Annotated in this window: 59 protein-coding genes, 1 tRNA gene and 1 pseudogene (2 of these 61 only partly in view); 39 read left to right on the top strand and 22 right to left on the bottom strand. The window is 58.0% G+C overall.

Going from position 1 to position 55741, the window contains the following annotated elements:
* From ispG to prfA, 3 genes are all read left to right on the top strand, one after another.
* On the top strand, positions 1-359 hold the 3' end of the coding sequence (gene ispG, locus HNR55_RS00810; protein ID WP_166110046.1) for a flavodoxin-dependent (E)-4-hydroxy-3-methylbut-2-enyl-diphosphate synthase. 802 nt of this gene lie to the left of the window's left edge; the window shows 359 of its 1161 coding nt (coding positions 803-1161); the start codon falls outside the window, past its left edge; it ends in the stop codon at positions 357-359.
* Positions 360-481: 122 nt separating this feature from the next.
* Positions 482-1729: a histidine--tRNA ligase gene (gene hisS / locus HNR55_RS00805; RefSeq protein ID WP_166110043.1), complete on the top strand. Its 1248-nt coding sequence runs from the start codon at positions 482-484 to the stop codon at positions 1727-1729.
* On the top strand, positions 1729-2787 hold the full coding sequence (gene prfA, locus HNR55_RS00800; protein WP_166110040.1) for a peptide chain release factor 1: 1059 nt from the start codon (positions 1729-1731) through the stop codon (positions 2785-2787). Before hisS ends, prfA begins: the two co-directional genes overlap by 1 nt.
* A 5-nt stretch (positions 2788-2792) precedes the next feature.
* Here prfA and HNR55_RS00795 read toward each other — a convergent pair whose 3' ends face one another.
* Positions 2793-3269, bottom strand: a complete 477-nt coding sequence (locus tag HNR55_RS00795) for a hypothetical protein (protein ID WP_166110036.1) — start codon at positions 3267-3269, stop codon at positions 2793-2795.
* A gap of 27 nt (positions 3270-3296) precedes the next feature.
* Between HNR55_RS00795 and prmC the strand changes: the two genes are divergently transcribed.
* Both prmC and HNR55_RS00785 read left to right on the top strand, forming a co-directional pair.
* Positions 3297-4199 (top strand): peptide chain release factor N(5)-glutamine methyltransferase, encoded by a 903-nt coding sequence (prmC, locus tag HNR55_RS00790; RefSeq protein WP_166110034.1) that lies wholly within the window; start codon positions 3297-3299, stop codon positions 4197-4199.
* Positions 4200-4447: 248 nt separating this feature from the next.
* A complete protein-coding gene (locus HNR55_RS00785; RefSeq protein ID WP_166110031.1) occupies positions 4448-4891 on the top strand; it encodes a DUF4167 domain-containing protein in 444 nt (147 codons plus the stop codon).
* 158 nt (positions 4892-5049) lie between these two features.
* Here HNR55_RS00785 and HNR55_RS00780 read toward each other — a convergent pair.
* Positions 5050-5124 (bottom strand) — tRNA-Met (locus HNR55_RS00780).
* Positions 5125-5220: 96 nt separating this feature from the next.
* Complete coding sequence (locus HNR55_RS00775; protein ID WP_166110027.1) at positions 5221-5679, bottom strand: MlaD family protein; 459 nt, start codon at positions 5677-5679, stop codon at positions 5221-5223.
* A gap of 129 nt (positions 5680-5808) precedes the next feature.
* On the opposite strand from HNR55_RS00775, the gene HNR55_RS00770 reads away from it, so the two are divergent.
* Together HNR55_RS00770 and HNR55_RS00765 are read left to right on the top strand one after the other, a co-directional pair.
* The gene (locus tag HNR55_RS00770; protein ID WP_166110023.1) at positions 5809-6657 is read left to right on the top strand and encodes an undecaprenyl-diphosphate phosphatase; all 849 of its coding nucleotides are present in this window, start codon (positions 5809-5811) and stop codon (positions 6655-6657) included.
* Positions 6658-6669: 12 nt separating this feature from the next.
* Entirely contained in the window at positions 6670-8214 is a 1545-nt protein-coding gene (locus tag HNR55_RS00765; RefSeq protein WP_166110020.1) for an APC family permease, read from the top strand.
* Here HNR55_RS00765 and HNR55_RS00760 read toward each other — a convergent pair.
* Together HNR55_RS00760 and HNR55_RS00755 are read right to left on the bottom strand one after the other, a co-directional pair.
* On the bottom strand, positions 8204-9286 hold the full coding sequence (locus HNR55_RS00760; protein WP_166110017.1) for an ATP-grasp domain-containing protein: 1083 nt from the start codon (positions 9284-9286) through the stop codon (positions 8204-8206). The two genes, HNR55_RS00765 and HNR55_RS00760, sit on opposite strands and share 11 nt — an antisense overlap.
* Complete coding sequence (locus HNR55_RS00755; RefSeq protein ID WP_166110014.1) at positions 9283-9849, bottom strand: DedA family protein; 567 nt, start codon at positions 9847-9849, stop codon at positions 9283-9285. Before HNR55_RS00755 ends, HNR55_RS00760 begins: the two co-directional genes overlap by 4 nt.
* A 234-nt stretch (positions 9850-10083) precedes the next feature.
* On the opposite strand from HNR55_RS00755, the gene HNR55_RS00750 reads away from it, so the two are divergent.
* The 8 genes from HNR55_RS00750 to HNR55_RS00715 are packed head-to-tail and all read left to right on the top strand — an operon-like array spanning position 10084 to position 17890.
* The gene (locus HNR55_RS00750) at positions 10084-11064 is read left to right on the top strand and encodes a lytic murein transglycosylase (RefSeq protein ID WP_166110011.1); all 981 of its coding nucleotides are present in this window, start codon (positions 10084-10086) and stop codon (positions 11062-11064) included.
* A complete protein-coding gene (locus HNR55_RS00745; protein ID WP_166110008.1) occupies positions 11061-11912 on the top strand; it encodes a septal ring lytic transglycosylase RlpA family protein in 852 nt (283 codons plus the stop codon). The genes HNR55_RS00750 and HNR55_RS00745 overlap by 4 nt, the downstream gene beginning before the upstream one ends.
* A 3-nt stretch (positions 11913-11915) precedes the next feature.
* Positions 11916-13136 carry a D-alanyl-D-alanine carboxypeptidase family protein gene (locus HNR55_RS00740; protein ID WP_166110005.1) on the top strand — a complete coding sequence of 407 codons (1221 nt, stop codon included), beginning with the start codon at positions 11916-11918 and terminating at the stop codon, positions 13134-13136.
* A 3-nt stretch (positions 13137-13139) separates the two neighbouring features.
* Complete coding sequence (gene tmk, locus HNR55_RS00735) at positions 13140-13778, top strand: dTMP kinase (RefSeq protein WP_166110002.1); 639 nt, start codon at positions 13140-13142, stop codon at positions 13776-13778.
* Positions 13771-14730 carry a DNA polymerase III subunit delta' gene (locus HNR55_RS00730; RefSeq protein WP_166109999.1) on the top strand — a complete coding sequence of 320 codons (960 nt, stop codon included), beginning with the start codon at positions 13771-13773 and terminating at the stop codon, positions 14728-14730. Before tmk ends, HNR55_RS00730 begins: the two co-directional genes overlap by 8 nt.
* Entirely contained in the window at positions 14727-16265 is a 1539-nt protein-coding gene (gene metG / locus HNR55_RS00725; RefSeq protein ID WP_166109996.1) for a methionine--tRNA ligase, read from the top strand. The genes HNR55_RS00730 and metG overlap by 4 nt, the downstream gene beginning before the upstream one ends.
* A gap of 11 nt (positions 16266-16276) precedes the next feature.
* Positions 16277-17065: a TatD family hydrolase gene (locus tag HNR55_RS00720; RefSeq protein WP_166111201.1), complete on the top strand. Its 789-nt coding sequence runs from the start codon at positions 16277-16279 to the stop codon at positions 17063-17065.
* 18 nt (positions 17066-17083) lie between these two features.
* The gene (locus tag HNR55_RS00715; RefSeq protein WP_166109993.1) at positions 17084-17890 is read left to right on the top strand and encodes an MBL fold metallo-hydrolase; all 807 of its coding nucleotides are present in this window, start codon (positions 17084-17086) and stop codon (positions 17888-17890) included.
* 30 nt (positions 17891-17920) lie between these two features.
* On the opposite strand, the gene HNR55_RS00710 is transcribed toward HNR55_RS00715, so the two are convergent.
* On the bottom strand, positions 17921-18799 hold the full coding sequence (locus HNR55_RS00710; protein WP_166109990.1) for a universal stress protein: 879 nt from the start codon (positions 18797-18799) through the stop codon (positions 17921-17923).
* 65 nt (positions 18800-18864) lie between these two features.
* Positions 18865-19503, bottom strand: a complete 639-nt coding sequence (gene pdxH / locus HNR55_RS00705; protein WP_166109987.1) for a pyridoxamine 5'-phosphate oxidase — start codon at positions 19501-19503, stop codon at positions 18865-18867.
* Between the two features lie 190 nt (positions 19504-19693).
* Between pdxH and fabI the strand changes: the two genes are divergently transcribed.
* Together fabI and aroC are read left to right on the top strand one after the other, a co-directional pair.
* Entirely contained in the window at positions 19694-20533 is an 840-nt protein-coding gene (gene fabI / locus HNR55_RS00700; protein WP_166109984.1) for an enoyl-ACP reductase FabI, read from the top strand.
* An 8-nt stretch (positions 20534-20541) separates the two neighbouring features.
* Positions 20542-21615, top strand: a complete 1074-nt coding sequence (gene aroC, locus HNR55_RS00695) for a chorismate synthase (protein ID WP_086645919.1) — start codon at positions 20542-20544, stop codon at positions 21613-21615.
* 6 nt (positions 21616-21621) lie between these two features.
* Here aroC and HNR55_RS00690 read toward each other — a convergent pair whose 3' ends face one another.
* Positions 21622-22056: an OsmC family protein gene (locus tag HNR55_RS00690; protein ID WP_166109981.1), complete on the bottom strand. Its 435-nt coding sequence runs from the start codon at positions 22054-22056 to the stop codon at positions 21622-21624.
* 276 nt (positions 22057-22332) lie between these two features.
* Between HNR55_RS00690 and HNR55_RS00685 the strand changes: the two genes are divergently transcribed.
* A complete protein-coding gene (locus HNR55_RS00685) occupies positions 22333-23832 on the top strand; it encodes a malate:quinone oxidoreductase (RefSeq protein WP_264813756.1) in 1500 nt (499 codons plus the stop codon).
* A gap of 63 nt (positions 23833-23895) precedes the next feature.
* Here the strand turns inward: HNR55_RS00685 and HNR55_RS00680 are convergent, their stop codons facing one another.
* From HNR55_RS00680 to bioB, 4 genes are read right to left on the bottom strand one after another with little or no spacing between them, the layout of a single operon-like run.
* On the bottom strand, positions 23896-24417 hold the full coding sequence (locus tag HNR55_RS00680) for a 6-pyruvoyl trahydropterin synthase family protein (protein ID WP_166109975.1): 522 nt from the start codon (positions 24415-24417) through the stop codon (positions 23896-23898).
* Positions 24410-25138, bottom strand: coding sequence for a 7-cyano-7-deazaguanine synthase QueC (gene queC, locus HNR55_RS00675; RefSeq protein ID WP_166109972.1), 729 nt, complete (start codon positions 25136-25138; stop codon positions 24410-24412). The genes HNR55_RS00680 and queC overlap by 8 nt, the downstream gene beginning before the upstream one ends.
* A 2-nt stretch (positions 25139-25140) precedes the next feature.
* Complete coding sequence (gene queE, locus HNR55_RS00670) at positions 25141-25779, bottom strand: 7-carboxy-7-deazaguanine synthase (protein WP_166109969.1); 639 nt, start codon at positions 25777-25779, stop codon at positions 25141-25143.
* A gap of 10 nt (positions 25780-25789) precedes the next feature.
* The gene (bioB, locus tag HNR55_RS00665) at positions 25790-26788 is read right to left on the bottom strand and encodes a biotin synthase BioB (RefSeq protein ID WP_166109966.1); all 999 of its coding nucleotides are present in this window, start codon (positions 26786-26788) and stop codon (positions 25790-25792) included.
* Positions 26789-26981: 193 nt separating this feature from the next.
* On the opposite strand from bioB, the gene HNR55_RS00660 reads away from it, so the two are divergent.
* Both HNR55_RS00660 and HNR55_RS00655 read left to right on the top strand, forming a co-directional pair.
* Positions 26982-27257: a putative hemolysin gene (locus tag HNR55_RS00660; protein WP_166109965.1), complete on the top strand. Its 276-nt coding sequence runs from the start codon at positions 26982-26984 to the stop codon at positions 27255-27257.
* A gap of 16 nt (positions 27258-27273) precedes the next feature.
* Positions 27274-27738, top strand: a complete 465-nt coding sequence (locus tag HNR55_RS00655; protein WP_166109962.1) for a nuclear transport factor 2 family protein — start codon at positions 27274-27276, stop codon at positions 27736-27738.
* A 32-nt stretch (positions 27739-27770) separates the two neighbouring features.
* Here HNR55_RS00655 and HNR55_RS00650 read toward each other — a convergent pair whose 3' ends face one another.
* A complete protein-coding gene (locus HNR55_RS00650) occupies positions 27771-28835 on the bottom strand; it encodes a YeiH family protein (protein ID WP_166109959.1) in 1065 nt (354 codons plus the stop codon).
* Between the two features lie 86 nt (positions 28836-28921).
* Between HNR55_RS00650 and HNR55_RS00645 the strand changes: the two genes are divergently transcribed.
* From HNR55_RS00645 to HNR55_RS00565, 18 genes and pseudogenes are all read left to right on the top strand, one after another.
* A complete protein-coding gene (locus HNR55_RS00645; RefSeq protein ID WP_253545014.1) occupies positions 28922-29833 on the top strand; it encodes a LysR family transcriptional regulator in 912 nt (303 codons plus the stop codon).
* 148 nt (positions 29834-29981) lie between these two features.
* Positions 29982-30941 (top strand): threo-3-hydroxy-L-aspartate ammonia-lyase, encoded by a 960-nt coding sequence (locus tag HNR55_RS00640; protein WP_166109953.1) that lies wholly within the window; start codon positions 29982-29984, stop codon positions 30939-30941.
* Between the two features lie 86 nt (positions 30942-31027).
* Positions 31028-31357, top strand: a pseudogene (locus tag HNR55_RS17240) (hypothetical protein); the annotation flags it as partial.
* Positions 31334-31729, top strand: a complete 396-nt coding sequence (locus tag HNR55_RS17235; protein WP_408736945.1) for an RNase A-like domain-containing protein — start codon at positions 31334-31336, stop codon at positions 31727-31729. The pseudogene HNR55_RS17240 and the gene HNR55_RS17235, both read left to right, overlap by 24 nt.
* A gap of 837 nt (positions 31730-32566) precedes the next feature.
* Complete coding sequence (locus tag HNR55_RS00630) at positions 32567-33265, top strand: phosphoadenylyl-sulfate reductase (RefSeq protein WP_095348864.1); 699 nt, start codon at positions 32567-32569, stop codon at positions 33263-33265.
* A 60-nt stretch (positions 33266-33325) separates the two neighbouring features.
* Positions 33326-34120 carry a sulfate adenylyltransferase subunit CysD gene (cysD, locus tag HNR55_RS00625; RefSeq protein WP_025825148.1) on the top strand — a complete coding sequence of 265 codons (795 nt, stop codon included), beginning with the start codon at positions 33326-33328 and terminating at the stop codon, positions 34118-34120.
* A gap of 26 nt (positions 34121-34146) precedes the next feature.
* Entirely contained in the window at positions 34147-36027 is a 1881-nt protein-coding gene (cysC, locus tag HNR55_RS00620) for an adenylyl-sulfate kinase (RefSeq protein WP_166109944.1), read from the top strand.
* A 121-nt stretch (positions 36028-36148) separates the two neighbouring features.
* Positions 36149-37000 carry a sulfate ABC transporter permease subunit CysT gene (cysT, locus tag HNR55_RS00615; RefSeq protein ID WP_086645931.1) on the top strand — a complete coding sequence of 284 codons (852 nt, stop codon included), beginning with the start codon at positions 36149-36151 and terminating at the stop codon, positions 36998-37000.
* The gene (locus tag HNR55_RS00610; protein ID WP_166109941.1) at positions 36997-37800 is read left to right on the top strand and encodes a sulfate ABC transporter permease; all 804 of its coding nucleotides are present in this window, start codon (positions 36997-36999) and stop codon (positions 37798-37800) included. Before cysT ends, HNR55_RS00610 begins: the two co-directional genes overlap by 4 nt.
* Entirely contained in the window at positions 37797-38861 is a 1065-nt protein-coding gene (locus HNR55_RS00605; RefSeq protein WP_166109938.1) for a sulfate/molybdate ABC transporter ATP-binding protein, read from the top strand. The genes HNR55_RS00610 and HNR55_RS00605 overlap by 4 nt, the downstream gene beginning before the upstream one ends.
* 81 nt (positions 38862-38942) lie before the next feature.
* Entirely contained in the window at positions 38943-39290 is a 348-nt protein-coding gene (locus HNR55_RS00600) for a DUF2849 domain-containing protein (protein WP_166111198.1), read from the top strand.
* Positions 39291-39313: 23 nt separating this feature from the next.
* Positions 39314-41005, top strand: a complete 1692-nt coding sequence (locus HNR55_RS00595; RefSeq protein ID WP_166109935.1) for a nitrite/sulfite reductase — start codon at positions 39314-39316, stop codon at positions 41003-41005.
* Positions 40992-41483 carry a DUF934 domain-containing protein gene (locus tag HNR55_RS00590; RefSeq protein ID WP_166109932.1) on the top strand — a complete coding sequence of 164 codons (492 nt, stop codon included), beginning with the start codon at positions 40992-40994 and terminating at the stop codon, positions 41481-41483. Before HNR55_RS00595 ends, HNR55_RS00590 begins: the two co-directional genes overlap by 14 nt.
* A gap of 4 nt (positions 41484-41487) precedes the next feature.
* Positions 41488-43479, top strand: coding sequence for a glycosyltransferase N-terminal domain-containing protein (locus tag HNR55_RS00585; RefSeq protein ID WP_166109929.1), 1992 nt, complete (start codon positions 41488-41490; stop codon positions 43477-43479).
* A gap of 2 nt (positions 43480-43481) precedes the next feature.
* A complete protein-coding gene (gene lpxK, locus HNR55_RS00580) occupies positions 43482-44459 on the top strand; it encodes a tetraacyldisaccharide 4'-kinase (protein WP_373318139.1) in 978 nt (325 codons plus the stop codon).
* Complete coding sequence (locus tag HNR55_RS00575) at positions 44456-45367, top strand: lysophospholipid acyltransferase family protein (RefSeq protein ID WP_166109923.1); 912 nt, start codon at positions 44456-44458, stop codon at positions 45365-45367. Before lpxK ends, HNR55_RS00575 begins: the two co-directional genes overlap by 4 nt.
* 176 nt (positions 45368-45543) lie before the next feature.
* Positions 45544-46344 carry an inositol monophosphatase family protein gene (locus tag HNR55_RS00570; protein ID WP_166109920.1) on the top strand — a complete coding sequence of 267 codons (801 nt, stop codon included), beginning with the start codon at positions 45544-45546 and terminating at the stop codon, positions 46342-46344.
* An 88-nt stretch (positions 46345-46432) separates the two neighbouring features.
* A complete protein-coding gene (locus HNR55_RS00565; RefSeq protein WP_166109917.1) occupies positions 46433-47272 on the top strand; it encodes a lipid-binding SYLF domain-containing protein in 840 nt (279 codons plus the stop codon).
* 46 nt (positions 47273-47318) lie between these two features.
* Here HNR55_RS00565 and mltG read toward each other — a convergent pair whose 3' ends face one another.
* The 9 genes from mltG to HNR55_RS00520 all read right to left on the bottom strand — a co-directional run bounded on the left by mltG (position 47319) and on the right by HNR55_RS00520 (position 55674).
* On the bottom strand, positions 47319-48353 hold the full coding sequence (gene mltG / locus HNR55_RS00560) for an endolytic transglycosylase MltG (protein ID WP_184382491.1): 1035 nt from the start codon (positions 48351-48353) through the stop codon (positions 47319-47321).
* Entirely contained in the window at positions 48343-49611 is a 1269-nt protein-coding gene (gene fabF / locus HNR55_RS00555; protein ID WP_166109912.1) for a beta-ketoacyl-ACP synthase II, read from the bottom strand. The genes mltG and fabF overlap by 11 nt, the downstream gene beginning before the upstream one ends.
* Before the next feature lie 104 nt (positions 49612-49715).
* Positions 49716-49955 carry an acyl carrier protein gene (locus tag HNR55_RS00550; protein WP_025825175.1) on the bottom strand — a complete coding sequence of 80 codons (240 nt, stop codon included), beginning with the start codon at positions 49953-49955 and terminating at the stop codon, positions 49716-49718.
* Positions 49956-50243: 288 nt separating this feature from the next.
* The gene (fabG, locus tag HNR55_RS00545; RefSeq protein WP_166109909.1) at positions 50244-50984 is read right to left on the bottom strand and encodes a 3-oxoacyl-[acyl-carrier-protein] reductase; all 741 of its coding nucleotides are present in this window, start codon (positions 50982-50984) and stop codon (positions 50244-50246) included.
* A 16-nt stretch (positions 50985-51000) separates the two neighbouring features.
* Entirely contained in the window at positions 51001-51945 is a 945-nt protein-coding gene (gene fabD, locus HNR55_RS00540) for an ACP S-malonyltransferase (protein ID WP_166109907.1), read from the bottom strand.
* 368 nt (positions 51946-52313) lie between these two features.
* A complete protein-coding gene (locus tag HNR55_RS00535; protein ID WP_166109904.1) occupies positions 52314-53573 on the bottom strand; it encodes a class I SAM-dependent methyltransferase in 1260 nt (419 codons plus the stop codon).
* 15 nt (positions 53574-53588) lie between these two features.
* Positions 53589-54338, bottom strand: a complete 750-nt coding sequence (locus HNR55_RS00530; protein ID WP_166109901.1) for a glycine betaine ABC transporter substrate-binding protein — start codon at positions 54336-54338, stop codon at positions 53589-53591.
* A 194-nt stretch (positions 54339-54532) separates the two neighbouring features.
* Positions 54533-54910, bottom strand: a complete 378-nt coding sequence (locus HNR55_RS00525) for a hypothetical protein (RefSeq protein WP_242005370.1) — start codon at positions 54908-54910, stop codon at positions 54533-54535.
* A gap of 554 nt (positions 54911-55464) precedes the next feature.
* Positions 55465-55674, bottom strand: coding sequence for a hypothetical protein (locus tag HNR55_RS00520; protein WP_166109897.1), 210 nt, complete (start codon positions 55672-55674; stop codon positions 55465-55467).
* Positions 55675-55701: 27 nt separating this feature from the next.
* Here HNR55_RS00520 and HNR55_RS17165 point away from each other — a divergent pair, with 27 nt between their 5' ends.
* Positions 55702-55741, top strand: the 5' portion of a protein-coding gene (locus tag HNR55_RS17165) for a cold-shock protein (protein WP_166109894.1). 656 nt of this gene lie beyond the right edge of the window; only the first 40 of its 696 coding nucleotides appear in the window; its start codon is at positions 55702-55704; its stop codon lies off the right edge, out of view.

The following is a 55741-nucleotide window of genomic DNA, read 5'->3' as shown; positions in this document are numbered from 1 at the left end:
TTAAAATCATTTCCTGCCCGTCCTGCGCACGTCAGGGCTTTAATGTGGTGGAAACGGTGCAGACTCTTGAAGATCGTCTGGCCCATATCAAAACCCCGCTTACGCTTTCCATCATCGGTTGCGTGGTCAATGGTCCGGGTGAAGCCCTTATGACCGACCTTGGGGTGACCGGGGGTGGTTCCGGCCGCCATATGGTCTATTCCGCTGGCAAGCAGGACCATACAATTGCTGCGGATGACATGATCAACCATGTTGTGGATCTGGTTGAAGAGCGCGTGGCGGCCATTGAGGCAGAAGAAGCCCGCGCAAAGCAGGAAGGGGTAACCCCTGAGCTGCCGGATATGGCATCCGCCAACTAGGTTCGCCTATCACCCGCCACGCGCTCCGGGCATGTTCGGGGCTGTGGCGGGTTTTATTTGCCCAATAGACAAAGATCAGGGAGCAGCCCGCAAGGTGCTGCTTCAATCAGGAAAAACAGGCCGTGAGCAGCATTCAGCCCGTAAGAGGAACGCACGATCTTATTGGAGAAGAGCAACGCCGCCATGCGCGCGTGGTCAATACCGCACGCCATATTGCCGGGCTCTACGGGTTTGATGAGTGGTCCACCCCCATTTTTGAAGAAACCCGCGTATTCTCCCGCTCTTTGGGCGATACATCGGACGTGGTTTCCAAGGAAATGTATTCCTTCAATGACCGCGATGGGGATAGCCTGACCCTGCGGCCAGAAGGTACGGCTGCCGTCTGCCGTGCGCTGGTGACCAATGCACTTACCCAGTCGCTCCCCCAGAAGGTGTTTTATACAGGGCCGATGTTCCGGCATGAGCGGCCACAAAAAGGACGTTACCGCCAGTTCCACCAGATTGGCGCAGAACTGCTGGGCGCGGCCGAACCTCTGGCTGATGCGGAAGCCATAGCTCTGGGTTATGCCGTGCTTGAAGCACTGGGTGTTGCCCAGTACGTAACACTTGAGTTGAACACGCTGGGTGATGCCGCCAGCCGGGATGCGTGGCGGCAGGCGCTGGTAACGTATTTTTCCGCCCATAGTGCTGGACTGTCTGAAGATAGCCGTATCAGGCTTGAAAAAAATCCGCTGCGTATTCTCGACAGCAAGGATCAGGGCGATCGTGAACTTGTTGTCAACGCACCCCTGATGGAAGACTTCCTGACCCCAGAGGCCCGGACATTCTGGGAGGAACTGCGCCACAGGCTCGATCTCTTTGGCATTGCCTACACGATTAACCCCGCCATTGTCCGTGGCTTGGATTACTACAACCACACGACGTTTGAATTTGTAACCAACCGCCTTGGCTCGCAGGGTACGGTGCTGGCCGGTGGGCGGTATGATGGTCTGGTCAAGCAGATGGGTGGGCCGGAAGTGCCCGCCATTGGCTGGGCCGCCGGGGTAGAACGCCTTGCCATGCTGCTTGAAGAGGCTCCCCCGGCCCCGCGTTCCGTGGTGCTGATTCCGGTAGGCTCACCGGATGAAAAAGCCGTGTGCCAGATTTTGCAGGCACTGCGCCAGCAGGGTGTGCGGACCGAAATCGGCTACAAGGGTTCGCTGCGTAAGCGCATGGAACGGGCAGGCAAGCAGAACGCAAGCCATGTGCTGTTTCTGGGTGAGGATGAACTGGCCCGCGGTGTGTTCCGTGTCAAAAGCATGGAAACCGGGCAGGAAAACGAAGTGGTGACACAGGCCCTTCTTTCTGATGCGCGGAGCATTTTTGCGTAATGAATCTTGATGAACGGCTGGACCGGATTGCCAGTCGCGCGCTTGAACTGGAAGCGCTTCTGGCAAGTGGCCTGAGTGGGGATGCCTTTACTCAGGCGTCCCGCGAATATGCGGAAATTGAACCGGTTGTAACCTGCATTAACGGCCTGCGGACAACAGAAAAGGGCATTGCTCAGGCAGAGGCCCTTATGGCTGACCCGGAAATGCAGGAACTGGCGGGCGAAGAACTGGCAGAACTGCGTGAGCAGTTACCAAGGTTGCAGCGCGAAGTGCGGCTGGCACTGCTCCCCAAGGACGTAGCGGACGAGCGCAGCGCCATTCTGGAAGTGCGCCCCGCCGCTGGTGGGGATGAAGCGGCTCTGTTTGCGGCTGAATTGTTCGATCTGTACCGGCGGTATGCGGACCTCAAGGGCTGGCGCTTTACCGTTATGGATTATGACGAGAGCGAACTCGGTGGTCTGCGCTGTGGCATTGCCGAAATTAACGGCAAAAGTGTTTTTGCGCGGCTTAAATACGAATCCGGTGTGCACAGGGTGCAGCGCGTTCCCGCAACGGAAGCGCAGGGGCGTATTCACACATCCACGGTTACGGTGGCCGTTCTGCCAGAGGCGGAAGAGGTGGATGTGACCATTAACGAAAGCGAACTGCGCATAGACGTTTTTCGGGCGTCAGGGGCCGGTGGGCAGCACGTTAACAAAACTGAAAGTGCGGTGCGGATTACCCATCTGCCGACCAACATTGTTGTGTCCATGCAGGAGGAAAAGAGCCAGCACAAGAACCGTGCCAAGGCGATGAAGATCCTGCGTGCCCGCCTGTATGAGCGCGAGCGGGAGCAGGCTCATGCCAATCGTGCGGCGGACCGGCGCTCTCAGGTTGGTACGGGGGATCGGTCCGAACGGATACGCACGTATAACTTTCCGCAAGGGCGGGTCACGGACCACCGGATCAACCTGACCCTGTATAAAATTGACCGCGTTATGCTGGGCGAACTGGATGAGTTTGTGGATGCGCTTGCGCAGGAAGAGCAGGCCGCTCTTCTGGCGGATGCGGGGTTCTAGCGTTTTCAGCTAATCGGGGCGGAGCAGACTTCGCCCCGACCGGGGAGCCGCTCTGCGGCCTGCGGAGCCTGTGGGTCCACCAGAAAGAAATCCTTAAATCCGTCGGACCCCAAAGCATCAAAATGGTGGCCATCGGGGTTGTGCAAAAGACCGCTACTGCTCACTTCGTGCGTTTCTGTCCGGCCATCCGCGGTGCGAATGGTAATTTCCCCGCACAACGTATAGGTGTGGTCCAGACGGCCCAGTGGGGTAGGGATACGCACGGTTTTGTACCGCGTGGCATCATCAAGCCGGAACTCGGATACGAGCTTGCCGTCCAGATAAATGCGTGAGACTTCGGAAATTTCCATGTCAGCTTTTTCATCCGTTACCGTAAATTCGCCAGCCAGAGCCGGGCGCAGGGGCACCGTCATAGCCAGCAGGCTTATGGTGCTCAGCAGCACAGCGGTCGGGAGAGTGAATGAAAAACGTGAAGCGGACATGGATATTGGGTCAGGTGATTTGTTGAAATGACGCATCCGAGCAAAGCAGAAAAACCTCCACACCACCAGTCTCTACACGACCTGCTGACCAGTGGTGCGCAACTTTTGCGCGATGCAGGGGTGGAAAATCCCCGGCGGGAAGCACGTCTGCTTCTGCAGCATGCCCTGGGTATAACGCCCGAGGCTCTGCTGGGTCTTTCTCCGCGTGAAGCGGTGGCTACCGAACCGTTTTGGGGCTGGGTTGCCCGCCGGGCAAGGCACGAGCCGTTTGCCTATATTACGGGTCGCAAAGGGTTCTGGAGCCTTGATCTGGCAGTATCTCCGGCTTCTCTTGTGCCAAGGGGGGATACAGAAACCCTGATTACCGCCCTGCTGGATGTTTACCCGGACCGCAATGCGCCCTTGTCGTTTCTGGACCTGGGGACGGGGTCCGGCTGCATTCTGTTGGCGGCTCTGGCGGAGTACCGACAGGCTTGGGGGGTCGGGGTGGATGTTCATCCGGCTGCTGCCAGTCTGGCCCATACCAATGCCCGGCGTTGCAATATGGCTGATCGTGCGCTGGTTATGGCAGCCCGGTGGGGGGATGCGCTGGCCCCCCAGACCCGGTTTGATGTTGTGTTCAGCAACCCGCCCTATATTCCCACATCAGACCTTGACGGGCTGATGGAAGAGGTTAGGGCGCATGAGCCCGTGCGTGCGCTGGATGGCGGATGTGATGGTCTGGACGCCTATCGTGACCTGTGTGCCCGGCTGCCCTTGCTGCTGCGTGACAACGGGATTGGTATCTTTGAAATCGGGATAGGGCAGGAACAGGCCCTGCGGGACATAGCCGGGCAGAACGGGCTGAGTGTTGTGCGTGTGCTGGCCGATCTGGCCGGAATAGCCCGCTGTGTTGTGCTGGGCCAGAGGCTGGCATCAACTGGAATATAAAAAAATCGGTTGGCTTTGTGGTTGTGCGTTGTTATTATCCGCAGGCTCAGTCCTGCGGCAGTATTCAGATTAGCCAGATCTGCCACGGTGGATGAGCGGTAAGGGCCTTTCTTCCGGCAATAAAAACAGGTTGCCGCCAAAAGCCCATTCCGAAAAAACAATTCGGCCTTCATTCAGGAACATGCCTTTTGTATCGGACTGTTTCTTCATGCAAAGTGCCATGAACAGGAAAGCGCTGTGACAAACCCATGAATGTAAAACGGATGCGTACCAGACACCATCGCTCCAACGGGAGCGGTGGAGCGTCCAGGCAATTGAATGGCCAGATTCCGATGAACCGGAATCATGTTTTTGACAGTCATGGCCCAGATGTGCGGGTCAGAGGCACAGCACAGCAGCTTTTTGAAAAATATCTCCAGCTCGGTCGTGATGCGACAGGAAGTGGTGACCGCGTGGCGGCTGAAGCCTATTTTCAGCATGCCGAACATTATTTCCGTATTCTGAACGCCATGGCGCAGGCTGCGCAGCAAAGCCAGCAGGAACGTGCGGAGCGTCAGACGGCCCGGCAGCAGCGCGTATCATCCAACATGTCCGAGGATGATGAAGACGACCAGACGGAATCCGAGAACGAAGCAATGGCTGAGGTCAAGGACCTGTCGAGCGAACCGCAGCCTGAACTGTCCGAGGGCTGATCCAGCGCTCCGCGACCCTGCATTCGCCCTGTTGACCATGAATATGGAACAGGGTGGTGCAGGTCCGCTCCATGTGAAGAGAGAGGCGCAGAATTAACAGTGCCTGTTTGATCTTTTTGATCAAAAGGTAAGGTTAATACTTTGATTTTCTGGGAATTTGGTAGCGGCGGAAGGATTTGAACCTCCGACCAAGGGATTATGATTCCCCTGCTCTACCACTGAGCTACGCCGCCATTGGTTGGTGGCGGTTATGTATCCGCTCCTGAGGGGGGCGTCAATCCATCTTGCCAGATTTTTTTGAAAAAACTGATTGGTTGGAGGGAATTGGCTTACTGTCCCAGATTGCCTGCACCAAAAATATAGTTGCTTACCTGCTGTTCAAGGCTTGAAGGTTCCAATGTGTGGGTCATCATCTGCCCGGACCGGGCCACTGTTGTGGCTGTTCCCGGCTCGATCATCAGCGCATTTTCGGAGGAGAGGGTGCCACTGCCGATGGTCAGGATGCTGTCTGTGGGCAGGAGGAGTGCGCTATCCAGCCGGAAGCGGACAATAGCCATCTGGGAGGTAGGGTCTAGTGTAATGCTGGATACGCGACCAACCTTGACCCCGGCGATATCCACATCCGCTCCGCGTGCCAGACCGTTGGCCGAAACAAAGCGGGCTGTCAGTTCGTAGGATGATTTGCCCGGTGTTTTCTGGGTATTGATCGCGTACATGCCAAACCCTGTTGCCGCAGCCAGAACCAGAGTGCTGCAAAGAATAGCGCCTATGTGGTTTTGTCGGCTCATGGTTGGCTCAGGCCCTTATCAAAAAGTGTGCTTGCGCAAAAAGTTAAACAGGACGAAATCCTTGCAGCACTTAGGCGCATGGTGCAAGGACAGCAGTAGATAACAGACCGTTTGGAACGCTAAACATACATGTCCCTTTTTCAGGCACTTATCATGGCGCTGCTGCAGGGCGCTACAGAGCTTTTTCCTGTCAGCAGCCTTGGGCATGCTGTTGTCCTACCGTCATTGCTGCACTGGTCGTATGACCTGCATGACCCGACCTTTCTGCCATTTCTGGTCATGTTGCACATGGGGACATCCGTCGCCCTGCTGATCTTTTTCTGGCAGGACTGGCTGGCTCTGGGTAAAGGGGCGTTCGGCGCGTTCGGGCACCGTACCCAGTTGGAAAGCCTGCATATCCTGTGGCTGATCTGTCTGGCAACCGTGCCTGCGGTGGTTGTTGGCGGTCTGTTTGAGCACTGGTTGCGCAGTGTGTTTGGCTCTGCATCCTCTGCGGCGCTGTTCCTGTTCCTTAACGGGGTGTTGCTGCTGGTGGTTGAAAAACTGCGGAGCCGTGTCGTCCGCAAGGATGTCCGGTATCTGGCCAGCCTGACATCACGCGATGCGCTGTTTATCGGTTTTTTCCAGTGCTTTGCCTTTTTTCCCGGTCTGTCGCGCTCGGGCGCAACCATCTGTGGGGGCCTGCTGCGCGGACTGCACCATGATGCAGCCGCGCGTTTTTCGTTCCTCATGGCCCAGCCGGTCATTATTGCCGCAACAGTGCGCGAAGCATTTAAAATGCGCCACACACCCATTGACCCGGCCCAGATGCATATTGCCCTGCTGGCGGCTGTTGTGTCGGGGGTGACTGCTCTGGCGAGCACGGCTTTTCTGATGCGCTATTTCCGCAAGCATGACAGTTGGGCGATGTCGCCTTTTGCATGGTACTGCATGGTGGTTGGCGGAGCTGCGTTTCTGATCTTTCATTTCGCACGGTAAGTGGTGAGCGGGATGAAACGGGTGCGTGCTTCCTTACTGCGCAAGTCACTTGCCAGAATAGAGATGGAAAACGGGCAGCAGCGCCTGAAAAAAACGCTGGGACCATTGCAGTTGACCATGCTGGGCGTGGGCTCAACCATTGGTGCGGGCATTTACGTCATGACCGGGACTGCCGCCGCCAATTACGCTGGCCCCTCCATTCTGCTGTCTTTTATTATTGCGGGTATTGCCTGCCTTTTTACGGCTCTGTCCTATGCGGAGCTGGCATCTGTTATGCCGGTATCGGGGTCGGCCTATACCTATGCCTACGTGTCCATGGGGGAAGGGTGGGCATGGGCCGTTGGCTGGCTGCTGTTGATGGAATACGGCATTTCCTGCGCGGGTGTTGCTGCCGGTTTTTCGGGGTACGCTGCCAGTCTGCTGGATGATCTGGGTATGCATGTTCCGCCCGCTCTGCACACCACAACTCTGGAAGTGGTTTATCAGGGGGTGAACCGGCATCTCATGGGCCATTGGCAGTGTGACCTGCTGGGGGCTTTGTCCATTGTGGTTGTGACCGGGCTACTGGTCGTGGGTGTACGGGAATCCTTTAAAATCAATTCCCTTATTGTGATGCTGAAGGTGGGTGTGCTGGCGGTTTTTGTGGCTCTGGGTGTCTGGCAAATGCACTCGGCCTACTGGACCCCGTTCATTCCTGCGTATCAGGGTGGTTTTCGTTACGGTGTTCCCGGTATTTTTCGGGCGGCGTCCATTATCTTTTTCGCCTATGTCGGGTTTGAGGCCGTTTCCACCGCAGCAGCCGAAGCCAGAAACCCCAGACGGGATGTGCCGGTCGGTATTGTGCTGTCACTGGTGATCTGCACGGGGGTATATATGGTGGTGGCTGCCGTGCTGATAGGCGTTGTACCATGGCAGACGCTGGATGTGGCAGACCCGCTGGCTATTGCGGTTAATGCCATGCATCAGCCATGGCTTGCCCTGTTTGTTAAAATTGGTGCGGTGGTTGGCCTGTGTTCGGTATTGATGGGCCTGTTATACGCCCAGAGCCGCATTTTTTTTGCCATGGCGGAAGATGGTCTGCTGTTTTCCGTTTTTGCGCGTTTGCACACGCGTTACCATACGCCCTGGCTTGGCAGCATCATGCTGGGGAGTGTGGTGGCTCTGGCGACCGCCGTCCTGCCGATTGATATTATTGGTGATCTGGTCAGCCTGGGAACGGCAACGGCGTTTGGTATTGTCTGCTTTACAGTAATATGGATGCGCAATACGGCTCCTGACCATACGCGCACCTTTGTTGTGCCTTTTGGCGGGTTTGTGCTGCGCGGCATATGGGTTGGGTATGTGCCATTGCTTGGCATGGTGTTCTGCGGGTTTATGGCCGCCCCGCTCTGTTGGGAAATGGTGTTGTCCTTTATGGGCGGAGACCCCGTGCCTGCTTTGCTGCTGATGGTTTATGCGCTGTGTGGCTGGGGATGCTACCGCTTTTACGGCCGGCGTCATTCCCGTCTGGCGCAGGAGCATCGGGCCGCGCTGGCGCAGGATGCGCTCAGTCATTAAGCGGGTAGGACGCCAGCAGTTTTTTATGTTCGCGCCACAGGCGTAGCCCGTACCACAGGTTTGTGGGTTTCCAGCCTGCGGCCTTGTTTTTGGCCCCTATGCGGTAGCTTTCGCCGTAATGCAGGAACTGTGCTGCATAGGCCTCGCGCAGGGTCGTTCTGGCATCCCAGATATGGATGGCTTCCGCGCCAACACCGTTGATTTCTATGATCTCAAAATTCTCGCCACGGGCGAGGTCTTCCGTACTGCGGAATTTCAGATCAATGCGCCCGAAATAAAAGTCGGGGATATCCTGCATGATCTGGTCGATCCGCTGCGTCAGTTCCGGCGTAATGTCGGCTATGCCATTGCGAAAAACCGCCCCTTTGCAGTGATTGCCCGCAAAAACCAGATCGATCCTTTCCCCCTGCTCGGGAATGGTGTGCAGGCGGTGTTGCAGGCGAGGGGTGTAAATATGCAGCACCTTGCTGGTGCGGGCGTCCTGTTTGAGCAGTTCCAGAATGGTGTTCCTGCCATTGCCGATCAGGAAGGGGATATCCTTGTATGTCAGGGAGGTCAGGCGGCCTGTGGGTTCATCCGGGTGGCGGATGTAAAACAGTCCGGCTTCATGCGACCATGTAATCAGTTTTTGAATGACAAGTTCCACATTGCGCGGGAATGATGCACAGACCTGTGCCAGTTCCTCCTGCGTATGTACCAGCTTGACCCCCGTGCCGTTGCACCCGATGTCAGGTTTGACAACAACAGGAAATGCCAGCCCTCTGGCGTGCATGACCTGCGTGGCCCGTACCAGATCGTTCTCGCCAGTGGTCAGCGTGGTATATGGCGCAATCCATTGGGTGGCATATGGGCCAGCCATATCCAACAGGTCGCTTTTCTTTTCTCCGCACAGACCACCGGTGGTTATGCGGGGGTTGGCGGCGGTGGGGAGTGTGACATCCCTGTAGCGCAGGCCAAGCAGGATCCAGTAGGCCACAACAGGTGTGTAAAACACCCAGCGTGGCCAGAACTCGAAGAGTGAGAGAGGGTTGGGGTGCTTGTCTTGCTGGGAGGGGGGCATGGGTAAGGTCATATCTTGTGTTTTTGGGTGCGCGCAACAAGCCGCCCCACCAGAATGATGGCGGCCACAAAGCCAGCCACGCCAACCCAGCGCCATGCGCCAAGATGGGCCAGAAGTGCTCCTCCCACACGCAGGGAGAGCATAAAGAGTGCCGTTGTCCACAACAGGGTGGCGCAGAAGGTGGCTGCCGTAAAAACAGCCAGCCCGGCCCGGAAAAAACCACAGGCCGTATAAAGGGGCAGGCGTGTGCCCGGAATAAACCTGCTGACAAACACAACCACAAACAGGTTCCTGTTTAGCCATGCCTGCTGCGTCCGGGCGGAGGGAACGTTAACCCAACGCTGGGCGGGGGACCATTTGGCGGCCAGCGCGCCCAGAGCGTAAAGGCCCACATCGCCCAGAACAATGCCCGTGTACAGGGCGCCCAGGGCAACGGGAATACTGATCGTGTGGAGATGAACCTGAATGGCCGTAATTACGGTTGCCGCGTCCTCCAGCACAAACGTTGCCAGAATAACAATCAGAACCTGCAAAAGAGGTTGTGTGGCAGTCAGTTCCAGAAAATGGTCAAGCACAGCGGAGCCTGCTCTCCAGCGCGGTAGATATGGTCTGGCTTATACGCAGAACCTGCGGCAACAGGCTCTTTTACGCGACGCATGTCAAGTTTCTGGAAGATGCAAATAAAAACTGGCATTGCATATGGTTAGCCGGAGTTCCGGCGTGGATTAAAGCGGACAGCACGGCCTGACAGATATGCAAAAGCAGGGTAGTGTGTTTGCCAGTGTCGTCTGCAAAGCGGATCGTGCCTCATGTTGCGTAGAAAACTTTTACTGGGTGGTGGGGCTTTGCTGGTGGCCTCACCTGTTTGTGTGCGTCATGCCGCGCAGGGGGCGACCGGCAGCTATGCTGCATTTCTGGCCGGGGTCAGGCGGGAGGCTGTGGGGCAGGGTGTTTCTGCTTCCGTGGTTGCGCAGGCACTGGCACCGTTGCATGGCCCTAACCCCAAGGTCTTGCAGGCGGACAGGCACCAGCCGGAATTCACCCTGACATGGGCGCAGTACAAAGACCGCGTTCTGAGCGAGAAAAAACTGAGTGATGGTCTGGCCGCCATTCAGCAGCGCACGGATCTGCTGGGGCGGATCAGCGGGCTTTATGGTGTTGCTCGGGGTGCTATTGCGGGCATATGGGGGCTGGAATCCGCTTATGGCACCCGCATGGGTACGTTCTCGGTGATCGATGCGCTGGCAACGCTGGCGTATGATGGCCGACGCGCCAGTTTTTTCCGCACGGAACTGTTCAAGGCGCTTCATGTGGTGGAACAGGCCGGGGTCGCCCCGACCCATATGCTCGGCAGTTATGCGGGGGCCATGGGGCAACCGCAGTTCATGCCCAGTGCCTATATGCGTTACGCGGCCAGTTACCCCGCAGGTGGGCGGGCGGATATCTGGCATAATGAGGGCGATGTATTTGCCTCCATTGCCAACTATCTGGCCGGGTGTGGCTGGCAGGCCGGGCAGCCATGGGGGGAGGGCGTTGTACTGCCCGATACTCTGGAGCAGTCCCTTCTTGGCCGTAATCACGTAAGACCGCTTGCATGGTGGGAGCAGCACGGAGTAAGGCCCCGTGCTGGGGAGTTTGATGCCTCCGTGCAGGAGGGGGCGGTGATCCGCCCCGACGGGCCGGGGGGCGAGGCCTTTATTGTTTACCACAATTTCAACGTGATCCGACGGTACAATCCATCAGATTTTTATGCATTGGCCGTAGGGCTTCTGGGTGATGCCATAACGTGAAAAAAGTCGTTTTCTGGGGCTGTCTGCTGCTGGCGTCGTGTTCTCCAGCACCCACAGCCCATCCGGATGTGCATTATACGGTTGGGGCCGCGTGGCATGTGCCGGGCCAATGGTTTTACCCGCGGGAGGAATTTGCCTGGCAGGGAACAGGTCTTGCCGTACGTCAGGATGGGCGTGAAGGGGAGCTGACCGCCGATGGCGAGGTGCGCAGCATGGCCACCATGACGGCCAGCCACCCCACGCTCCAGTTGCCTGCCATTGTTACCGTGACCAATCTGGAAAACGGACGGCAGGTGCGTGTAAGGGTCAACGACCGTGGCCCTGCGCAAATGGGTCGTGCACTGGCTTTGTCCACGCAGGCGGCTAATCTGCTTGGCATGGGGGCAGGGCCAGCACAGGTCCGGATTGTGGAGGATGAGGTCGCCAGCCGCCAGTTGGCAGAGACCCTGCCCGGAGGGGTTGCCCTGCAAATTGAAGCAGCGCCCCGGGAGCAGGTTGTTCAGTCCAATCTTGGCGGAAGTGGTGGCGTTTCGGTCGTGGCGGTTGGTGGTGGGGCGGAGAGTGCTCCTGCATCCACAGGTGTGCGGTTGCCTGATCTTCCGGTGGCCTATGCGCAGGGTTATGCGGCTCCGGGCATGCTTTGGGTCGAGACCATGGATTTTACGTCCCGCTCCGCTGCTGTCATGCAGGCTGGTGGTCATGGTGGTGTGGTCAGGCCCGTTATGTCTGGCCAAAGCACGATGTGGGCTGTCCGGCAGGGACCGTTTGCGACTATAAGTGCGGCCGACGCAGCCCTTAAACAGGCATTGGCTAATGGTTTTAATGGTTCTCACATCGTCGTCGAATAGGGAATGACTTTGCAGACTCGACGGTTTTTACTCGCAGGGGGCGCAGCCCTTTTTTCTGGCGGTTTTGCTGGGGGTGCGGTGGCGCGCCCCCGGCACAAGCCCGCCCCTTCAGCCGCGCCCGAGGCGCCCGCAGCCACTGGAGGTACGGTGCCCGAAACACCGGCGACCACGCCCGTAGGGCCGGTGGATACAATGGCGCGCTGGGCCTGTATTCTGGATTACGGCAGCGGTGCTACCGTGCTGGAAAAAAATGCGGATGAGCGCATGCCGCCCTCTTCCCTGACCAAGATGATGACGGCCTATGTCACATTTGGCATGCTGCGTGCCGGGCGGCTCAAGCTTGACCAGATGCTGCCGGTCAGCGAGCGCGCGTGGCGCATGCAGGGGTCCAAGATGTTCGTCCCGCTAGGGCAGAGCGTTGCGGTGCAGGACCTTGTTCAGGGCATGATTATCCAGTCCGGCAATGACGCATGTATTGTGCTTTCCGAAGGGATTTCCGGTTCTCAGGAACAGTTTGTTGCTCTGATGAATGATACGGCCGCCAAGCTGGGGCTGACCAATTCGCACTTCATGAATGCAACGGGCTGGCCTGCGGATAATCACTATATGTCCGCGCGGGATGTTGCGTATCTTGCTTTGCGCCTGATTCATGATTTTCCCGAATATTACCATTTCTTTTCGGAAAAAGAGTTCATTTTTAACAAAATTCATCAGGAAAACCGCAATAGTCTGGTGGTCAAAGGTCTGGCTGATGGCCTGAAGACCGGCCACACGGATGCCGGTGGGTTTGGCCTGTGTGCCTCTTCCGAGCGGGATGGGCGGCGTGTTGTCATGGCCATTAACGGCCTGCCGAGTGATGGCGCACGCGGGCGCGAAGGCGAGCGCCTGATGGGCTGGGCGTTTGCGAATTTTGAAACCGCCCAGATCATCAACAAAGGTGAGATCGTAGAGCAGGCACCCGTCTGGATGGGGGCGAGCCAGACCGTACCTCTGGTGGTCGCTCAGGAATTCAGGATGCTGCTGCCACATGGCTGGAAAAACAGCACGCACGTAGCCATAGACTATGACAGCCCGCTTATTGCACCTGTGAGCGAAGGGCAGGTTGTGGGGCAGTTGAGCGTGGTTCTGCCCGGCGGCAGAAAAGCCAGTATTCCACTTGTGGCAGGGCAGGCGGTGCCTGCTCTTGGCCTGCTCGGCCGGGCGGCCCGACGGCTGCACCTCTAAGCCATGCGGTCTGGCCTGTTCATAACGCTTGAGGGCGGGGAGGGCGTTGGCAAGTCCACGCAACTCCGCCTGCTCAGGGATGCTCTGCAATCGCACGGGTACAGGGTGCTGGCTACGCGGGAGCCCGGTGGGTCAGCGGGCGCGGAAGACCTGCGGCAGTTGCTGCTGTTTGGCAAAAACCCCCTGTCCCTCCGAGCCGAGATACTGACGCATTTTGCCGCACGGTTTGACCATGTGGATACGGTTATCCGCCCTGCTCTGGCAGAAGGGCAGATTGTGCTGTGTGACCGTTTTACGGACTCGACCATGGCGTATCAGGGCTACGGCCGGGCGGAGGGGCAGCCTGCCATTCTGGACCTGATTGCCGCATTGCAGGCCCAGCTGGGGCTGATGCCGGATATGACCTTTCTGCTGCAGGCACCAAGAGAGATCACACGGCAGAGGCTGGCCGTGCGCGGCGTCCCCACAGACCGTTACGAAAAGGCAGATGAAGCCTTTCACGCCCGTATTGCCGCAGGGTTTATGGCAATAGCGGACCAGCAGCCCGGGCGTGTAAAGTGCATTACAACTGCCAATCATAGTCAGGAAACCGTGAGCAGCCTGATCATGAAGGAAATTTTGCCCAGATTGCCCCATGTCTGATGCGTCCGTCCTGTCCCCCCGCATAACTTCGCTTCAGTTGCAGGGGCACGGGGCTGAACTGGCCTTGTTCAGGGATTCTCTAGCCAAAGGCCGTATGCCCCATGCCTGGCTGGTGAGCGGGCCGCCCGGTGTTGGCAAGGCGACGTTTGCTTTTACTCTGGCCCGTATCCTGCTGGGTGGCATGGAAGCGGACAACCCGGTTGCCCGCCGTATTTCTGCCGCCAGTCATGCCGATCTGCTGGTGGTTGAACGCGGGTATGATGAAAAAAAACAGCGCTACCGGCAGGAAATTGTCGCTGATGATGTGCGCCCGATTAACGCCTTCTTGCGCCGGACCGCAGCCGAAGGGGGCTGGCGTGTGGTTATTGTGGATGGTGCGGAATGGATGAACCGCAGCGCGGCTAACGCCGTGCTGAAAATTCTGGAGGAGCCCCCGCCCGCCACCGTGCTGATTCTGACCAGTTCCGCACCGGGTCGGCTGTTGCCAACCATCCGCAGCCGTTGCCGCAGGCTTGAGCTTTCCCCCCTGCCAGATGCGGCGATGCAGCGTGTGCTTCATCTTTTGTGGCCGGACCTGCCCACGCAGGATTTTGCACGGATTGTGTCACAATCCCATGGAGCGCCGGGCAAGGCTGTGGCATTGTTGGCAGACACAGGCGGGAACATGACCGCTCTGGTTGCCGAGGTGTTGCAAGGAGTACCCCCACTGCGGGGTTACGAAATTGCAGAGGCCGTTTTACGCAAGGATGATGGCTTTGGCCTTTTCTTTGCCCTGTTGGCGGACCAGTTGCAAAGCACGGCGCGCCAGACCGCAAAGGCAGGAAACCGCCAGTGTATGGCCCTTGCTGCGGCATGGGAGCAGATTATGCGCGTTCATACCGAGACGGAACGCTTTAATCTGGATAAACAGGAAGCCCTAATTGAAGCCATGACGATTGCGAGCCCAGAATGACCCGTCGTTTCTATGTGACCACCCCCATTTATTACGTGAACGGTGCACCGCATATCGGCCACGCCTACACGTCCATTGCAGCGGATGTTATGGCGCGTTTTCATCGTCTGGCGGGGGATGATGTCTTTTTTCTGACGGGCACGGACGAGCACGGGCAAAAAGTGGAGCAGGCCGCGCAGGCGGCAGGCGTTGCCCCCAAGGAATTTGCGGATAACGTTTCGGCCAATTTCCGCTCCATGGCCGATGCCATGGCCATTTCCTACGATGATTTTATCCGCACGACCGAGCCCCGGCACATTGCCAGCGCGCAGGCCCTGTGGCGCAAGGTTGCGGATAACGGCGCCATTTATCTGGATGCGTACGAAGGCTGGTACGCCCTGCGAGATGAATGTTTTTATGGCGAAGATGAACTGGTCGCAGGGCCGGACGGCAAAAAGGTCGCTCCTACCGGCGCGCCGGTAGAGTGGGTCAAGGAGCCATCCTACTTCTTCCGTCTGTCCGATTATCAGGACCGTCTGCTGGAACTGTACGAGCAGCACCCCGAGTTTTTAGGCCCGCATGGTGCGCGCAACGAGATCATCAGCTTTGTCAAACAGGGCCTGCGTAACCTGTCCATCAGCCGCACGAGCTTTAAATGGGGTATTCCCGTTCCCGGCGATGAGCAGCACGTCATGTATGTGTGGTTTGATGCGCTGGCCAATTACCTGAGTGCGCTGGGCTACCCGGATGCAGATGCCCCCCGCATGGCATACTGGCCTGCCAGCCTGCACCTTGTGGGTAAGGATATTGCACGCTTCCATGCCATTTACTGGCCTGCCTTCCTTATGGCTGCGGGTATTGACCTGCCCAAAAAGGTTTTTGCCAACGGCTGGTGGACCATCGAAGGCCAGAAGATGAGCAAGTCTTTGGGCAACGTGGTGGACCCCAGGGAACTGGTTGCAGAGTTCGGGCTGGATGCAGTTCGCTTTTTTGTACTGCGGGAAGTCCCCTTTGGCGGGGATAGTGATCTGTCCCGCAAGGCGCTGATCACACGCAATAACGTGGAACTTGCCAACGATCTGGGCAATCTGGCGCAGCGGACCCTCTCTCTGGTCGCGCGGAACTGTGGCGGTATTCTGCCAGAACGCCGGATGCTGACGGAAGATGATGCAAAGCTTCTGGGGCAGGTGGTGGTTCTGCCGCAGTTGCTGGCTGCGCAGTTTGAGCGCTGTGCGCTCACCGATGCGCTGGAAGATGTGTGGAAGGTCATTCGCGCCTGTAACGCCTATATCGACCATCAGGCCCCATGGGCGCTGCGCAAGACCGATGTGGAGCGCATGGCGGATGTTCTGCGCGTTCTGCTGGATGCCCTGCGCGGAATTGCCACCATGCTCCAGCCCTTTATGCCGGACAGCATGGCCCGTATGCTCGACCAGCTTGGTGTGACGCAGGACGAACGGACCTTCGCAGCCCTTGAAGTTGCTCTGCCCGGTGGGCGGCAACTGCCCGCTCCGCAGGGCATCTTCCCCCGCTATGTTGAACCGGAACAGTCATGACCGATGTCACCATGCCCGGGCTGATCGACTCCCATTGCCATCTCGATCATTTTTCGGACGAGGAACTGCCCGCCCTGCTTGATGCCGCCCAAGAGGCTGGGCTGGGTGGCATGGTCACTATTGGCACACGTCTGTCCAATGCGGGGGAGCAGAAGCGGCTCACACAGTTCGGCCGTCCGGATATGCGGATATGGTGCACCATTGGCACGCACCCCGATCATGTGGAAGAAGCCCCGGTACCGCAGGTGCAGGATATTGTAGCACTGGCCGACACCCCCGAAGTGATTGGCATAGGCGAGACAGGGCTGGACTACTTCCATGGGCAGGAAGGTGTTCGTCCTCTCCAGCAGGAAAGCTTCCGCAGGCATATTCAGGCGGCCCGTGCGCTGGAGATCCCCGTTATCATCCATGCGCGGCAGGCTGATGCGGATGTGGCGGCCATTCTGGAGGATGAGAGCGCTCAGGGTGCTTTTCCCATCCTGCTTCACTGCTTTGCCTCTGGCCCCGAGCTGGCCAGCCGGGTGGTGGCCCTTGGTGGGTATGTCAGTTTTTCCGGTATTGCGACCTTCCCCAAATGCGAGGAAATCCGCGGCGTTGCGCGTGACCTGCCCATAGAGCGTATTCTGGTGGAAACAGATGCCCCTTATCTGGCCCCTGTGCCGCAGCGGGGTAAACGGAACCAGCCTGCTTTTGTAGCGCATACGGCGCGCCGCATTGCGCAGGAGCGGGGGTTGGATGTAGCCGCATTTGCCGAGCAGACAACGCAGAACTTCCACAGGTTGTTTCGCAAGGTGCGTTAAAGCGGGAGTAAGCCGGGTATGAAGGTCAGTGTGCTTGGGTGTGGTGGGTCATCTGGCGTGCCTGCACTCGGTGGGCCAGACGGGCATGGCCAGTGGGGCGCGTGCGACCCGGCAGAACCCCGCAACAGGCGGAGCCGTGCATCCATTTTTTTGCGGATGGAAGATGGATGCGGCGTTCTGGTCGATACCGGGCCAGACCTGCGCGCCCAGTTGCTTGCACATGGCATTAGCGCGTTCGAGAACGTAATCTACACCCATACTCATGCGGACCATGTTTCTGGTCTGGACGAGTTAAGGGGCATTAACCGCCAGATTGGCAAGGCCATTACCGCATACGGTACCGCAGAAGTGCTGGGGGAGTTGCAGGAGCGGTTTGCTTATGTTTTCAAACCCCACACAACGCCGTATTTTTTTCGGGCGGTGCTGGATGCCCAACCCATTCTGTGGGGAGAACAGGTCAATATTGGCGGATACGCCTTTACCCTGTTCGAACAGAACCACGGTTACGTCACGTCCACGGGGCTACGGTGTGGGGCGTTTGCCTACAGTACGGACGTGGTGGAACTGCCTGAACCGTCTGTGGCGTGCCTGCGCGGCGTCCATACATGGATGGTGGACTGTTTTCAAAAAACGCCACATGGCGCGCATGCCTGGCTCGACCGGGTGCTGGAATGGAAAGCCCTGATCCAGCCACAGCGCGTTATTCTGACCCATATGGGAGCAGAAATGGACTGGGGCTGGATGCGTGAGCACCTGCCTCCGGGGGTGGAGGCAGCATGGGACGGCATGAGCTTCGAACTCCCTGACCCTCCCCGCGCCGGGTGAGGAGGGACGGGCATTTTACATAAGAGCGGCCTAGCGGCTCATCAGCACCGTAATGTCAGCATTTTCCAGCACATGGCGGGTAACACCACCTAGAATAAGCTGGCGCAGGCGGGAGTGTGAGTAAGCGCCCATGGCCAGCATATCAGCCTCGAACTCCCGGCAGGCTGCGAGCAGCCCTTTCCCGACATCACGCTCAACGGGCTGAAACTCGGCCGTATCCGCCTTGATGCTGTGGGCGGCCAGATATTCCACCACGTCTTTTGCGCTGGGACCACGGCGCTGGTAGTCCCCACAGTGCAGCACCCGCACGGCTTCAGCCGTTTGTGCCCAGGCCAGTGCGCCACGCAGGGCGGATGAGGACTCGGCCGTGCCATTCCAGCCAATACAGACACGCCGGATCAGCCCGGCCGGTACGGTGCGGGGGGCCATCACCACGGGGCGTCCGCTGTCAAACAGAACAGCGTGGAGTGTTTCGGAGGAGGAGACGTCATCACCGGAATTGGGGTGAGGCACCAGGGTAAAGTCTGACAGGCGGGCCTGTGCGGGAATAATTTCGCTTTCCGCGCCACGGATAACGGTAAAGCTGATGCTGGGAGTCGCATCCGGGTAAGTGCTGTGTAGCGGTACAATTTTTATGTCAGGGTTGGCGGCGGTGTAACGTTCGAACAGTGTGTGCACGTCATGGGCATGGCGCGCACTCTCATGGTCAGCCGAGCGCATCAGGTCTTCCACCATGGCGCCGGACATGCCCTCCCCGGCCAGAGGAGCAATGTCACGCCCATCGGGGCGTACGTGCAGGACAGCAAGGTGCGCGCCAAAACGGCGGGCAAAATTGCCTCCACGCACCAGAGCGGCCTCGGCATTGGAGGTGCTGGGGAGTGGAAGCAGAATTTTGCGGACGTCTTTCATTGTGTCGCTCCTTTAAATATCTGTGCGCGCGGCGCGCGGAAGGGGGAAAGAGAGTGCGTGACCGCTTATGGATATAACCGCGTTACGTCCCATCCGTTCCCGTGGTGTTCCCATATGGCCCGGTCATGCAGGCGGTATGGGCGTTCCTGCCAGAATTCAAAATGCTGCGGGCTGACCCGGTAGCCCGACCAGTTTTGGGGGCGGGGAATGGGGCCGCTGCCATACTCCTGTTCCGCGTTTTTCAGGCGTTGTTCAAAAATATCACGGTCGGCCAGCGGGCGGGACTGGTCGGAGGCAATGGCCCCTAGCTGGGACATGCGGCTTCGACTCGCAAAATAGGCGTCAGCTTCATCGGAAGAGACGGGCGTGATGTCGCCTTCGATTCGGATCTGGCGGCGCAGGCTTTTCCAGTGGAACAGCAGGGCCGCACAGGGATTGGCTTCAAGCTCGCGCCCCTTGCGGCTGAACATGTTGGTGTAAAAGACAAAGCCCCTGTGGTCATGCCCCTTGAGCAGAACAATCCGTGCGGAGGGTCGGCCATCGGCTGTGGCCGTGGCGAGCACCATGGCGTTGGGGTCACAGGGTTCCGTTTTTTCTGCGTCGTGCATCCATGCATCAAAGAGTGTAAACGGGTCTGCACTCAGGTCGATCAGAGGGTAATCAACAAAAGGGACAGTGGGGGCGGCGGGGTCTGTTTCCGGCATGGTTCGGACTCTTGTCTAAATGTCATGGAAAGGGGCGGCGCTTGCTTTCCTGTGTGATTCCATACTCCCGCCAGATACGAGTTTAAAGCGTGTCCATGCGTGTTAGGGCTTGTTTCACGCGCCGGTGTATGCGACCACCCCTACAGAAAACCCAGAATTTTTTCCGAAACAAGTAGGTTGAGGTTCCCACATGTCTTCTCCCAACGCCGAGCTGCCCGTAAAAGGTACGCTGATGAAGGGCAAAAAAGGTCTGGTGATGGGTGTTGCCAATGACCGCTCTCTTGCATGGGGCATTGCATCCGCAGTGGCCGCACAGGGGGGCGAACTGGCATTTACCTATCAGGGCGAGGCGTTGGGCAAGCGCGTACAGCCTTTGGCGGACAGTGTTGGCGCCAGTCTGGTTCTGCCATGCGACGTGACCGATGATGCCGCCATAGACGAAACATTTGCCACGATCGAACGTGAATGGGGCGAACTCGACTTTGTTGTTCACGCCATTGGCTGGGCAGACAAGCAGTTCCTGCGCGGGCGCTATGTGGACACCCCCCGGGCCGCATTCCTGACCGCACTGGATATTTCGTGCTATTCCTTCACGGCGGTTGCACGGCGTGCGGCGGCTCTGATGAAGAATGGCGGCTCGCTGCTGACCCTCACCTATCTGGGTGCGGAGCGTGTCATGCCGCATTATAATGTCATGGGGGTTGCCAAGGCTGCCCTTGAGGCTTCCGTGCGTTATATGGCTGCGGATCTTGGGTCTGAGGGTATTCGCGTGAACGCGGTGTCCGCAGGGCCGGTCAAAACGCTTGCCGCCAGCGGTATCGGAGACTTCCGGTATATTCTGAAGTGGAACCAGTACAACGCACCGCTTGAGCGCAATGTCATGCTGGAAGAAGTGGGCGGGGCAGGGCTTTATATGCTCTCCGACCTGTCCTCCGGTGTTACGGGTGAAGTGCATCATGTGGACTGTGGTTACCATATGGTCGGTATGAAAAACCCGGCGGCTCCCGATATCTCTGTTGTTGGAGACTGAGCTCAACCGTGTCCTACAATACTTTCGGGCATATGTTCCGGGTTACAACGTGGGGCGAGAGCCATGGCCCCGCGATTGGCTGTGTGATTGATGGTTGCCCACCGCGTATTGCTTTGAGCGAGGCGGATATCCAGCCTTTTCTCGACCGCAGGCGGCCCGGGCAGTCGGCCTTTACCACGCAGCGGCAGGAGCCTGACCAGGTTCGCATTCTGTCCGGTGTGTTTGAGGGGCAGACAACGGGGACACCCATCTCCCTGATGATCGAAAACACGGACCAGCGTTCGCGCGATTATGGGGATATTGCCCAGACCTATCGCCCCGGCCACGCGGACCTTGTTTATGACCTGAAATACGGTATCCGCGATTATCGTGGTGGTGGCCGCTCTTCCGCGCGGGAGACGGCCTGCCGCGTTGCCGCGGGGGCTGTTGCCCGTAAGGTGCTGGGGGATGGCGTGCGTGTACGCGGGGCTTTGGTCCAGCTTGGCCCCAAGGATATTGACCGCACCCGCTGGGACTGGGCGGAGGTGGAGCGTAACCCCTTCTTTGCTCCCGACCCCGGAGTGGTGGAAGACTGGGCGGCGTATCTGGCAGCCATCCGCAAGGATGGCTCATCCATTGGTGCCGTGATCGAGATTGTGGCCGAAGGCGTGCCTGCCGGGCTGGGTGCGCCCATTTACGGCAAGCTTGATGCGGATATTGCCGCAGCGTTCATGAGTATTAACGCCGTTAAAGGGGTGGAAATAGGCGACGGCTTTGCCTCTGCTTCCCTGACGGGACCAGAAAATGCCGATGCCCTGTTCATGCGCAATGGTACGCTGGAGTTTGGCTCCAACCATGCCGGGGGCGTGCTGGGGGGTATTTCCAGCGGTCAGCCCGTGGTGGCCCGCTTTGCCGTCAAACCCACCAGTTCCATGTTGACCCCTGTGCCCTCCATTACCAGAGACGGGGTAGAAACACAGGTTATTACCAAGGGGCGGCATGACCCATGCGTGGGTATTCGGGCTGTTCCCGTGGGGGAAGCCATGATGGCCTGCGTGCTTGCGGACCATCTGCTCCGCCATCGTGGGCAGGTAGGGGGCTAACGCCTCCTACCCGATCAGGGTGGCATCCAGCGTAATGGGTGCCCTGAAAAGCTTGGAAACAGGGCAGCCTTCCTTGGCTTTGTTGGCCAGTTCCGCAAACTGCTGCTGTGTTGCGTTGGGCACTTTGGCCTTGAGGGTCAGGGCGATGGACGTAATTTCAAACCCCCCCTCCTTTTTGCTCAGGCTGACATTCGCCTGAGTGTCAATGCTGGTAGCAGTGAGCCCCGCATCCCCCAGAATGAGCGACAGGGCCATGGAAAAACAGGCCGCATGGGCAGCGCCCAGAAGTTCTTCGGGGTTTGTGCCAGGTTGCCCTTCAAAACGGGTATTAAAACCGTAAGGCTGCTGGTTTAGCGCACCGCTCTGGGTGGAAACGGTACCCTTACCGGTTTTGATCGCTCCTTCCCAATGGGCGCTGCCATGTTTGATAATGCTGCTCATATGCGCTGTATCCGTCTTTCATGTTCGCCTGAACTGTGTGGCAGGCATCGTATGCCCCGAACGCCGGGGTGGTCGATAAAGTTCATGCAGGGCGGCCTGCTCTCGCAGAGATGAAAAGGCGTTTTGGGTGGAATGTGCCTATACTGCATTTAACAATATGGCCGTGAACGCTCTGTAAAGCCTTGCAAGCAGGGAGGATGAGAGGCATTCCGGCTTATATCTTTAGCCCCGTTTCCATGCGCAGACGCGGCGGGCGAGGCTGATAACGCGGAGACCATAATGAGTTCCACCACGACCGATACCGCTTCTACCGTTGATGTCGTCCTGATCGGCGGCGGCGTCATGAGCGCTACGCTTGGGACATTGCTGCGTCAGCTTCAGCCGGAATGGAGCATCAGCGTTTTTGAGCGTCTGGGCAGCGTTGCGGAAGAAAGCTCCAATGCGTGGAATAATGCAGGGACCGGGCATTCCGCTCTATGCGAGCTGAATTACACCCCCCAGGGGGCCGATGGCACGGTGGATATTACCAAAGCTGTGGGCGTGAACGAACAGTTCCAGATTTCCCGCCAGTTCTGGTCCTATCTGGTGGAAAGCCAGATTATTGTTTCTGCCAAGAGCTTTTTAACGCCCGTCCCGCATATGAGCTTTGTGTGGGGGGAGGACAACGTGGCCTTCCTGCGCAAGCGCTACGAAGCACTTTCCCAACATCCGCTGTTCTCCGGCATGGAATACACGGAAGACACGGCCCAGATCACGCAATGGGCACCGCTGATCATGCAGGACCGCCCTGCCGGGCAGAAGCTGGCTCTGACCCGTAGCCTCAAGGGGACAGATGTCAACTTTGGCGCACTGACCCGCCTGCTGTTTACCTATCTTGCCAGCACTCCGGCCTGCACGCTGCATACGCAGCACGAAGTGAGTGACTTGACCCGCAATGGCAGTGATGGCTGGCGGCTGAAAATACGTGACCTGCGGCAAAATACCCAGCGTGAGGTCAATGCCCGCTTTGTGTTTATCGGCAGCGGCGGGGGCGCACTTTCCCTGCTGCAAAAAACGGGTATCCCTGAGGCGCGCGGTGTCGGTGGTTTTCCGGTCAGCGGGCAGTTTCTGCGCTGCACCAACCCGGACCTGATTGCCCAGCACCATGCCAAGATTTATGGCAAGGCATCGGTCGGGGCTCCCCCCATGTCCGTGCCGCACCTTGATACACGCATGATTGATGGCAATCCGGCCCTGCTATTTGGCCCATATGCCGGTTTTTCCACGCGCTTTTTAAAGCATGGCTCCCTTATGGACCTGCCGCTCTCGGTGCGCGCGGATAATATCGGCCCTATGCTGGCCGTTGCGCGGGATAACTGGGCCCTGACCAAATACCTGATCGAGCAGGTCATGCAGACTCAGGGGGCGCGGATCAAGGCCTTGCAGGACTTTATTCCCAACGCACAGGCCAAGGACTGGGAGCTGGTTGTCGCAGGCCAGCGGGTGCAGATTATTAAAAAAGATGCCGCCAAAGGTGGCGTTCTGCAATTTGGTACGGAAGTCATTGCCAGCGAGGACGGCTCGGTTGCCGCATTGCTGGGGGCCTCTCCGGGCGCGTCCACCGCGGCCCCGATCATGCTGAATGTTCTGCAGAAATGCTTCCCCACCAAAATACCGGAATGGACGGAGAAACTGCACGAGATCATCCCCTCATTCGGGCAGAAACTCTCCCGGCATCCCGAAATGTGTGAGGAAATTTTTGATAAGACAACGCAGGTGCTTGGCCTGACCCAGTAAACTGTGACTATCCCCCGCATGTTGTTTATGCGGGGGGTGCCAGACCTGAAAGCCTGAGTGTTATTAGTCGGCTATGCTCATATCCGCCCGGTTCCACCAGTTCTGCTGTAAACTGGTGTAGGGGATAAAGTCAGCCGGGTTGCCTGCAAAGCTGACTGTGTTGGTGGGTGTTTCCTCAATACTGAGTTCCGAGCAGCGTAAAACGCCCCCTTCGGCCAGCAGGAAGGCGTTGATCTTGGCCATGAGCAGGCAAACCATCAACTCGGTTGTCGGGTCTCCCGGGGTTACCACAATACGTGCAGCCCGCGTGGGTTCATGTGCCTTAAACCATGCCAGCAGCGGGTCGTCCCCGGCAAGCTGGAGCGCGTGGTCCAGCCGTTCATCTACAAAGCGGTGCCAGGTCTGTTTGGCTCGCTGAAACGAAACAGGCATGTTCCCATGCCCATCCAGCCGCGTGGGGTTGGTGGGTTCAAGCCTTACGGTGACAAATTCGTTGTGTCCATGGGGCAGGGCGCAGCTTTCGCTGGCACCGTGAATAAGGCGGTGCCCCATGGAAAAACGGCGTGTAAAAACAAGGTCAGGCATGTTGGTCTTCTGCTATGTAAGCTTCCCACCCCGCGCGGCGGAGCTGGCAGGCGGGGCAGGTGCCACAGCCATACCCCCATGCGTGGCGCACGGTGCGGTCCCCCATATAGCAGGTATGGCTCTCATGGTTGATGAGTGTCACCAGAGGTTTCCCACCCAGTTCGTCAGCTAATGTCCAGGTTTCGGCCTTGTCCAGCCACATCAGGGGGGTGTGCAGGACGTAACGGCTGTCCATGCCCAGATTAAGGGCAACCTGCAGGGCTTTTATGGTGTCATCGCGGCAGTCGGGGTAGCCGGAATAATCGGTTTCGCACACACCGGTTACAATGTGACGCATGCTCCTGCGGGCTGCGAGAGCCGCAGAAAACGTTAAAAAGATCAGGTTACGGCCGGGCACAAATGTATTGGGCAGGCCGTTCCGGGTCATGGCAATTTCAGCATCCCGTGTGAGCGCCGTATCGGAAATATCGTTCAGGGCATGCAATGGGAGCGTATGGTCTGGCCCCAGCCGCTCCTTCCATTGCGGGTTCAGGACTGCAAGACCTTCGCGTATGCTCTGGCGGCATTCCAGTTCAATGGCGTGGCGCTGGCCGTAATCAAACCCCACTGTTTCCACATGTTTGAAGCGCGCCAGAGCCCACGCCAGACAGGTTGCGGAATCCTGCCCGCCAGAAAAAAGCACAAGTGCGGATTCGGTCTGTTCCTTGGAGGACAGGGGCATGATCAGGGTATTCCCGTCAGCTTGTGGGTTTGCAGGGATAATGCCCATCCGGGGTTTTGCAGGCAGTAGGCAATAGCGGCCTGCGTGTTGGCGGCCTGCTCCGGGCCATCCATGGGCTGGAGCCAGAAATGGGCAAAATCCAGCCCGGTCAGATCTGCCGGGTCAAGCCCGGGCTGGGGGTAAACCAGCTTGAGTTCGGTCCCGCTGGTTTGCGCAAGTGGTGCGCCAGCCTTGGGGCTGATGCACAGCCAGTCGATCCCTTCTGGGGCCAGCACGGTGCCGTTACTTTCCACCGCAATTGCAAAGCCTTTGTCGTGCATGGCGGTAATCAGGGGGGCGTCAAGCTGGAGCAGCGGCTCTCCCCCGGTAAACACCACAAGGGGGCGTCCGGGAGAGGCGGATGCAGGCCAGAACCCGGCAATGCGCGTGGCCAGTTCTGCTGCATTGTGGAACCGGCCGCCCCCGGTGCCATCGGTGCCAATAAAGTCGGTATCGCAAAACTGGCAAATGGCCTGAGCCCGGTCTTCTTCCCGGCCGGACCACAGGTTGCAGCCGGTAAAGCGGCAGAACACGGCCACGCGCCCTGCCTGCCCGCCTTCACCTTGCAGGGTAAGAAAAATTTCCTTGACCGAGTAAACCATTTGTAAAGTCTTACAGGCCAATCCCGGTCGTATGCATGCCCAGACTGTCCAGCAGGGCACGGTCACGCTGTGCCTGCGGGTTGGGAGTGGTCAGCAGCCGTTCGCCATAAAAAATGGAGTTGGCACCGGCCAGAAAACACAGGGTCTGTGTCTCATCATTCATGTTCTCACGCCCCGCGGCAAGGCGTACGCGGCTTTTGGGCATGGTAATGCGGGCTGCCGCGATCATGCGCACAAAGTCCAGAGGCCGGACTTCATCCGCCTTGGCAAGCGGGGTGCCTTCCACGCGGACCAGCAGGTTGATGGGTACGCTCTCGGGGTGGGCGGGCATGTTGGCGAGTGCGGCAATCAGGCCCGCGCGGTCAGTCTCGTTCTCGCCCATGCCGACAATGCCGCCGCAGCAGACATTGATCCCTGCGTCACGCACGTTGGAGAGAGTGTCCAGCCGTTCCTGATAGGTGCGGGTGGTGATGATCTGGCCATAATATTCGGGCGAGGTGTCGATATTATGGTTGTAAAAGTCCAGACCAGCCTGCTTGAGCCGCTGAGCCTGAGAATCATCAAGCATTCCAAGCGTTACGCAGGTTTCCATCCCCAGTTCTTTAACGCCCTCAATCATGGCGCAGACTGTTTCCATGTCCCTTTCTTTGGGGGTCCGCCATGCCGCACCCATGCAAAAGCGGCTGGCCCCTGCCGCCTTGGCTTTTTTTGCTTCGGCCAGCACGTTTTCAACGGCCATAAGCTTTTCGGCTTTTACACCGTCTTCGTGCAGGGCGCTCTGGGGGCAGTAGGCGCAATCTTCCGGGCAGCCACCCGTCTTGATGGACAGAAGGGTGGATATCTGTATCTCGGTTGGATCAAACGTCGCACGATGTATGGCTTGTGCCTGAAACATCAGTTCCGGGAACGGGAGGTCAAGCAGCGCCTGCACTTCGGCAACGCTCCAGTCATGGCGGATGTCCATTGCTGGAGTGGCAGGGCGGGAAAAAGAGGGCGAACCATCAGGCATGGAATGTGAACCGAACCAGATATGCTAGAGGGAAGTGCAATGCAGCATATCGTGTTTGTACCGTCAAAGCCAGTTTTTAGCAGAGAGGCAAAAGGTGCCCGTCCGTGCGCCCCATCTTCACACTTCACAACAGGGGCAAAGTGCTTCCATAGTGGCGCCAAGCTCGTTTGAATACAAAACCAAGGTAAACAAGATGACAAAAAAGAACTCGGTTGTAGGGCTGGTGCTGGCCGTGGGTGCGCTGGGAACACTGGGTGCCTGTGAACACTACCCGCAGGAGCGCTCGGGCCGTGGGGTCGGGCTTTTGCGTATGCCCAACCCGGCCTCTGTTTACTGTGTTAAAAAAGGCGGTGAACTGAAAATGGAAATGACCGATAAAGGACAGGTCGGGTACTGCCACCTGCCAGATGGCCGCGTGATCGAGGAATGGGTTCTGTTCCGGCAGGATAATCCGCGTCAGGGTAGCTGAGTAAGGCTTACAGCAGATGTCCCGTCCCCCATTCCCGCCGTTTGATGCCGCGAGTGCTGCGACCAAGGCCCGTATGGCCGAAGATGCATGGAACTCTCAGGAGCCGGAAAAAGTGGCTTTGGCCTATACCCCGCAGAGCATATGGCGCAACCGGACCGACTTTGTGCATGGTCGGGCAGAAATTATTGCCTTTCTGACCCGAAAATGGACGGAAGAGCTGGATTACAGGCTGATAAAGGAGGTCTGGGCCTTCAAGGATAACCGTATTGCCGTACGCTTTGCCTACGAATGGCATAACGCGGCAGGGCAGTGGTTTCGGTCTTATGGCAATGAGAACTGGGAGTTTGATACTGCCGGGCTGATGCAGAACCGGCATGCTTCCATTAACGATCTGGTCATTGCCAGTGCGGACCGTCTGTTCCTCTGGCCCAAGGGCCGCAGGCCGGACGGACATCCGGGCCTGAGCGAACTGGGGTTGTAGGCCGTAAGGCGGTGCAAGTGCCGTGGTCAGGCTTATGCTCCAAACAGAAGCCTGACCAGTATCAGGCTGGCCCCGACCAGCCCGAGCAGGGACAGAAATACGCTCAGGGCCAGTGGCCTGCCCGCATGCAGCACAGCCCGTAACTCCACGCTCAGGCCCAGTGCCGCCATGGCCATGGTGGTCAGGCAGGTGGCGGTAGTGCTCAGGGGAGCCAGTGCAATATCTGGCACAAGGTCGCATGAGCGGGCGGTCATCATGGCGGCAAAGCCGGTAATATACCAGGGCACCAGCCGGGTGAAGGAGGCTCCACGCATGGTGTCCTGTCGGGTCTGGCTTTGTTTTGAACAGAAAATAGCGAGTGCAAGGCAGACTGGTCCCAGCATGAGTACACGCATAAGCTTGACCAGAGTGCCAACATGGAGGGCCGTCTGGCCAAAAGGAGTTGCCGCAGCAACAACCTGTGGCACAGCGTAAACGGTTAATCCTGCCAGAACGCCCTGTGCATTGGGGCTGCTCAGCAAGGCTGGTGCCAGCAACGGCAGGCCCAGAACCACCACAAGACCACCCGCTGCGGTAAAGGCAATGGTGATGCCTATATCCTTTTCCTTTGCCCCGATGACCGGGGCTGCTGCCATGATGGCGGAGTTCCCACAAATGGCGTTACCACAGGCGACCAGCAGAAGCTGATGTGTGGGCAACCCCATTGCGTTGCCAATGAGCAGCGTAAAAACCACGCTGAACAAGACAACCCCCATCACCCCCAAAAGCAGCGCTGGACCGGCGTAAAAAACGGCATGCAGGCTGAAGGATGCCCCCAGACAGACAATGGCAACGTTCAGCAGGGTTCTGGCGCATAGTCTGATCCCCCCGGCCCATATGGGGCCGGGCGTCCTGACCGCTCTGATCAACACCCCGAGCAGGAGGGCCAGATTAAGGCTTTCCAGCCAGGCCTTGCCCAGTAGGTGCGTTTCCGCTCCTTCAAGGACTATGGCCAGTCCCGATACCAGCAGGCAGAGCAGAACTCCCGGCCCAGACATGCGTAAAAAACTAATAGCCTTGAGGGGGTGCATACAGGCGGGAGTGGGGTGTGCTGTCATGGTGTTTTTCCTTCAGTCCACCAGAACTTAGGGAAACCCCAATCCATCAATCCAACTCATAGTTTTTGTTATTCTAATCGTAAATAATGATTGATTATGTTAGGCAATACGGCATGACACTGGAGCAACTCCGTATTTTTGTGGCGGTGGCCGAGCGGGAGCACGTTACGGCCGCCAGTCGCGCCTTGCATGTGACGCAATCAGCCGTATCCGCCGCCATTGCAGCATTGGAAGAGCGCCATGGTGTCAAGCTGTTCCACCGTGTGGGGCGTGGAATAGCGCTGACAGAAGCCGGGCGCCTGTTTCTGCCCGAAGCTCGCGCGGTTCTGGCCCGCGCCACTATGGCGCAAACCGTGCTGGAGGAGGTGGGCGGGCTTAAACGGGGCAAACTGCGCCTTGTAGCCAGCCAGACCATCGCCGCTTACTGGTTGCCGCCCATTCTGGTCACATTCCGTCGGCTTTACCCTGATATTGAGGTGGAACTGGCAATCAGTAACACTCTGGACGCCGCAGCCCGTGTGCGGGATGGAGACGCGGAGCTTGGAATTGTTGAAGGCCTGGTGGACGACCCCGCTCTGGCGCAATGGCCAATAGGGGAAGACCACCTGACAATTATTCAGGCTGATGCGGAGCGTCCTCACAAAATCAGTCGTGACTGGCTTTGTGCCGCGCAGTGGGTCATGCGGGAGGAGGGGTCTGGCACCCGCGCGGCACTGGAAGACTACCTCGCGCAGTTCGGGGTTGCGCCGCAGGATATGACCATAAGCCTCGTTCTTCCCTCGAACGAAGCTGTACGCACGGCCATAGAGGCCGGGGCAGGGATAGGGGCACTGTCCTCGCTGGTGGTTGCTCCCGCGTTGCTGGCGGGCACGCTCCATGCTGTACCGCAGGACGTGAAGCCCCGCTCATTTTACGGTCTGCGGCATAAGGAGCGCTACCGGAGCCGGGCTGCAGATGCTTTGCTGGACCTTATCGAGCAGCAACACGCAATGGAATGACGACTGTAGGCGGAGGTTTTTTTGCGTGGAAACTGTAGCCAGCCCCTGCTTTGGGGCATAACGGTGGGGACGTATCTGTGCTAAGTAAACGCCGTCTCCAACTGCCCTCCGTATGCATATTGCGGTGGATGAAACCGGAAAATTGAAGATGACAGTGCTGCCGACTTTCAGTGACGTGGTTGCGGCTTCGGCCCGGATAAAAGGGCAGGCTCATCGCACACCTGTTCTGAGGTCACGCTACCTGAATGCGCTGAGCGGTGTTGAACTGTTCTTCAAGGCTGAGAATTTCCAGCGGGTTGGGGCCTTCAAGTTTCGGGGGGCCACAAACGCGATTTTGGCTCTACCCGAGGATGTGCGCCAGAAAGGCATTATTGCGTTTTCGTCAGGCAACCATGCTCAGGCCATAGCCTGTGCCGCGCGTGAGGCCGGAGTGCCTGCGGTCATTGTCATGCCCGAAGATGCCCCCGCCGTAAAACTGGCCGCAACACGGGGCTACGGGGCGGAGGTTGTGACCTATGACCGCTATTCCCAGGACCGGGAAGAAATTGCGGCACGCCTTGTGGCCGAGCGGGGTGGAACACTGCTGCCATCTTTCAATCACCCGGACATTATTGCCGGGCAGGGCACGGCAGCACTGGAACTTATGGAGGAAACAGGGCCGCTGGACGCCTTGTTCGTGCCTGTTGGCGGCGGCGGTCTGGTCTCGGGCTGCGCGCTTGTCACGCATGAGGTGGCACCCGATTGTGCGGTAATAGGGGTGGAGCCTGCAGCGGGGGATGATGCCCGGCAATCCATGGCTGCGGGGCATATCGTAAAAATTGCCGCACCGCGTACAATTGCGGATGGCGCGCAGACAACAAGCGTGGGTGACATAACATTTGCACTCATGCAGCGGTATGTCCGCGACATTGTGACGGTAGATGATGCCGCTTTGGCCGCCACCATGCGTCTGCTGGCAGAGCGGATGAAAATTATAGTGGAACCCACTGGCTGCCTTGCTCCGGCAGCGGCCCTTGCTGCTGCCCCGCAATGGCAGGGGCGGCGTGTGGGTGTGCTTTTGTCGGGCGGAAACATCGATATAACCAGATTTGCGCAGCTTGTAGGTTAAGAGACATGGATATAGAACTTGAGCCTTGGTTAAGGCCATGCACCACAATAGTCTTATCGCATCACACCGATGACGACATTCTTGATATGTTCCCGCGCCTGAAAAACCTTGGTGCGAGCGCATTTGGTGAAGATGCCGATACTTTTGGTGAAACGCTGTACGATGTTATTCACGATGAACCGTACACGCGGGATCTGACGTTTAAAGTTCAGACGGTTCACGAATTAAAGACATTGCTGGCATACAGCAAAGAGGACTTGCAACGGGTCAGTTCGGTTGTGCTGGGTATAGACCCGACAGCTAAGGTTACAGACCCGCCTGACTGGGGTGATTTGCCCAACCTGTGGGCATTCTGGTGTGCGGTCCTGTTTAGTTTTCAGAATGATCCTGAAGTGGAAGCGGGAAAAGAAATTGATCTGGAACCGCTCAACCACTTGGGGGCGGGTGGTTATGTGCTGTCCAACCATGTTGCTCTGACGGATGAACGCATCGCATATCGCTTTACCGTGGAAAAACGACCGGCTGTCTCATGCTTCGCATCGGCGAAAGAGGCGGAGGATGTGATTGGCCGGGTGCTCCACGAAAACGGCCATAAAATTGATAATTGGCTCAAGACTGCGAGAAAGGGAGCCAAGCTGGAGGTCGAAGGGCGCGTCTCGGAAGAAGGGGCGTTTATTATCCGTGCCACAGACCGGGAGCGCAGGCGCGCACGATCCATACAAATTGTTATCGTCAATGAAGTATTGAACGGACTGGTCTATTATATCCACACGTTTAGGCTTTATTAAGTCTGGTATTTTCCTGTTTTGCAGGTGTTTGAGGCTGGTGTGGCCAAGGGATATTGAAAGTCTGACCACATTGGAAACTCAGGACAGGAAGATGCGGAGCAATCCCATGGGATGGGCACTCCTGCACGTATTTGAATCTGCTTCCCAAGATAAACTGTGACGAAAAAATCAGCCCTAATGAGGGGATGAGGGGCATCAATGCGGGAGGGGGCTGTGAATCAGGTCTTTTTGTTCCATTTTGAGCAATCGCAACCTCGCAATTCCAGCAGCTTATGCCTGTGATGACTTTCCGGTGCAGGATGATGCGGAGTGAGGCTATGGCAGGAAGGATATTTTCGCCCTGCAAAATGGGATTGTCCAATTTTGTGCGCGCAGCCAAACATCGCATAAGATATATTATGCCAACAAAAATGGGTGCGCAAATGGGATACTGCGGATCGGTTGCGGTGTTCATGTATGTGTATCAGATGGACCTGGAAACCCGGAATTTGGCGTCGAGTATCCCGTCTTTTAGCTTAACTCTGCCCTGATAAGTGATCGTTCCGATGGATTGAGAGGTATTTCAGTGGTTATCGGCGGCGTTCTGGCCGAGATTTGGCCAGATCAAGCGCCCAGACAATGCCCTCGCCCTTGCTGGTGAATTAAGCCGCAGTCGCGGCTTGATGGTGTGTTGGCCGACTGGCGTCCTGGAGCAGGCTTGGGGCGCTAATTACACAAAATAAAATAGTGCAATGTGGTGCATGATGGGGAGGATTGTCTATTTTTATATGTTGTTTTTGCGGAAATATATCTATAAGGAGTAGTTATATAAGGTTCTGTCATTCACTGTGATGGGTTGTGGATATTTTGTCTTCTGACAATACAGGTGTTATCGAGCAGTTGCGTGCCGTGCAGGATGACCCCGTTCGTCTGCTGCGCACGGCCCATGCTCTGCTGGGTGACCGGCTGGCGGTTATGTCGTCCTTTGGCGCGGAATCCGCCCTGCTGCTCGCCTTTGTAGCGGAGGCTGAACGCGACATGAAGGTGCTGTTCCTTAACACGGGCAAGCACTTCCCCCAGACACTCGCATACCGGCGCGAGCTGGCCGATGTGTTGGGGTTGAGTAATGTTGAGGATATTGGCCCGTCCCCCGAACAGGTCAGCGATCGTGACCCAACGGGAGAACTCTGGGCCTTCGACCCCGACGCCTGCTGCAAACTGCGCAAGGTGGAGCCGCTGAATGTTGCCTCCTTGCCGTACGACGTGCTGGTAACAGGCCGCAAGCGTGGGCAGGCCGCCACACGCGCGGCAATGGAGATTGTGGAAGAGCGTGGCGATGGCCAGATCCGCATCAATCCGCTGGCCTTCTGGAGTGCGCAGGATATTGCCGCAGAAATGCAGCGCCGCGCCTTGCCGCCACATCCGCTGGTGGCCGAGGGATATTTATCCATTGGGTGTGCGCCGTGCACACGTCCGGTGGATGGGCATGAAGATGCCCGGTCAGGCCGCTGGTCTGGCCTGAACAAAACCGAATGTGGGATTCACGTCGCAGGATAACCTGCCGTGCCGCTTTCTGAAACATCAGCCTTACCCGTTAAAACTACAGGGTCGTGGAACATGGATCATCTTGATCAACTGGAAGCTCAGAGCGTTTTTATTCTGCGGGAGGCTTATCGTAAGCTGAAGCCGCTTGCCATGCTGTGGTCATTGGGGAAGGACTCCAATGTTATGGTCTGGCTGGCCAAAAAGGCGTTCCTCGGGCGCGTCCCCTTCCCTGTCATGCATGTGGATACGGGTAAAAAATTCCCCGAAATGTACCAGTTCCGGGACGAATATACCAAAAAATGGGAACTGGACCTGCTGCTGGGTGACTGCCCGCCGGTAGAGGAAATGGACCCCTCCCTGCCGCCTGCCGCCCGCTCTGCCGCCCGCAAGACCGCAGGCCTTGCCGCCATGATCGAAAAGCACAAATTGCAGGGTGTTATTGCCGGTATCCGCCGTGATGAGCAGGGTACCCGTGCGAAGGAACGCGTGTTCAGCCCGCGTGGTGCAAGCCATAAATGGGATATTCGCAACCAGCCGCCCGAATTCTGGGACCAGTATGCCACCCCGCACGAGGACGGTATGCATATCCGCGTGCATCCGCTCCTGTCCTGGCGCGAGATTGACATCTGGCGTTACATCGAGCGCGAAGGCATTCCGCTGGTTGACCTGTATTTTGCCAAAAACGGCAAGCGTTACCGCTCTCTGGGCGATGCGGACATTACCTCCCCCGTGGAAAGCAATGCCGCAACTCTGGCAGAAGTGATTGCAGAGCTGGAAACAACCAAAACGTCTGAGCGTTCGGGCCGGGCCATGGATCATGAATCCGAAGATGCCTTTGAACGCCTGCGCGTGGCTGGTTATCTCTGATAGAGCGTGGATCGGAAAAAACGAAAATGAGTGATACGATTTCTTCCTCTCAGGATGCCGCAACCCCTATCGTTATCGTGGGGCATGTTGACCACGGCAAATCCACGCTTATCGGGCGTCTTTTGCATGACACGGATAACCTGCAGGACGGCAAGGTTGCCCAGATCATTGAATCCTCCAAAAAGCGCGGCCTGAAGATTGAATGGAGCTTCCTGCTCGATTCCTTGCAGATCGAGCGCGATCAGGGCGTTACGGTTGATTCCACGCGCATCCCCTTCCGGCTGGGTTCGCGCGAATACGTTATTGTGGATGCCCCCGGCCACCGCCAGTTCCTGCGGAACATGATCACCGGTGCGGCCGATGCAGAGGCCGCCGTGCTGGTGGTGGATGCAGTGGAAGGTGCGCGTGAGCAGACCCGCCGCCACGCCATGCTGCTGCATCTGATCGGGATCAGGCATGTTATTGTTCTGCTCAACAAGGTGGACCTGCTTGAGTTCGATCAGGCCAAGGTTGAAGCTGTTGAGGTTTCGGTTAACGAACTTCTGGGCAAGCTGGGGCTGGAAGCCGCCTATTTTGTTCCCGCCTCCGCCCGGGATGGGGACAACATTGCCAGCCGCTCCGACCGTATGCCCTGGTACAACGGCCCAACCCTGACCGAAGCACTGGCACGTGTGCCCACGCCCGCTTCCCGTTCGGAACTGGCGCTGCGCCTGCCCGTGCAGGATGTTTATCGCTTTGGGGACAAGCGTTACGTGGCTGGCCGTATTGAGCGTGGCCGGGTGCGTGTGGGCGATACGGTTGTTATTGGTACCCAGAAAACCCCTGCCCGCATTGCCTCGATTGAAAGCTGGCACACTGCCCCGCATGTGAGTGCTTCGGCAGGCCAGTCCATTGCGGTTACGCTGGAGCCTGATGTTATTCCCGATCGGGGCGATCTGCTGCACCATGTGGACACCCCGCCCACTCAGGCATCGCGCGTGCGGACCCGCCTGTTCTGGCTGCGGCAGGAACCTTTGCGTGTGGGCGAGAGCTTCCGCCTGCGGCTGGCCACGGCCGAACATGCGGTGACTGTCACCAGCATTGAGTCCGTTGTTAATCTGGACGACCTGACCATGTACCCCGGCACGGAAGTGCCGCCCGAAGGCTTTGCTGAAATCACGCTTGCCGCAGCAGAGAACATTCAGTTCGATGCCTTTGCTCCGGGCACGCCGGACGGGCGTGGTGTTCTGGTGGACCTGCAACAGCGGATTGTAGGGGGAGCACCCCTTATTGGCCCGGCGGAAATTGCCGTGGGCGATAAAGCCATTCACCCAAGTGCTAGTGCTGTGACCACGCAGGACCGCCAGCGCGTTAAAGGCCATAAAGGCAGTGTGTTCTGGCTTACCGGGCTGTCGGGTGCGGGTAAAAGCACGCTGGCGCGGGCCGCTGAAAATGCCCTGTTTGCCGCAGGTGTGGACGTGAGCGTGCTGGACGGGGACACGCTGCGTGCAGGGCTGTGCAAGGACCTTGGCTTTACCGAAGCTGACCGGACCGAAAACGTGCGCCGTGCGGCAGAAGTTGCGCGTATTCTGCGCGATGCCGGGCAGGTGGTGCTGGTTGCCCTGATTTCCCCCCTGCGCTCGGACCGCGAACTGGCTCGCCAGATTATTGGTGAAGGGTTTGAAGAAGTGTTTGTGGATGCCGATCTGGGCACCTGCGAACAGCGTGACCCCAAAGGCCTGTATGCTGCGGCCCGTGCAGGGAAAATTAGCGGCTTTACGGGGATTGATGCTCCGTATGAGGCCCCACAGGCCCCTGCCCTGCGCGTGGCAACAGGCAATGGGAGCGTGGAAAAAGCGGTCTCCCAACTTGTTTCCTTCGTGGAAGGCAGTGTGCGTTCCGGTGGCAGCGCCCGCGCACGGTCCTGATATTATAGCAAGAATGGCCGCTGCGGCATAAAGGTCGTGGCGGCCACTTTTCAGGCGCTCTTGTTCGCCTGTAAGGTACGATTTTTAAAAGGTGGGCAGGCAGATATATGAGTGCCATGTCATGACTCTGTCGCGTCTTGCTTTTTTTAGAGCTGGCGGCTCCGCTCTGCCCGGCTACAGGCTGTCGCTCACGCTGACACTGGCGTGGACAGGCTTTTTCATCATCCTGCCCCTTTCTACCCTGCTGGTTTATCCGTGGCAGGGTGGCACTGGCTCCATGCTGTCTGCCTTGCATGACAGCCGTATGCTGGCGGCATTGTGGACGAGTTTTTCGTGCGCGGCTATTGCTGCGGCATGCAACATACCATGCGGGCTGCTGCTGGCCTGGGCTCTGGCGCGGGGTAACCTGCCGGGGCACCGTCTGGCAGATGCGCTGATCGACCTGCCGCTGGCCCTGCCTACGGCCGTTTCAGGCATTACGCTTGCAACGCTCTATGGGCCGCACGGGTGGCTGGGGTCCCTGCTGGCGGTTTTCGGGGTCAGTGTTTCCTATAACAAGGCTGGCATTGTGCTGGCGCTTATGTTCGTGGGGCTGCCCTTTGTGGTGCGTGCAGTGGAGCCGGTCCTGCGCAACCTGCCGCAGGAACTGGAGGAAGCCGCACATCTGCTGGGGGCAAGGCCATGGCAGATTTTTGTGCGCATTATTGCCGCCCCCGTTCTGCCCGCGCTCATAACCGGGTTTGGTCTGGCTTTTGCCCGTGGCATTGGGGAATACGGGTCCGTTATTTTTATTGCGGGTAACCAGCCGTTTAAAAGCGAGATCGCACCTCTGCTGATCGTGGTCAGGTTGCAGGAGTTTGATTATCCGGGTGCCACCGCCATTGCCCTTGTGCTGTTGTGCGTCTCACTTCTTTCGCTCGCACTGATCGGTGGTGTGCGCCGTCGCTTTGCCGTGTGGAGTGAACCAGCATGACCCGTTATGTGGTATGGGCGGCAAGCTGGCTTTTTATTCTTGTCGTGCTTGTGACCCCCCCGGCACTGGTGCTGACCGAAGCGCTCAAGGATGGCGTTGGGGCATCTCTGGCCACGTTGTCGGACCCCGATGCACAGGCTGCTATCTGGCTGACACTGCGCGTGAGTGTTGTGGCTGTTATACTCAATACCCTCTTTGGTATTCTGGCGGCGTGGGTACTGGTCAAGTTCCGCTTTCCGGGACGGCAGTTCCTGCAAATTCTGGTGGAACTGCCGCTGAGCATTTCTCCCGTTGTTTCGGGGCTTGTCTGGCTGCTGCTGTTTGGTGCCCAGGGATGGTTTGGACCGCTGCTGGAGCGGTGGAATATCCATATCGCTTTTGCCGTACCGGGTATTATTCTGGCCACATTGTTTGTGACGCTGCCTTATGTCGTGCGCACGGTCATGCCGGTTATGGAGGTGCAGGGGCGTGATGCGGAGGAAGCTGCCGTTCTGGCGGGAGCCGGGTTCTGGCAGGTTCTGTGGCATGTCACCCTGCCGGGTGTACGCGGGGCTCTGCTTTCCGGCGTGTTGCTGACAACTGCCCGTGCTCTGGGGGAATTCGGGGCGGTATCGGTCGTGTCCGGCCATATACCGGGTGAGACGGAAACCATGCCGTTGCATATTGAAAATCTTTATAACGGCTATCAGTCAGTCGCGGCCTTTACCATGGCTGCTCTGCTGGCGCTCATGGCCATGAGTGCGGTTCTGCTCAGGTCCGCACCGGAATGGCTTGCAAGATTGCAGGAGAAAAAGGCGTGAGTATTGAGGTCTGCAATCTGGTTCGTCAGGTTCCGGGCGCGCGGCAGCCACTGCTGGATAACGTGTCTCTCAAAGTGCCCGATGGTGCGTTTGTTGCTCTGGTCGGGCCTTCGGGGGCTGGCAAAACAACCTTGCTGCGCGCCATAGCCGGGCTGGATAACTGCAGCAGTGGGTCCATCCTGCTGGATGATAGCCCCATGACCAGCGTAAGGGACCGTGCGGGCCGCATGGGGTTTGTGTTCCAGAACTATGCCCTGTTCCCGCATATGACGGTCGCGCGCAACATTGCCTTTGGGCTGGATGTGCAACCCCGTGCGGAGCGCCCTGCCCGCGCCCAGATTGCCCGGCGGGTGGAAGAACTGCTGGAACTGATGCAATTGCAGGGCATGGGGGGCAAGCACCCTGCCAAACTGTCTGGTGGCCAGCGGCAGCGTGTGGCACTTGCGCGCGCGCTGGCAACAGGGCCGCGTGTTCTGCTGCTGGATGAACCTTTTGGTGCGCTGGACCCCATTGTGCGCCGTTCTATCCGGACATGGCTGCGTGAACTGCACGATACGCTGGGCCTGACCACCATTCTGGTCACGCATGATCAGGAAGAAGCCCTTGAGGTGGCGGACCGTATTGTGGTCATGCAGTCCGGCAGAATTGTGCAGGATGCCTCCCCCATGGATCTGGATGAGCAGCCCGCGACCGAATTTGTGATGGAGTTTCTGGGGGAAGCTGTGTCTTTCCCCGGGGAAGTCCGGCATGGCCGCATGATCCCGGATGACGCGCTGGCCCTGCCTTTTGCCGTTCCCGAGGGAGTGACAGACGGCCCTGCCGTTGCCATGATCCGCCCGTATGAAATGAACATACAAAAACCCGTATCCGAACAGGATGTGCTGAGCATTTATGCAGCCCCCCGGGGCACGCGGAATGGCTACAGGCATTATACGCTCCAGCTTGGGGAGCGGGTTGTGCCGTTCTATCGTCCGGTGGATGAGGCCGATGTGCAGGTGCAGGGTGTCGCGCTGGACATCAGCCGTTCCCGCCTGTTCCGTCAGGGACTTTTGTGTGCATGATACGCGTCAGATGCGTGATATGTTGATAAAGACGAAAATTTATGTAATTTTCTGTCGTGGAATACGCGGAAAGGTATGAGCGTGGATCGCAGGAATAATCGTCGTGATACTGAAGGCTGTAGTGTTGTGACAGCCAACCGTCTGCTTGATGGCCGGATTGTCTGGCTGGATGCGCAGGGAAAATGGCAGTTGACCATTGGTCAGGCATACCTGTTCCCCAATGACGGAATGGAAGACCTGCTACGTTCTCAGAATACCCGTGCCGGGGCGGATAATGTGGTGGGAGTTTACGGTGTGCAGGTGGAACAGACCGCGCACGGGCCACGGCCCCGCACCACGCGCGAGCGTATTCGTGCCGAGGGCCCGAGTGTTCATGCTGAATTTACGCCCCTCTGGCAGCTCGCCCCCGCTGCTGCAAGTGGCTCCTGAATAAAACCCGACGGACCAAAACCATGCCCCACTCTCCCCAGCCCCCAGCAGACGTCGGCCGGTATGCGTATGACGCGGTTGACCGTACATTCCTCAAACAGCGGGTCGAACAGTTCCGTGATCAGGTGCAGCGCCGGATTTCTGGCGCCCTGAGCGAGGATGAGTTCAAACCCCTGCGCCTGATGAACGGCCTTTACCTGCAACTGCATGCCTATATGCTGCGGGTGGCTATTCCCTACGGTATTGTCAGTGCCAACCAGATGCGCACACTGGCCCATATTGCCCGGCGGTATGACCGGGATTACGGGCACTTTACCACGCGCCAGAATATCCAGTTCAACTGGATCCGGCTGGAAGATGCGCCTGATATTCTGAATATTCTGGCTGATGCGGAAATGCACGCCATCCAGACCAGCGGGAACTGCATCCGCAACGTCACATCCGACCAGTTTGCCGGTGCTGCACGTGATGAAGTTCTGGACCCGCGCGTACATGCGGAAATTCTGCGTCAGTGGTCCACTCTGCACCCCGAATTTACGTTTTTGCCGCGTAAATTCAAAATTGCCATTTCCGGCAGTGTGCAGGACCGTGTTGCCGCCCGTTTTCATGACATCGGGCTGCTCGCACGTAAGGGAGAAAACGGGCGCGCGGTGTTCGAGGTCTATGTTGGCGGTGGTCTGGGGCGTACCCCGGTTATTGGCGTAAAACTACGCGATGACCTGCCTGAAGAAGACCTGATCGCGTACCTGGAAGCTGTTCTGCGCGTCTATAATGCATACGGGCGGCGCGATAACATTTACAAGGCCCGGATTAAAATCCTTGTGCAGGCTCTGGGCCTTGGCGCGTTCCGTGATGAGGTCAATGCCGAGTTCATGGCCATGGACCGCAGCCGGTACCGTTTGCAGCCCGAAGTCGTGGCCGCCATTCGCGCCCGCTTTGCCACTCCAGTGTTTGAAGATGCTTCTGCCGGTACTGCCCAACTGGCAGCGCAGACCAAGGCCGACCCGGCCTTTGCCACGTGGGTTGGCACCAATACCCACCCGCACCAGCAGGACGGGTATTGCAGCGTAACCATTTCGTGCAAGCCTGCTGGCGGTATTCCGGGGGATGTTACATCCGCCCAGATGGACCTGCTGGCGGATCTGGCGGACCAGTACAGCTTTGGCGAGTTGCGGATCACACACCTGCAGAACGTGGTGCTGGGGCATGTACGCAAGGATAACCTGTTTGCGCTGTGGCAGGTGCTCAGCGCCAATGGTCTGGGTACCGCCAATATTGGTATGATCACCGATATTATTGCCTGCCCGGGGCTGGATTACTGCGCACTGGCCAATGCCCGTTCCATCCCCATTGCCCAGAAGCTGAGCCAGCGCTTCTCCAACGCTGCCCTGCAGCAGGAAATTGGCGCGCTGCGGCTGAATATTTCAGGCTGCATCAATGCCTGCGGTCATCACCACGCCGGACATATCGGTATTCTGGGTGTTGATAAACGTGGAGAAGAAGCGTTCCAGATCACTCTGGGCGGTAATAGCGGGGAAGATGCTTCCATCGGCCAGATTATTGGCTCGGCCATGTCGGAGGATGAAACGGTTGATGCAATTGCCAGAATTGTTGATACCTATCTGGTCCAGCGCAAGCCGGGCGAACGTTTTATTGAAACCTGCCGCCGCCTAGGCGCCGCGCCATTCAAGGACGCAGCTTATGCCACTGCTTGAGAACGGTCAGATTGTACAGGACGGATGGACGCTGGTTGAGGATGGCCAGCCCCTACCTGATGGCGACATTCTGCTGCCTCTTTCCCGGTTGTCCGAAGGGCTTGGGCGGAATGGCAAAGGGCGTCTGGGCATTGTGCTCAAGCCTGACGAGCGGGTGAGCGACCTCAAGGAAGCCCTGCCCCGCCTTGATCTGGTCAGCCTGAACTTTCCTATTTTCCGGGATGGACGGGCATTTACACAGGCCCGCTCCTTACGCGAGCATCTGCATTTTACCGGTGCCGTGCGTGTGACGGGGCATTTTCTGCCGGATCAGTATGAGTTCCTGCTCCGCTGTGGTGTTAGCCAGCTTGTTATTCCCGAGCAGAGCGATCCGGCGGTGTGGCAGCAGGCGCATGAGCGGATAACTGTTGCCTACCAGCCTTCCGTTCTGAACGAACGCCCGGAAGGATTTGCATTCAGGCGGTTCCTGACACCCTGAGAGCATGGCTGTGGCAAGGGTGTGGAAGAGTGTACGCGGGCTTTTTCGTTCCATTGCTGTGGGGGCCATCCGGGCCTACCTCGGGTTCGCATTGCGGACCACGCGATGGACCTTCAGAATTGACCCGCAATCCTACCTTTACCTGACCAGTCAGGAGGGGCGGACGGCCGTTGTTGTTTTCTGGCATGAGGTGTTGCTTCTGACTCCCGCCCTGTGGTGGTGGGTGGAGCGCCAGAATCCCGCAGTGCATCTGCGGGTTCTGGTGAGCCGCAACAGCGATGGCCGGGTAATAGCCGATGTGGTTGCGCCGTGGCGGATCTGGTCCATAGCCGGTTCATCAAATACAAGAGGCAAAAGCAAGGGGGGCGCTGCGGCCATGCTGCGTATGCGCGCCAGCCTGCTGCATGGCTGTCTGGTTGCCATAACTCCCGACGGGCCATGTGGGCCACGCAGGCAGACACAGCAGGGGGCCGAAGCGCTGGCGCGGCTGGTGGGCAAACCTGTTATTCCCATGGGGGCATCCTGCCGGGCCATACGGCTTAAATCATGGGATAAAATGTTTTTCCCCCTTCCTTTCGGGCGCGGTGTGTTTGTGAGCGGTGCACCTTTATGGCCTACCCCGGATTGCCAGAAGCAGGACCCGGCCTTTAACCTGCAAACCCACATGAACAACCTTATGGAGCAGGCTCAGGTGGAGCAGCAGCACGCAACCGCCGGGCATATTGCTCTCAGGCCGCAGGTCACATGCCCTTCGCAGATATGGAACGGTGTGGGGGCATTGCTGGCACCAGTTCTTCCACTTTATCTGCGCTGGCGGCAGAGCAAGGGGAAGGAAGTTGCCGGACGAGTGCGTGAAAAAATGGGTTTTGCCGCCTGCCCTCGCCCGTCTGGCAAACTCTTGTGGTTTCATGCCGCCAGCGTGGGAGAGGCCTTGTCTATTCTGCCGCTGGTGCAGGCTTGCCTGCGGCAGAACGCACATATCACTATACTGGTGACAACGGGCACGGTTACAGCCAGTACCATTGTGGCGCAGCGTTTTGCGCACGACCGGGTTGTACACCAGTTCATGCCCTTGGATGTGCCAAGGTGGTGCCAGCGGTTTTTAAACCATTGGGCTCCACAGGCCGCTGTTTTTACCGAGAGTGAGTTGTGGCCCACGGTACTGGGGGCATGCCACGCCCGTAACCTGCCTGTTGTGCTGGTCAACGGGCGGATGTCTGCATCGTCCTTCCGGTTCTGGCAGCGTGTGCCCGGTGTTGCGCAACGCATGCTGGCCCCGTTTGCATGGGTTTCGGCCCGGACGGAGGAGGATGCACAGCGCCTGCGGTCTTTGGGAGCGAACTCACAACTCTCTCCGGGAGACCTGAAAACCGCTGCCCCTCCTTTGCCGGTGGATGCTCAGGTTCTGGCCGATTTGCGGGCAGTCATAGGGGAACGTCCTGTGTTTGTAGCCGCCTCCACCCATGCGGGGGAGGAGGAGGTCATAGCGCGTGCAGCACACATTATTCGCCAGACATACCCCAACCTGCTGAGCATTATTGTGCCGCGCCACCCCGAGCGCGGGGCAGACATCGCATCCCGTTTAAACTCAGCGCCAAGGCGGGCACAGAATGCTCTCCCCACAGAGCGGGATGCTTTTTGGGTGTGTGATACGCTGGGCGAACTGGGACTATTCTTCAAGCTGGGGGATTGTGCCTTTATTGGCAACAGCCTGCCTGTCTGCCCCGGTGGAGGACATAACCCGTTTGAGCCCGCACGCCTTGGCTGTGTGGTGGCAACGGGCCCGCGGGTCCAAAATTTTGAGGAGGCCTATCAGGCACTGCATGAGTGTGTGCAGGTTGTGCAGGATGAGCAGTCTCTGGCCGCATGGGTTGTACGGATGCTCTCCTGCCCTGAGGAGCGGGCAGTGCTGGCACACCAGGCGCAGGCCGTGGCAACGGTTAACGCAACCATGCCCGATGATCTGGCCCACCAGATTCTGGAACTCATATGGTAAGGCTGACCCCCCCTGCATTCTGGGGTAATCCTCAGGCCTGCTTCTGGCCCACGCTGCTCGCGCCTCTGGCTTGGGGTGTTGCGGGCATTGCACGCCGCAGAATGCGCAGGTCGGGCTGGCAGGCTCCCGTGCCGGTCTTGTGCTGCGGCAATGTGAGTGTGGGGGGGGTGGGCAAAACCACGGTGGTTATTGATCTGGTGCAGCGCCTGAGCGCGCGGGGGCGTAACCCGCATGTGTTGACGCGTGGTTACGGCGGGCGCGAGGCTAATGGCATCCGGGTTAACCCTGCCCGGCATACTGCGCGGCAGGTGGGGGATGAACCGTTATTGCTGGCGGAGTACTGCCCCGTCTGGGTTGGCGGGGACCGTAGTGTTACCGCACGCCATGCCGTGCAGGCCGGGGCAGATTGCCTGATTATGGATGATGGGTTTCAAAACCCGTCTTTGCAGAAAACCGTCTCGCTTCTGGTTGTGGATGGGGCCGTGGGGTTTGGGAACGGGCACGTCCTCCCCGCGGGGCCACTGCGTGAGAGGGTTGGAGATGCTCTGGTCCGAGCCGATGCACTGCTGGTGATCGGGGCGGACCAGACCGGAGCCGTGGAGCATACGGCTGCCCTGCCCGTTTTATGGGCTGATCTGGAACAGTGTGCTATTCCACCAGGCGTTGTAAACCGCCCATGTGTGGCGTTTGCTGGCATTGGTCGGCCGGAGAAGTTTTTTAAGGGTTTGCGGGGGGCTGGTCTAAGCCTTGTTCGCGCCCTTCCTTACCCCGACCATTACGCGTATAAACTGCGTGATATCGAGCGGCTTCTGGCATTGGCCAACGGGCTGGACGCAGAACTTGTTACAACCCCCAAGGATGCCATGCGCCTGCCTCCCGATTTTCGTAAAAATGTGGTTGAGGTGGGTGTGCGGCTGGTCTGGCAGGACCCAACGGTGCCCGAACGCCTGCTGGATATGTTTCTGGCCTCCCCGGCATGAAGGCCCGGAGCGTGGCCGTACGTTATCGGCTGGAAGCCTGGGTAGCATTTGCCCTGCTGTGGCTGCTGGAGCGTTTGCGCCCGGACCATTCTTCCAGCCTGCTTGGCCTGTTGTGCCGGGCTCTTGGCCCGTGGCTTCCTACATCGCGGATTATCAGGCGTAATCTGGAACTGGCCATGCCGGAACTGGATCATCAGGACCACAGGCGGATTATACGCGGTGTGTGGGAAAATCTGGGCCGGACCATAGGCGAACTGCCACATCTTGCTGCCTTGCAGGAGAACACTCCCGCAGGACCGGGGTTTGAGGTGCAGGGAGCAGAATATCTGGCGCAGCAGGCGTTGCGGGGTGGGCCTGTTCTGTTCGTATCAGGCCATATTGGTAACTGGGAAATGCTGCCTCCCGCCGTGGCGCGGCATGGCACGCCTTTTGCATCTTTTTACCGTGCTGCGGCTAACCCGCTGGTTGACGCCCTGCTCCGTTCGCTGCGGAACAAAGCCATGGGCGATACGCCTGTTCCCCTTTTTGCCAAAGGGGCAAAGGGCGCTCGGGGAGCCTTGGCCTATGTGTCTGGCGGAGGGCGTGTGGGCATGCTGGTGGACCAGAAAATGAACGACGGGATTGAAGCCACATTTTTCAATCGCCCGAGCATGACTGCTCCAGCACTTGCCGCCATGGCGTTACGTTACCGCTGCCCGGTTATTCCCGGTTATGTGGAACGTCTGGGGCCTGCCCGCTTGCGTATTGTTGTGGAAGCGCCTCTGGAACTCCCCGATACAGGGGATAAACGGCAGGATTTGCAGATACTGGTGCAGATGGTGAATAACCGCTTAGAAGAATGGATCCGTAAAAATCCATCAAGCTGGCTCTGGTTGCACAGGCGCTGGGCTAAAGAGCTGTACCGTTAAGAGGCGTTGCCGCAAGGTCGTGTAGTTCGGGTGATTGCTGCCATAGATGGGCTGCCACAAAAGCTGTTTATAAAAATATCTGACATGCAAACGGATGACGCACAAAGCGGGTCGCCCTGCCACGGGCTTGGCGGTATGGTGGCCGCATGTGAATTTTTGTTGGAGTAGCCATTCCCATGCCAGCCCTCCCCAGCCCCGCCCTAGCCTACCGACTGGAAGCCGCCCGGGCTGTTGTGCATGATGCCGCTCAACTGGCCATGTCCATGCGGCCACCGCCGGGCGGACCACAGGGGGAACTCAAGTCCGCACAGGATTGGCTGACGGAAACTGATGGTGCGGTCGAGGCCTTTATTGCACAGCGCATGCAGGCTCTTTTTCCCGAAGATGGCTTTCAGGGGGAGGAAGGTGGCGTAAGCCGCACAGGGAGTCTGCGCTGGGTTGTGGACCCGATTGATGGCACGTCCAATTACGCCCGTGGCCGCTGCCGGTGGTGTGTCTCCCTCGGCCTGATGGACGGGGATGAACCCGTGGCCGGTGTCATCGACGCCCCGGCATTGGGCGAGGTTTATACGGCGTTACGTGGATACGGAGCTTTTTTGAACGGGAAGCCCATCAAGGCTTCCCCCATAAAGGACCCAGCCCGCTCCATGATCGAAATGGGGTGGAGTGGTCGTGTGCCCAAACCCGTGTTCATGGACAAGATGGACGCTATTATGGAACTGGGCACCATGCCCCGTTCAGGCGGATGCGGCGCATTGGCGCTGGCCGATGTGGCCAGCGGTCGGCTTGATGGCTACATCGAAATTGTTATCAACCTGTGGGACGTGGCAGCAGCCCTGCCCCTGCTGGCCGAAGCCGGGGCGGTTGTTTCCCCCTTCCTGCAAAATGGCGGGTTAACAGGTGGGGCGACCATTCTGGCAGCCAACCCGCATATTGGCCCTGTACTGGCCAAGGCTGTGTCCATTCCGCTGGAATAAAAACAAAACAAAAACTGGCCTTTCTCGCGCCACAAAAGCATGCTTTTTTACACGCCAATTTACCGGACTTATCGTGGAGAAACCCGGAATGCATTTCTTTAAACGACTGTCTTCAGTTTCTCTGGTTCTGGCCGCAACCATGCTGGCTTCCGGCGCGGGGGCGTATGCACAGGCAGCGGACACCGCGCAGGCCACTGTTGATAAAGCGGCCCTGACTGTGCAGGATATTTTTCTGGGCGCAACCGGCCAGAGCGCCTTGGTGAGCAATCTGGCCAAGGCGCGCGCGGTTATGGTCTGTCCGTCCATGTTCCGGATGTCCATCGCTTTTGGCGGTGCGCATGGGGATTGCGTGCTGCTGGCAAAAGATGCGCGTGGATCCTGGTCAGACCCGGCCTTTTACAAGCTGAGTTCTGCGTCCTTTGGCATCCAGTTTGGCGTGCAGAGTTCCCAGATCGTTTTCTTCATCATGACTGATCGTGGCCTTCAGGCGCTTCTGGACAGCCAGTTCCAGTTTGGTACCAATGCAGGTGCCTCTTTTGCCAATATGAGTTCTGCTGTTGCCAGTTCCAATGCTGGTGCCAGTAATACGGATATTCTGGTTGCACAGAAGTCTCAGGGCGTTTTTGCCGGGGCATCACTCGGTGGGAGCAAACTGACCGTTAACAGTGATGAAAACCGGGCGTATTACAAGCAAAGCGTTGGCCCGGAAGATATTGTTGTAAGCATGCGTGTGAACAACCCGGATGCGGACCCGCTGCGCAGCATTCTGATGCGTTATGCCCGCAGAGCGCAGACCGCTCCCTCAGCAGCGTCTCGTGCAGCAGTTCCGGCGACGGATGGCATTGATAGTGACAGCACAGGTGTAACCGCCCCAAGTGGCGGGATCGTGCAGGAAAATCTTTCCCCCGCCCGTTCAGGCTCCCGTTAACACCATACTCGCTCAGATTGCCCCAGCCACTCTACGCCTTGTGGTGTTAGTGGCTGGTTTTCTGTTTGCGTAACAGCAGGACGTTATGATTGTGGTCACCCAATGTGGCCGCAAAATTATGTCCCCCCGTACCATTTGCCACAAAATACAGCATATCGCCTTTTGCAGGGTGAGCCGCAGCCTCAAGCGCAGCCTTGCCGGGGGAGCAGATCGGTCCCGGTGGCAGGCCAGTGTAAACATAGGTGTTGTAAGGGCTGACCGTCTGGAGGTCCGTGTGGGTCAAAGGTCGGTCCAGCGGTGGTTTCCCCTGCGTAATGGCGTAGATTACCGTAGGGTCCGTCTGTAACTTCATGTTCTTTTGCAGGCGGTTGTAAAAGACACGGGCGACCGATGGGCGTTCATCTGGCTGGGCGGTTTCTTTTTCAATAACAGAAGCCAGTGTAAGCAGTTCTTGCGGGTTGCTCAGAGGTAAACCGCTCTCTCTTTCTGCCCAGACCTGTTTTAATGTCTGCGCCATGCTGGTTTGCATATGGACCAGCAGGTCCTTGCGAGAACTGTTGCGCAGATAGGTATAGGTCTGCGGAAGAGTGCTTCCTTCCTCAGGTAGAGGCGTGTCCCCCGTTAATAACGGCGCAGCCTGGATCAGGGTTTGAATCTGCCATGCTGTCAGCCCTTCGGGGATGGTCAGCTTATGCTGGACAGGCTTGCCGTGCCGCAAAATCCATAATGTCTGTTCGATGGAGGCATAGGCGGGGAAGTGCAATTCCGCCGCATGCAGTTGTCCATCCCGACGGGTCAGGACAAGAGCGATTGAAAAGACCCGGCTGCTCCACCAGTTTGTGGGAACAACGCCTGCATTTTGTAGGGCAGATAAGGTCGTGGCATAGTTGCCGTGAGGGACCACAATATCCTGATCAGTGGATAATGGTCCGGGGCTGGTATAGCTTTGCCAGCCTGAAAAGGCGGTAAGCCCCATGCCTGCCACAAGAACAAAAACGCCTCCCCCAGACCACTTGAGAAAACTGGAAAGTTTACTACGGTCTGAAGGAGGAGATGATGTTTTTTTACGTTTAGACGCCACGCACGATCAGGCTGGCATTTGTCCCGCCAAACCCAAAGCTGTTGGACAGGGCAACGTTGATCGGACGCTGCTGCGCTGTATGCGCCACGCGGTCGATCACACTCTCGCGCGAAGGATTGTCCAGATTAAGCGTGGGCGGTGCCACGTTATCCCGGATGGCAAGAATGGAGAAAATGGCCTCTATCGCCCCAGCCGCGCCGAGCAGATGGCCCGTAGCCGATTTGGTGGAAGACATGGCCAGCTTTTTGGCGTCATCACCAAACAGACGTTCCACGGCTTCCAGCTCAAGATCATCCGCCATGGTCGATGTGCCATGGGCATTCACGTAGTTGATGTCGGCCGTAGTCAGGCCCGCACTTTGCAGAGCGGAGCGCATGGCGCGGTAAGCACCGTAATGCCCTTCCGAGGGTGCCGTAATATGGTAGGCATCGCCGGACATGCCGTAACCGATAACTTCACCATAGATTTTGGCACCACGGGCTTTGGCGTGCTCGTATTCTTCAAGCACAACAATGCCCGAGCCTTCGCCCATGACAAAGCCATCACGGTCTTTGTCCCACGGGCGGGAAGCCTGCTGCGGTGTTGCATTAAAGCCTGTGGAAAGGGCGCGGGCAGAGCAGAACCCGGCGATACCCAGCGGGCACACCGTAGCTTCAGCTCCACCGGCAACCATAACGTCAGCATCGCCGAACATGATCAGGCGGGCTGCGTCACCAATGGCATGAACGCCAGTTGCGCAGGCGGTCACAACCGAATGGTTGGGCCCCTGAAAACCGTATTTGATGGAAACGTGCCCGGATACAAGATTGATCAGGGCAGAAGGAATGAAAAACGGCGACAGTCGCTTTGCCCGTCCTTCATGCACGGTAATGGAGGCGTCATAGATGGTTTGCAGGCCACCAATGCCAGAACCGATCATAACCCCGGTACGGCATTTCTCTTCTTCGGTCTGAGGTTTCCAGCCGGAGTCCTCGACCGCTTCCGTTGCGGCAACAAGCCCCATATGGATAAAGCGGTCCATCTTGCGCTGGTCTTTGGTTGGCACCCACTCGGATAGCGTGAGTTTACCTTCCTCCCGCGGCCCCTCGGGGACTTCCCCTGCAACCTGTGCAGGCAGATCACTCGCATCGAACTGCGTGATTTTACCAATCCCGCTCTCGCCTGCGATCAGACGTGACCATACGTTTTCGACACCGAGGCCGAGAGGCCCGACGATGCCCATGCCGGTGACGACAACGCGTCTCCGTCCAGAATTCATTCCGGCCGAAAGCAACAAACCAGCCCGCTCCCCATTCGACACATATCTGGTCCCCCAGCCATCTGAGGGACCATAATCCTGTAATTTAAGGCAATGGCCTGAAATCAGGCGGCTTTCTGCTTTTCGATATAGTCGATGGCGTCTTTCACCGTGGTGATTTTTTCAGCGGCATCTTCAGGGATTTCGACATTGAAGGCTTCTTCAAACGCCATCACCAGCTCAACGGTGTCAAGGCTGTCTGCGCCCAGATCGTCAATGAAAGACGCTTCCGGTGTGACCTTGCTTTCCTCGACGCCGAGATGCTCGACCACGATTTTTTTAACCTTATCAGCGATTTCGCTCATCTGTCTTTCTATCCCATATGCCTGCCTACCGAAAATGGCAGGTTGTTCAGGTGTTTAATCCGCGACGGACCTTGTCACTGGCAGAGAACCGGGTGGCAGATGCCCGCCCCATTCCGGCCCAGCAGTAAGGTGTTGCGCGCGATTAGCACGTTTTATCTCTCCACGCCAAGGCAAACCGGACAAATACATCTGTCGAAAGCCCAAAACAGCATGGTTGCGCTGCATGTGTGGCACATCTTAAAGCATTTTGCACCACCTGTTCTAGCGGTGCATATGCTTTTCGTGTGCTCAGGCCATCACCATACCGCCGTTAACATGCAGCGTAGCGCCGGTTACCCACCGAGCCTCATCCGATGCCAGATACAGCACGGCGGACGCAATATCTTCCGGCTGGCCAAGGCGCGCGAGCGGAATGGAGGACAGAAGCTTTTCCTTCTGTGCATCTGGCAGCACGTCTGTCATGGGGGTGACAATAAAGCCCGGAGCCACCACGTTGACCGTGACCCCGCGCGAGCCGGCCTCCTGCGCCAGGGATTTGCTCATGCCCACCATGCCAGCCTTGGCTGCGGCATAATTGGCCTGCCCGGCATTGCCGGTTGTGCCAATAACAGAGGCAATATTGACAATGCGCCCTGCCCGGCGGCGCAGCATGCCCTTGAGTGTGGCCCGGCACAGGCGGAACGGGGCTGCAAGGTCAACATTAAGAACCTGATTCCAGTCCTCGTCCTTCATGCGCAGGGCGAGCATGTCACGCGTGAGGCCCGCATTATTGACCAGAATATCCAGCGGTGCGCCAGCAACGTCTTCTGCTTTTGCAATCAGGGCGTCCGCTTCCGATGGTTCGCTCAGGTTGGCTGCGGCATAAAACGCCCCCTGCCCCAGTTCTTCCGCCAGTTCGCGGATAACGGCCTCACGCGTGCCAGACAGAACAACTTTGGCGCCCTGAGCATGCAGCGTTTTGGCAATGGCGCTGCCAATGCCACCAGAAGCACCCGTTACGAGTGCGGTTTTTCCATCCAGTCGGAACATGTTGTGTAAACCTGCTTTAGAGGGATTTCAGAAAGGTTTCGATATCCGCCGGGGTGCCGATGGAAAGGGTCGAAACTTCGGGGTCAATGCGTCGTACCAGACCGGACAGAACCTTGCCTGCCCCGATTTCCACAAACGTATCAACGCCCAGACCGGTCATGGTGGCCACGCTTTCGCGCCAGCGGACACGTCCGGTTACCTGCTGGACCAGATTGCTGCGAATCGTGTCCACATCAGTTTCACGCTCCGCGGTCACATTGGCGATCACGGGCACAACCGATGCGGCAATATCCGCCTTGGCCAGTGCTTCGGCCATGGCGTCTTCAGCGGGCTTCATGAGTGAGGAATGGAATGGGGCGGAAACGGGGAGCTTGACCGCGCGCTTGATCCCCATTTCCTTTGCTATGGCAATGGCGGCATCAATCCCGGTCATTTTGCCCGAAATTACAATCTGGCCGCCGCCATTGTCGTTGGCGATTTCCGTGCTGCCGTTCTCACTTGCGCGGGTGCAGACCTCTTCCGCCTGAGCCAGCGTGACACCAATAAGTGCTGCCATGCCGCCTTCCCCCGCGGGGACCGCGCGTTGCATGGCCTGCCCGCGCAGGCGCAGCAGCCGGGCGGCCTGTGCAACGTCAAAAGCCCGACCCGACGCGAGAGCCGCGTACTCACCCAGTGAATGTCCGGCAAGCAGGCTTACGCGGCCCGCCAGATCCAGGCCGCCATCCTGTTCCAGCACGCGCAGAACTGCCATGGAAACAGCCATGAGTGCAGGCTGGGCATTTTCGGTGCTGGTCAGGGTTTCTATCGGACCTTCAAAAATCGTTTTTGACAGATGTTCGCCCAGAGCATCGTCAACTTCCTGAAAAACTGCACGTGCGGCGGGAAAAGCGTCAGCAAGTTCCTGTCCCATGCCTACGGACTGGCTGCCTTGTCCGGGAAAAATAAATGCGTAAACGGCCATGATACTCACTGTTTCAAAAACGACGCCCAAAGGCGGACAGATTGCAAAAAATGGAAGGAAAAAACGCGGCAAAAAACGGGCCATCTATGCCGTGGTGGCCGCATGCTGCCCAGTGGTTCTGTCCTTCCGGCAGGCAAAAGTGCGGGCAGAATAGGCTCTGCGTTAACGAGGCACAATACGCCAGACCGGAAGGAGGGAGGCAGTTCACGGTATTGCAAGGGATTTGTATGTGCCGCCGCACGCTTTTGTGCGCAGGGTTCAGGCAAACCAGCCGGGCTTGGAACAAAATACAGACCGGCAGTGCTGAAGCAGTGGCCATGCAAGAGTATGAGCGCATGTGATGAGTAAAATTATGCGCTCACATACGCTCAGGCTGGAGAGCGGAGCAGCACGCGATTCAGTCGTTCCAGAATGCCAAAACTTTCCTGCCAGACAGGCTTGAACTTTTCTGCGTTCACGCCGCGTGTGGCTAAAATCTCGGCCAGTTCACCCACGGTTCGTTCTCCATCAATCAGGGGGAGAATGCCGCGGGTCTGGGGCGGGAGCGGGATAGGCACAACAAGCGTGCCAAAGTGGAAGGGCAGCATGTTATCGGGCGTCATCTGTCTGGCCAGTTCCGCGCCTGGAATTTCGCGCATGATCGGCACTGCCACTGGATTCAGGGGATCAGGTTTTTCAGGGGCTGCGTGTTTGCGCACGACATAGGCAACATGCGTTGCCATGTTGCCTGCAAGGTCCTCGGCAATGGCGGCCTGTGTCTGCCAAGGCAGGGTGGACAGGCGCGCACGCAGGCGTGGGTCGGGCAAAAAGAGACCCGGGTCGTACCGCGCTGGTTCCATAAGAGCCGTGGGTTCAAGCCCGGCCTGATCCAGAAGAGCCAAAAAATCGGTAATGGTGTAGGAGCGGTCTCTGGGGTTGAGGAGCAGATCGTAAAGCCCTGCATCCCCGCCTGAGAGATGATCCCCAAAATTACCATTCTGGTGCAGCCATGCCGTTGCAGGCAGGGTGCGCATGACGCGGCGGGCCACGTCCAGCCGTTCCTGCGGTGACTGTGCGAGTGGCGTCAGTTTTTCCAGTGCGTCCTGCACCATGTACACGCCGGTACGGCCATAGGGCGCATAAACCATCAGCCCCATGCCGCCATGGGGGGCAAGGTGGTGCTCCAGAGTCTGGAGTGCCGCGACCGGGTCTGGCAGATGGTGCAGTACGCCGCAGCAATCAATATAATCGAATAGTCCCAGTTCCAGCGATTTCAGCGCGGTCAGGGAGCCCTTAACGAACCGGATATTGTCCAGTGAGCGGGCTTTGGCGCGGGCCTGCGCAATGGAAAGGGCTTTTTCTGAACGGTCCAGACAGACAACTTCCGCCGGGCGCGCAACCCGTGCCAGCTGTGTTGCCAGCATAATCGCGCCATCGCCCGTACCGCACCCGGCCACCAGCACCCGCAATGCCTGACTGCGGGGGCGTTGTGCGCCAAAAATCCAGTAGTCCACTTCGCGCAGGTGGCTGGGGCTACCAATGAGCAGGCGGCGGTTTTCGTCCTGCGGGTCACGCTCCGGGTATGGGTATGCCTCGTACTGGGCGGCTAGCCCGGCATCACGGTCATCCGCTGCTATGCTTTGTGTCATGGACCGGCACCTAATCTAGCGAGGCAGAAGCTTACCGCGCTGCCATGCTTCGGCAGCTTCATCCGCACTCATGCCTTCCACCCGCATGGCATAGTCCATGGCGCTGATGATTTTGGCGCTCAGCATCAGTTCATCCAGTTCATCCACCAGATCTGTTTCCAGCTCATCACGCAGCCCATCGCGGAGCAGAAGGGTTGCTTCCATCTCTCCGCCCATTGCTTTGTGAGGGTCATTCAGAATACGCAGCCCTCCCTGATGGAACAGGAAGCAGGGTTGGAACAGGGGCAGAAGGCTGGGCTGCTCGGCACCGAGAGCCGCATTATGCCTTGCCAGAGCTTCTTCATCCGGGAGCACGTCAAGGGTAAAACCCGCTTCCGCCAGATTGTAGGTGTGCAGAACCTGCTCCATGCGTCTGGCAAGGGACTGGGGCGTTACAATCGTACGGGTAATGCCCTGCCCTGCCTGCGCCAGATCGCTCAGGGATGTGAGCGGGCTGTTCTCGTCCGAAATGCAGCAGCAGGCTTCGGGCTGGAAGAGTCGGCCCAGTTGCGTGATGCCCGTGCCGAGGAGGTCGGAATCCTCATCCGGCAGCCATGCGGCAACATAGATGTCGATTTCCCCTTTGCGCAGCAGGTCGGCCAGAGCCTGCTTGGGGCCGGTTACAATTTCGGGCTCAATATCGTTGGCTTCGAGAACCCGAATGATGGTGGCCGCCGTCGCCTCATGAATGGTGGACTCAGGATAGGCGAGTGTCAGGGATGTCATTTCGGGTTCCTCTGGATCAGTCGGGACAGCAAGATGTCTGCCCTGTCCTTGCCGCACGGCAAAGTGCAGTGGCAATCCCTCAAATGGAAATATCTGCTTCCATCGGGTATTTTGTCAGGTTCAGGGTAAAGAAAAACCGCCACCCCGGTAAGGGAATGGCGGCGGAAAAGCACCAGAAAATGGCTTGGAGGCGTTTAGGCGGCCACAATATCCTGTTTGACCGGCAGAACGGGGCGGATCATGTTCAGGGCATCGGCAAAAGAGGCAAACTGGCCCAGAGTGTTGTCACGCACGGCGTCCATGACAATCCAGCGGTTGCCGCGGGAGTAAACCTTGTAGGCCGGGTTTGATGTTTCGCGCACCCACACCAGAACGTAGCCGGATGAAACACCAGCCTGTTTTTCTTCAGCAGGGAAAATATCGGCGTCGCAGATACCCATGGGCTGGCTGGCCGCAATCCAGCGGTCCAGATAGTCGCGGTGGCGACACATGATTTCCATCTGGAACGGGATGATCTGACAGACGTTCTGTGTTTCCGGCTGGCGCAGCATAAGTTCTGTATCCCCTAACATCAAAACCCGGTGGCTCTTTCTGATTTTGAGAGTAAGGGCGAAACTCCCTGCCGCGCTACAGGAAAGAGGGCGCTTTCGCCTCATAAACGGGCAGGTTGAGGCGGTAGTGACGAAAAAAACACAGAAATGCAAAATTTGATAAGATTTTATGCACAAAAATAAATCACGTGCCCAAATAATATGCACTATTTTGGGGGCGATGCGCCGTTGTGTGAGCGCTAATCAAACACCAAAGTCTGAATTGAAGGGGCGTGGCCCGTTATTGTGTGCCTGATTGCCCGAACTTGGCTGCGGGTTGGTCGGGATTGCCTGAATAAAAGCGTATAGTGCGATACGTGCTTTTACCCAAAGATGAGAACTGCAGTGCTGGCTGGGCTGAGTGCGGGCTGGCGGTAGAGGCTTTATGCGATTCCATGAGGAGTTCGTGCCTGCCCCATAAACTTGTCCGGATAGGCGTTAAGATGACCCCACTCACCGTTGCAGGATTATGTGCAGTGCATGGTCATTGTGGATGTGTGTGAGGGGTGTGGGATGGGCCCGAAAAGGCTTCAGTGTCACAAATTTGTGATATGAAGAAAAGTGCGTGAAGCGGGCGCGGTTTTCATGCTTTGCTGTAGCAGCACGGTGATGACTGTGCTACGCATGCGTTGGGCATGTTTGCAATATTCAGGAGGGGGAATGATGGGCTTTTTGTTCAAAGCACGTAATCCTGTCAACCCGTTCTGGCAGTTTGCCCGTATTTCAATATCCGGAGAAGTTTCCATCTTCTCCGCACTCCAGGATCAAGACCGTTGAAAAGTAACAGGACCGACCGCAGCCCCCGTTCTCCTC

The organism is Acetobacter lovaniensis, assembly GCF_014207635.1.
GTDB lineage: Bacteria > Pseudomonadota > Alphaproteobacteria > Acetobacterales > Acetobacteraceae > Acetobacter > Acetobacter lovaniensis.
This window is presented reverse-complemented; position numbering and strand designations above follow the sequence as displayed.

What these genes read in the sequence shown, in the direction of transcription:
- prfA (WP_166110040.1), top strand. Translation starts at nt 1,729, where the DNA reads ATGAATCTTGATGAACGGCTGGACCGGATTGCCAGTCGCGCGCTTGAA.
- HNR55_RS00795 (WP_166110036.1), bottom strand. Translation starts at nt 3,269, where the DNA reads ATGTCCGCTTCACGTTTTTCATTCACTCTCCCGACCGCTGTGCTGCTG.
- prmC (WP_166110034.1), top strand. Translation starts at nt 3,297, where the DNA reads ATGACGCATCCGAGCAAAGCAGAAAAACCTCCACACCACCAGTCTCTA.
- HNR55_RS00785 (WP_166110031.1), top strand. Translation starts at nt 4,448, where the DNA reads ATGAATGTAAAACGGATGCGTACCAGACACCATCGCTCCAACGGGAGC.
- HNR55_RS00775 (WP_166110027.1), bottom strand. Translation starts at nt 5,679, where the DNA reads ATGAGCCGACAAAACCACATAGGCGCTATTCTTTGCAGCACTCTGGTT.
- HNR55_RS00770 (WP_166110023.1), top strand. Translation starts at nt 5,809, where the DNA reads ATGTCCCTTTTTCAGGCACTTATCATGGCGCTGCTGCAGGGCGCTACA.
- HNR55_RS00765 (WP_166110020.1), top strand. Translation starts at nt 6,670, where the DNA reads ATGAAACGGGTGCGTGCTTCCTTACTGCGCAAGTCACTTGCCAGAATA.
- HNR55_RS00760 (WP_166110017.1), bottom strand. Translation starts at nt 9,286, where the DNA reads ATGACCTTACCCATGCCCCCCTCCCAGCAAGACAAGCACCCCAACCCT.
- HNR55_RS00750 (WP_166110011.1), top strand. Translation starts at nt 10,084, where the DNA reads ATGTTGCGTAGAAAACTTTTACTGGGTGGTGGGGCTTTGCTGGTGGCC.
- HNR55_RS00740 (WP_166110005.1), top strand. Translation starts at nt 11,916, where the DNA reads ATGACTTTGCAGACTCGACGGTTTTTACTCGCAGGGGGCGCAGCCCTT.
- tmk (WP_166110002.1), top strand. Translation starts at nt 13,140, where the DNA reads ATGCGGTCTGGCCTGTTCATAACGCTTGAGGGCGGGGAGGGCGTTGGC.
- HNR55_RS00730 (WP_166109999.1), top strand. Translation starts at nt 13,771, where the DNA reads ATGTCTGATGCGTCCGTCCTGTCCCCCCGCATAACTTCGCTTCAGTTG.
- metG (WP_166109996.1), top strand. Translation starts at nt 14,727, where the DNA reads ATGACCCGTCGTTTCTATGTGACCACCCCCATTTATTACGTGAACGGT.
- HNR55_RS00720 (WP_166111201.1), top strand. Translation starts at nt 16,277, where the DNA reads ATGCCCGGGCTGATCGACTCCCATTGCCATCTCGATCATTTTTCGGAC.
- HNR55_RS00715 (WP_166109993.1), top strand. Translation starts at nt 17,084, where the DNA reads ATGAAGGTCAGTGTGCTTGGGTGTGGTGGGTCATCTGGCGTGCCTGCA.
- HNR55_RS00710 (WP_166109990.1), bottom strand. Translation starts at nt 18,799, where the DNA reads ATGAAAGACGTCCGCAAAATTCTGCTTCCACTCCCCAGCACCTCCAAT.
- pdxH (WP_166109987.1), bottom strand. Translation starts at nt 19,503, where the DNA reads ATGCCGGAAACAGACCCCGCCGCCCCCACTGTCCCTTTTGTTGATTAC.
- fabI (WP_166109984.1), top strand. Translation starts at nt 19,694, where the DNA reads ATGTCTTCTCCCAACGCCGAGCTGCCCGTAAAAGGTACGCTGATGAAG.
- HNR55_RS00690 (WP_166109981.1), bottom strand. Translation starts at nt 22,056, where the DNA reads ATGAGCAGCATTATCAAACATGGCAGCGCCCATTGGGAAGGAGCGATC.
- HNR55_RS00680 (WP_166109975.1), bottom strand. Translation starts at nt 24,417, where the DNA reads ATGCCTGACCTTGTTTTTACACGCCGTTTTTCCATGGGGCACCGCCTT.
- queC (WP_166109972.1), bottom strand. Translation starts at nt 25,138, where the DNA reads ATGCCCCTGTCCTCCAAGGAACAGACCGAATCCGCACTTGTGCTTTTT.
- queE (WP_166109969.1), bottom strand. Translation starts at nt 25,779, where the DNA reads ATGGTTTACTCGGTCAAGGAAATTTTTCTTACCCTGCAAGGTGAAGGC.
- bioB (WP_166109966.1), bottom strand. Translation starts at nt 26,788, where the DNA reads ATGCCTGATGGTTCGCCCTCTTTTTCCCGCCCTGCCACTCCAGCAATG.
- HNR55_RS00660 (WP_166109965.1), top strand. Translation starts at nt 26,982, where the DNA reads ATGACAAAAAAGAACTCGGTTGTAGGGCTGGTGCTGGCCGTGGGTGCG.
- HNR55_RS00655 (WP_166109962.1), top strand. Translation starts at nt 27,274, where the DNA reads ATGTCCCGTCCCCCATTCCCGCCGTTTGATGCCGCGAGTGCTGCGACC.
- HNR55_RS00650 (WP_166109959.1), bottom strand. Translation starts at nt 28,835, where the DNA reads ATGACAGCACACCCCACTCCCGCCTGTATGCACCCCCTCAAGGCTATT.
- HNR55_RS00645 (WP_253545014.1), top strand. Translation starts at nt 28,922, where the DNA reads ATGATTGATTATGTTAGGCAATACGGCATGACACTGGAGCAACTCCGT.
- HNR55_RS00640 (WP_166109953.1), top strand. Translation starts at nt 29,982, where the DNA reads ATGACAGTGCTGCCGACTTTCAGTGACGTGGTTGCGGCTTCGGCCCGG.
- cysD (WP_025825148.1), top strand. Translation starts at nt 33,326, where the DNA reads ATGGATCATCTTGATCAACTGGAAGCTCAGAGCGTTTTTATTCTGCGG.
- cysC (WP_166109944.1), top strand. Translation starts at nt 34,147, where the DNA reads ATGAGTGATACGATTTCTTCCTCTCAGGATGCCGCAACCCCTATCGTT.
- cysT (WP_086645931.1), top strand. Translation starts at nt 36,149, where the DNA reads ATGACTCTGTCGCGTCTTGCTTTTTTTAGAGCTGGCGGCTCCGCTCTG.
- HNR55_RS00610 (WP_166109941.1), top strand. Translation starts at nt 36,997, where the DNA reads ATGACCCGTTATGTGGTATGGGCGGCAAGCTGGCTTTTTATTCTTGTC.
- HNR55_RS00595 (WP_166109935.1), top strand. Translation starts at nt 39,314, where the DNA reads ATGCCCCACTCTCCCCAGCCCCCAGCAGACGTCGGCCGGTATGCGTAT.
- HNR55_RS00590 (WP_166109932.1), top strand. Translation starts at nt 40,992, where the DNA reads ATGCCACTGCTTGAGAACGGTCAGATTGTACAGGACGGATGGACGCTG.
- HNR55_RS00585 (WP_166109929.1), top strand. Translation starts at nt 41,488, where the DNA reads ATGGCTGTGGCAAGGGTGTGGAAGAGTGTACGCGGGCTTTTTCGTTCC.
- HNR55_RS00575 (WP_166109923.1), top strand. Translation starts at nt 44,456, where the DNA reads ATGAAGGCCCGGAGCGTGGCCGTACGTTATCGGCTGGAAGCCTGGGTA.
- HNR55_RS00570 (WP_166109920.1), top strand. Translation starts at nt 45,544, where the DNA reads ATGCCAGCCCTCCCCAGCCCCGCCCTAGCCTACCGACTGGAAGCCGCC.
- HNR55_RS00565 (WP_166109917.1), top strand. Translation starts at nt 46,433, where the DNA reads ATGCATTTCTTTAAACGACTGTCTTCAGTTTCTCTGGTTCTGGCCGCA.
- fabF (WP_166109912.1), bottom strand. Translation starts at nt 49,611, where the DNA reads ATGAATTCTGGACGGAGACGCGTTGTCGTCACCGGCATGGGCATCGTC.
- HNR55_RS00550 (WP_025825175.1), bottom strand. Translation starts at nt 49,955, where the DNA reads ATGAGCGAAATCGCTGATAAGGTTAAAAAAATCGTGGTCGAGCATCTC.
- fabG (WP_166109909.1), bottom strand. Translation starts at nt 50,984, where the DNA reads ATGTTCCGACTGGATGGAAAAACCGCACTCGTAACGGGTGCTTCTGGT.
- fabD (WP_166109907.1), bottom strand. Translation starts at nt 51,945, where the DNA reads ATGGCCGTTTACGCATTTATTTTTCCCGGACAAGGCAGCCAGTCCGTA.
- HNR55_RS00535 (WP_166109904.1), bottom strand. Translation starts at nt 53,573, where the DNA reads ATGACACAAAGCATAGCAGCGGATGACCGTGATGCCGGGCTAGCCGCC.
- HNR55_RS00530 (WP_166109901.1), bottom strand. Translation starts at nt 54,338, where the DNA reads ATGACATCCCTGACACTCGCCTATCCTGAGTCCACCATTCATGAGGCG.
- HNR55_RS00525 (WP_242005370.1), bottom strand. Translation starts at nt 54,910, where the DNA reads ATGTTAGGGGATACAGAACTTATGCTGCGCCAGCCGGAAACACAGAAC.
- HNR55_RS00520 (WP_166109897.1), bottom strand. Translation starts at nt 55,674, where the DNA reads ATGGAAACTTCTCCGGATATTGAAATACGGGCAAACTGCCAGAACGGG.